The organism is Pseudomonas fontis, assembly GCF_028656955.1.
Classification (GTDB): Bacteria; Pseudomonadota; Gammaproteobacteria; order Pseudomonadales; family Pseudomonadaceae; genus Aquipseudomonas; species Aquipseudomonas fontis.
In genome coordinates this window covers 230,687-286,325 of record NZ_JAMDGY010000020.1, presented here as the reverse complement: position 1 = coordinate 286,325, position 55,639 = coordinate 230,687, and the positions used below count along the sequence as shown (strand labels likewise).

General features: G+C 57.7%; 51 protein-coding genes, 5 tRNA genes, 3 pseudogenes and 1 riboswitch (2 of these 60 cut by a window edge). Of the genes and pseudogenes, 37 read left to right on the top strand and 22 right to left on the bottom strand.

The annotated features are described in order from the left end of the window. The 8 genes from argR to astE all read left to right on the top strand — a co-directional run. Positions 1-931: the 3' portion of a transcriptional regulator ArgR gene (gene argR, locus M5G11_RS08600; protein ID WP_273908953.1), read on the top strand. Its footprint begins 50 nt before the window's first position; only the last 931 of its 981 coding nucleotides appear in the window; its start codon lies off the left edge, out of view; it ends in the stop codon at positions 929-931. 318 nt (positions 932-1,249) lie between these two features. Further along, positions 1,250-2,470 (top strand): aspartate aminotransferase family protein, encoded by a 1,221-nt coding sequence (locus M5G11_RS08595; RefSeq protein WP_273908954.1) that lies wholly within the window; start codon positions 1,250-1,252, stop codon positions 2,468-2,470. A gap of 130 nt (positions 2,471-2,600) precedes the next feature. Beyond that, the gene (gene aruF, locus M5G11_RS08590; RefSeq protein ID WP_273908955.1) at positions 2,601-3,620 is read left to right on the top strand and encodes an arginine/ornithine succinyltransferase subunit alpha; all 1,020 of its coding nucleotides are present in this window, start codon (positions 2,601-2,603) and stop codon (positions 3,618-3,620) included. A 60-nt stretch (positions 3,621-3,680) separates the two neighbouring features. Beyond that, positions 3,681-4,709: an arginine N-succinyltransferase gene (gene astA, locus M5G11_RS08585; RefSeq protein ID WP_273908956.1), complete on the top strand. Its 1,029-nt coding sequence runs from the start codon at positions 3,681-3,683 to the stop codon at positions 4,707-4,709. Further along, entirely contained in the window at positions 4,709-6,172 is a 1,464-nt protein-coding gene (gene astD, locus M5G11_RS08580; RefSeq protein WP_273908957.1) for a succinylglutamate-semialdehyde dehydrogenase, read from the top strand. The genes astA and astD overlap by 1 nt, the downstream gene beginning before the upstream one ends. Before the next feature lie 24 nt (positions 6,173-6,196). Next, on the top strand, positions 6,197-7,546 hold the full coding sequence (astB, locus tag M5G11_RS08575) for an N-succinylarginine dihydrolase (RefSeq protein WP_273908958.1): 1,350 nt from the start codon (positions 6,197-6,199) through the stop codon (positions 7,544-7,546). 14 nt (positions 7,547-7,560) lie between these two features. Then, positions 7,561-7,851, top strand: a complete 291-nt coding sequence (locus M5G11_RS08570; RefSeq protein WP_273908959.1) for a topoisomerase II — start codon at positions 7,561-7,563, stop codon at positions 7,849-7,851. A gap of 12 nt (positions 7,852-7,863) precedes the next feature. Then, a complete protein-coding gene (gene astE, locus M5G11_RS08565; protein ID WP_273908960.1) occupies positions 7,864-8,868 on the top strand; it encodes a succinylglutamate desuccinylase in 1,005 nt (334 codons plus the stop codon). Positions 8,869-8,991: 123 nt separating this feature from the next. On the opposite strand, the gene M5G11_RS08560 is transcribed toward astE, so the two are convergent. Further along, on the bottom strand, positions 8,992-9,498 hold the full coding sequence (locus tag M5G11_RS08560; protein WP_273908961.1) for a 6,7-dimethyl-8-ribityllumazine synthase: 507 nt from the start codon (positions 9,496-9,498) through the stop codon (positions 8,992-8,994). A 93-nt stretch (positions 9,499-9,591) separates the two neighbouring features. Beyond that, positions 9,592-9,743, bottom strand: a riboswitch (FMN riboswitch). Between the two features lie 269 nt (positions 9,744-10,012). Between M5G11_RS08560 and alaS the strand changes: the two genes are divergently transcribed. The 8 genes from alaS (at position 10,013) to mgtE (ending at position 16,819) form a co-directional block, all read left to right on the top strand. Next, positions 10,013-12,637, top strand: a complete 2,625-nt coding sequence (alaS, locus tag M5G11_RS08555; RefSeq protein WP_273908962.1) for an alanine--tRNA ligase — start codon at positions 10,013-10,015, stop codon at positions 12,635-12,637. 87 nt (positions 12,638-12,724) lie between these two features. Further along, on the top strand, positions 12,725-13,960 hold the full coding sequence (locus M5G11_RS08550) for an aspartate kinase (RefSeq protein ID WP_273908963.1): 1,236 nt from the start codon (positions 12,725-12,727) through the stop codon (positions 13,958-13,960). 184 nt (positions 13,961-14,144) lie between these two features. Continuing rightward, positions 14,145-14,333 carry a carbon storage regulator CsrA gene (gene csrA, locus M5G11_RS08545; protein WP_273908964.1) on the top strand — a complete coding sequence of 63 codons (189 nt, stop codon included), beginning with the start codon at positions 14,145-14,147 and terminating at the stop codon, positions 14,331-14,333. Positions 14,334-14,405: 72 nt separating this feature from the next. Further along, positions 14,406-14,496: transfer RNA gene (locus M5G11_RS08540), tRNA-Ser, on the top strand. 107 nt (positions 14,497-14,603) lie between these two features. Further along, positions 14,604-14,680: transfer RNA gene (locus M5G11_RS08535), tRNA-Arg, on the top strand. 79 nt (positions 14,681-14,759) lie between these two features. After that, positions 14,760-14,836: transfer RNA gene (locus M5G11_RS08530), tRNA-Arg, on the top strand. Between the two features lie 78 nt (positions 14,837-14,914). After that, positions 14,915-14,991 (top strand) — tRNA-Arg (locus M5G11_RS08525). A gap of 385 nt (positions 14,992-15,376) precedes the next feature. After that, positions 15,377-16,819 (top strand): magnesium transporter, encoded by a 1,443-nt coding sequence (mgtE, locus tag M5G11_RS08520; RefSeq protein ID WP_273908965.1) that lies wholly within the window; start codon positions 15,377-15,379, stop codon positions 16,817-16,819. A gap of 64 nt (positions 16,820-16,883) precedes the next feature. Here the strand turns inward: mgtE and M5G11_RS08515 are convergent, their stop codons facing one another. Further along, positions 16,884-17,210, bottom strand: a complete 327-nt coding sequence (locus M5G11_RS08515; protein ID WP_015271261.1) for an Arc family DNA-binding protein — start codon at positions 17,208-17,210, stop codon at positions 16,884-16,886. Positions 17,211-17,555: 345 nt separating this feature from the next. On the opposite strand from M5G11_RS08515, the gene phnN reads away from it, so the two are divergent. The 3 genes and pseudogenes from phnN to M5G11_RS08500 all read left to right on the top strand — a co-directional run. After that, positions 17,556-18,155, top strand: coding sequence for a phosphonate metabolism protein/1,5-bisphosphokinase (PRPP-forming) PhnN (gene phnN / locus M5G11_RS08510; protein WP_273908966.1), 600 nt, complete (start codon positions 17,556-17,558; stop codon positions 18,153-18,155). A gap of 171 nt (positions 18,156-18,326) precedes the next feature. Further along, a tRNA-Arg gene (locus M5G11_RS08505) sits at positions 18,327-18,403 on the top strand. 92 nt (positions 18,404-18,495) lie between these two features. Then, a pseudogene (locus M5G11_RS08500) lies at positions 18,496-19,376 on the top strand (ArsO family NAD(P)H-dependent flavin-containing monooxygenase); the annotation flags it as partial. Between the two features lie 23 nt (positions 19,377-19,399). On the opposite strand, the gene arsJ reads toward M5G11_RS08500, so the two are convergent. The 8 genes from arsJ to M5G11_RS08460 are packed head-to-tail and all read right to left on the bottom strand — an operon-like array spanning position 19,400 to position 25,264. Continuing rightward, entirely contained in the window at positions 19,400-20,632 is a 1,233-nt protein-coding gene (gene arsJ / locus M5G11_RS08495; RefSeq protein ID WP_273908967.1) for an organoarsenical effux MFS transporter ArsJ, read from the bottom strand. Between the two features lie 9 nt (positions 20,633-20,641). Then, the gene (locus tag M5G11_RS08490) at positions 20,642-21,646 is read right to left on the bottom strand and encodes an ArsJ-associated glyceraldehyde-3-phosphate dehydrogenase (RefSeq protein WP_273908968.1); all 1,005 of its coding nucleotides are present in this window, start codon (positions 21,644-21,646) and stop codon (positions 20,642-20,644) included. 32 nt (positions 21,647-21,678) lie between these two features. Then, a complete protein-coding gene (locus tag M5G11_RS08485) occupies positions 21,679-22,182 on the bottom strand; it encodes a cyclin-dependent kinase inhibitor 3 family protein (RefSeq protein WP_273908969.1) in 504 nt (167 codons plus the stop codon). Positions 22,183-22,194: 12 nt separating this feature from the next. Beyond that, the gene (gene arsH, locus M5G11_RS08480) at positions 22,195-22,911 is read right to left on the bottom strand and encodes an arsenical resistance protein ArsH (protein WP_273908970.1); all 717 of its coding nucleotides are present in this window, start codon (positions 22,909-22,911) and stop codon (positions 22,195-22,197) included. 3 nt (positions 22,912-22,914) lie between these two features. Further along, positions 22,915-23,976, bottom strand: coding sequence for an ACR3 family arsenite efflux transporter (gene arsB / locus M5G11_RS08475; RefSeq protein ID WP_273908971.1), 1,062 nt, complete (start codon positions 23,974-23,976; stop codon positions 22,915-22,917). Positions 23,977-23,994: 18 nt separating this feature from the next. Beyond that, a complete protein-coding gene (locus M5G11_RS08470; RefSeq protein ID WP_273908972.1) occupies positions 23,995-24,465 on the bottom strand; it encodes an arsenate reductase ArsC in 471 nt (156 codons plus the stop codon). Between the two features lie 20 nt (positions 24,466-24,485). After that, positions 24,486-24,842: a metalloregulator ArsR/SmtB family transcription factor gene (locus M5G11_RS08465; RefSeq protein WP_273908973.1), complete on the bottom strand. Its 357-nt coding sequence runs from the start codon at positions 24,840-24,842 to the stop codon at positions 24,486-24,488. Positions 24,843-24,850: 8 nt separating this feature from the next. Beyond that, on the bottom strand, positions 24,851-25,264 hold the full coding sequence (locus M5G11_RS08460; protein WP_273908974.1) for an arsenate reductase ArsC: 414 nt from the start codon (positions 25,262-25,264) through the stop codon (positions 24,851-24,853). A 116-nt stretch (positions 25,265-25,380) separates the two neighbouring features. Here M5G11_RS08460 and M5G11_RS08455 point away from each other — a divergent pair, with 116 nt between their 5' ends. Together M5G11_RS08455 and M5G11_RS08450 are read left to right on the top strand one after the other, a co-directional pair. Next, entirely contained in the window at positions 25,381-25,719 is a 339-nt protein-coding gene (locus M5G11_RS08455; protein WP_273908975.1) for an ArsR/SmtB family transcription factor, read from the top strand. A 44-nt stretch (positions 25,720-25,763) separates the two neighbouring features. Then, positions 25,764-26,807 (top strand): annotated as a pseudogene (locus tag M5G11_RS08450) (NAD(P)-binding domain-containing protein); the annotation flags it as partial. Here the strand turns inward: M5G11_RS08450 and M5G11_RS08445 are convergent. Together M5G11_RS08445 and M5G11_RS08440 are read right to left on the bottom strand one after the other, a co-directional pair. Continuing rightward, the gene (locus M5G11_RS08445; protein WP_337994596.1) at positions 26,782-27,306 is read right to left on the bottom strand and encodes an arsinothricin resistance N-acetyltransferase ArsN1 family A; all 525 of its coding nucleotides are present in this window, start codon (positions 27,304-27,306) and stop codon (positions 26,782-26,784) included. The pseudogene M5G11_RS08450 and the gene M5G11_RS08445 sit on opposite strands and share 26 nt — an antisense overlap. Positions 27,307-27,349: 43 nt before the next feature. Further along, a pseudogene (locus M5G11_RS08440) lies at positions 27,350-27,846 on the bottom strand (MarR family winged helix-turn-helix transcriptional regulator). A 430-nt stretch (positions 27,847-28,276) separates the two neighbouring features. On the opposite strand from M5G11_RS08440, the gene M5G11_RS27545 reads away from it, so the two are divergent. Both M5G11_RS27545 and trfA read left to right on the top strand, forming a co-directional pair. Continuing rightward, positions 28,277-28,504 (top strand): helix-turn-helix transcriptional regulator, encoded by a 228-nt coding sequence (locus M5G11_RS27545; RefSeq protein ID WP_420793886.1) that lies wholly within the window; start codon positions 28,277-28,279, stop codon positions 28,502-28,504. A gap of 264 nt (positions 28,505-28,768) precedes the next feature. Then, on the top strand, positions 28,769-29,680 hold the full coding sequence (trfA, locus tag M5G11_RS08435) for a plasmid replication initiator TrfA (protein ID WP_273908977.1): 912 nt from the start codon (positions 28,769-28,771) through the stop codon (positions 29,678-29,680). A 661-nt stretch (positions 29,681-30,341) separates the two neighbouring features. Here trfA and M5G11_RS08430 read toward each other — a convergent pair. Beyond that, complete coding sequence (locus tag M5G11_RS08430; RefSeq protein ID WP_273908978.1) at positions 30,342-31,073, bottom strand: TraX family protein; 732 nt, start codon at positions 31,071-31,073, stop codon at positions 30,342-30,344. Between the two features lie 313 nt (positions 31,074-31,386). On the opposite strand from M5G11_RS08430, the gene M5G11_RS08425 reads away from it, so the two are divergent. The 6 genes from M5G11_RS08425 (at position 31,387) to M5G11_RS08400 (ending at position 36,703) form a co-directional block, all read left to right on the top strand. Beyond that, positions 31,387-32,073: a YiaD family glycine zipper/OmpA-like lipoprotein gene (locus tag M5G11_RS08425; protein ID WP_273908979.1), complete on the top strand. Its 687-nt coding sequence runs from the start codon at positions 31,387-31,389 to the stop codon at positions 32,071-32,073. A gap of 95 nt (positions 32,074-32,168) precedes the next feature. Beyond that, positions 32,169-32,597, top strand: a complete 429-nt coding sequence (locus M5G11_RS08420; RefSeq protein ID WP_273908980.1) for a hypothetical protein — start codon at positions 32,169-32,171, stop codon at positions 32,595-32,597. Positions 32,598-32,969: 372 nt separating this feature from the next. Further along, a complete protein-coding gene (locus M5G11_RS08415) occupies positions 32,970-33,152 on the top strand; it encodes a hypothetical protein (RefSeq protein WP_273908981.1) in 183 nt (60 codons plus the stop codon). Beyond that, positions 33,145-33,678 carry a hypothetical protein gene (locus M5G11_RS08410; protein WP_273908982.1) on the top strand — a complete coding sequence of 178 codons (534 nt, stop codon included), beginning with the start codon at positions 33,145-33,147 and terminating at the stop codon, positions 33,676-33,678. The genes M5G11_RS08415 and M5G11_RS08410 overlap by 8 nt, the downstream gene beginning before the upstream one ends. Next, positions 33,675-35,852 (top strand): hypothetical protein, encoded by a 2,178-nt coding sequence (locus M5G11_RS08405; RefSeq protein WP_273908983.1) that lies wholly within the window; start codon positions 33,675-33,677, stop codon positions 35,850-35,852. The genes M5G11_RS08410 and M5G11_RS08405 overlap by 4 nt, the downstream gene beginning before the upstream one ends. Positions 35,853-36,133: 281 nt before the next feature. Next, positions 36,134-36,703, top strand: coding sequence for a hypothetical protein (locus M5G11_RS08400; RefSeq protein ID WP_273908984.1), 570 nt, complete (start codon positions 36,134-36,136; stop codon positions 36,701-36,703). A gap of 775 nt (positions 36,704-37,478) precedes the next feature. Here the strand turns inward: M5G11_RS08400 and M5G11_RS08395 are convergent. After that, positions 37,479-38,033: a GNAT family N-acetyltransferase gene (locus M5G11_RS08395; RefSeq protein WP_273908985.1), complete on the bottom strand. Its 555-nt coding sequence runs from the start codon at positions 38,031-38,033 to the stop codon at positions 37,479-37,481. Positions 38,034-38,129: 96 nt separating this feature from the next. On the opposite strand from M5G11_RS08395, the gene M5G11_RS08390 reads away from it, so the two are divergent. Beyond that, on the top strand, positions 38,130-38,615 hold the full coding sequence (locus M5G11_RS08390) for a hypothetical protein (RefSeq protein ID WP_273908986.1): 486 nt from the start codon (positions 38,130-38,132) through the stop codon (positions 38,613-38,615). 297 nt (positions 38,616-38,912) lie between these two features. On the opposite strand, the gene M5G11_RS08385 is transcribed toward M5G11_RS08390, so the two are convergent. From M5G11_RS08385 to M5G11_RS08355, 7 genes are all read right to left on the bottom strand, one after another. Continuing rightward, a complete protein-coding gene (locus M5G11_RS08385) occupies positions 38,913-39,713 on the bottom strand; it encodes a hypothetical protein (protein ID WP_273908987.1) in 801 nt (266 codons plus the stop codon). After that, positions 39,710-42,259 carry a type IV secretory system conjugative DNA transfer family protein gene (locus M5G11_RS08380; protein ID WP_273908988.1) on the bottom strand — a complete coding sequence of 850 codons (2,550 nt, stop codon included), beginning with the start codon at positions 42,257-42,259 and terminating at the stop codon, positions 39,710-39,712. Before M5G11_RS08380 ends, M5G11_RS08385 begins: the two co-directional genes overlap by 4 nt. A 76-nt stretch (positions 42,260-42,335) precedes the next feature. Continuing rightward, the gene (locus M5G11_RS08375; protein WP_273908989.1) at positions 42,336-42,827 is read right to left on the bottom strand and encodes a hypothetical protein; all 492 of its coding nucleotides are present in this window, start codon (positions 42,825-42,827) and stop codon (positions 42,336-42,338) included. After that, a complete protein-coding gene (locus tag M5G11_RS08370) occupies positions 42,827-43,162 on the bottom strand; it encodes a hypothetical protein (RefSeq protein ID WP_273908990.1) in 336 nt (111 codons plus the stop codon). Before M5G11_RS08370 ends, M5G11_RS08375 begins: the two co-directional genes overlap by 1 nt. Before the next feature lie 29 nt (positions 43,163-43,191). After that, complete coding sequence (locus M5G11_RS08365; RefSeq protein WP_273908991.1) at positions 43,192-43,941, bottom strand: hypothetical protein; 750 nt, start codon at positions 43,939-43,941, stop codon at positions 43,192-43,194. Between the two features lie 17 nt (positions 43,942-43,958). Next, positions 43,959-44,681: a StbB family protein gene (gene stbB, locus M5G11_RS08360; protein WP_273908992.1), complete on the bottom strand. Its 723-nt coding sequence runs from the start codon at positions 44,679-44,681 to the stop codon at positions 43,959-43,961. A gap of 28 nt (positions 44,682-44,709) precedes the next feature. Beyond that, positions 44,710-45,255, bottom strand: coding sequence for a hypothetical protein (locus tag M5G11_RS08355; RefSeq protein ID WP_273908993.1), 546 nt, complete (start codon positions 45,253-45,255; stop codon positions 44,710-44,712). Positions 45,256-45,607: 352 nt separating this feature from the next. Between M5G11_RS08355 and M5G11_RS08350 the strand changes: the two genes are divergently transcribed. Genes M5G11_RS08350 through M5G11_RS08335 form a run of 4 tightly spaced genes read left to right on the top strand, consistent with a single transcriptional unit; the run spans position 45,608 to position 51,372 of the window. Further along, positions 45,608-46,042, top strand: a complete 435-nt coding sequence (locus tag M5G11_RS08350) for a hypothetical protein (RefSeq protein WP_273908994.1) — start codon at positions 45,608-45,610, stop codon at positions 46,040-46,042. Continuing rightward, a complete protein-coding gene (gene mobF, locus M5G11_RS08345; protein ID WP_273908995.1) occupies positions 46,039-50,934 on the top strand; it encodes a MobF family relaxase in 4,896 nt (1,631 codons plus the stop codon). The genes M5G11_RS08350 and mobF overlap by 4 nt, the downstream gene beginning before the upstream one ends. Before the next feature lie 46 nt (positions 50,935-50,980). Next, positions 50,981-51,202 (top strand): hypothetical protein, encoded by a 222-nt coding sequence (locus tag M5G11_RS08340; protein ID WP_273908996.1) that lies wholly within the window; start codon positions 50,981-50,983, stop codon positions 51,200-51,202. Next, positions 51,199-51,372 (top strand): hypothetical protein, encoded by a 174-nt coding sequence (locus tag M5G11_RS08335; protein WP_273908997.1) that lies wholly within the window; start codon positions 51,199-51,201, stop codon positions 51,370-51,372. The genes M5G11_RS08340 and M5G11_RS08335 overlap by 4 nt, the downstream gene beginning before the upstream one ends. 158 nt (positions 51,373-51,530) lie before the next feature. Here the strand turns inward: M5G11_RS08335 and M5G11_RS08330 are convergent, their stop codons facing one another. After that, a complete protein-coding gene (locus tag M5G11_RS08330) occupies positions 51,531-52,355 on the bottom strand; it encodes an abortive infection family protein (RefSeq protein ID WP_273908998.1) in 825 nt (274 codons plus the stop codon). A gap of 375 nt (positions 52,356-52,730) precedes the next feature. On the opposite strand from M5G11_RS08330, the gene M5G11_RS08325 reads away from it, so the two are divergent. The 3 genes from M5G11_RS08325 to M5G11_RS08315 all read left to right on the top strand — a co-directional run. Further along, positions 52,731-54,008: a DUF5623 domain-containing protein gene (locus M5G11_RS08325; RefSeq protein WP_273908999.1), complete on the top strand. Its 1,278-nt coding sequence runs from the start codon at positions 52,731-52,733 to the stop codon at positions 54,006-54,008. Between the two features lie 297 nt (positions 54,009-54,305). After that, entirely contained in the window at positions 54,306-55,094 is a 789-nt protein-coding gene (locus M5G11_RS08320; RefSeq protein WP_273909000.1) for a hypothetical protein, read from the top strand. Positions 55,095-55,161: 67 nt separating this feature from the next. Beyond that, positions 55,162-55,639 carry the 5' end (the start) of a hypothetical protein gene (locus M5G11_RS08315; protein ID WP_273909001.1) on the top strand. Its footprint extends 755 nt past the window's final position, so only the first 478 of its 1,233 coding nucleotides appear in the window; the start codon lies at positions 55,162-55,164; its stop codon lies off the right edge, out of view.

Sequence of the window (55,639 nt, the reverse complement as noted above, 5' to 3'; positions counted from 1 at the left end):
GACCCTGGCGCTGGCTGAAGAGGTCTTGCAGGTGGCCCAGAAGGTTCATCCGGATGTGGTCTATGAACTGCGTTTCCTGCAAGCCGAGCCCGTGGCGGAAGGCGCCTGGCGTCTACCGGGTGAAGCGTGGAACGGCAAGCTGGAAGGTTGCCAGAAGTTGTTCCTGATGGCGGATGAGCCACCGCAGTCGGTAGGTGCGGCATTGGGTAGTGCGCTCAAGCAACTGGTGCGTTCCGGGTGTGTGGTGGGTGGTCTGTCGGCGGGCGTGTATCCGTTGGCGCAACTGGGCCTGCTCGACGGCTATCGTGCGGCGGTGCACTGGCGCTGGCAGGATGACTTTGCCGAGCGCTTCCCCAAGGTGATTGCCACCAGTCATCTGTTTGACTGGGATCGCGACCGTCTGACTGCGTGCGGTGGCCTGTCGGTGCTGGATCTGCTGCTGGCCGTGCTGGCGCGGGATCATGGCGCCGAACTGGCTGGCGCAGTGTCGGAAGAGCTGGTGGTAGAGCGCATTCGCGAAGGTGGCGAGCGCCAGCGTATCCCGCTGCAGAACCGTTTGGGCTCCAGCCATCCAAAGCTGACCCAGGCTGTGCTGCTGATGGAGGCCAATATCGAGGAGCCGCTGACCACTGACGAGATTGCCCAGCACGTGTGCGTGTCGCGCCGGCAGTTGGAGCGGATCTTCAAGCAGTACCTCAATCGCGTGCCGAGCCAGTATTACCTGGAGCTGCGCTTGAACAAGGCGCGGCAGATGTTGATGCAGACCAGCAAGTCGATCATCCAGATCGGCCTGTCGTGCGGGTTCTCTTCGGGGCCGCATTTTTCCAGTGCTTATCGCAATTTCTTCGGCGCAACGCCGCGGGAAGACCGCAATCAGCGCCGTAACAGCAGCCCGTTCGAGCTGTCCTCGGCGCCTGCCGAGCGCGGCTGAGTTTCGCTATTTGTAGCCTGGTCGGGCCTCATCGCCGGATGAGCCCACCCTCAGCGAACTGATACCCGTGGGCGCGGGCTCGTCCCGCGATGAATGCCGCGCAACCCGCGCCTGAAACACAATCTCCCCGGCCCATCCCCGCACCGTTTAAACTGCGCCTTTGCGACCCTATTTGTCGCATTGCCGAAAGCCTTGGTAAAACAGGGTTTGGCGCTATAAGAAGTTGTCGCTTGGCGGCAAGGTCGGGCGCCATTCTGTCCTTACAATCCCCCCATCGCTCGCCAGTTCCAGGCAGGCGTTCCTCTTCAGGAGACTCCGATGTCCGTTGAGCAAGCTCCGGTGCAACGCGCCGATTTCGACCAGGTAATGGTCCCCAATTACGCACCGGCGGCTTTCATCCCCGTGCGTGGTGCCGGTTCCCGCGTGTGGGACCAGTCGGGGCGCGAGCTGATCGATTTCGCCGGCGGCATCGCCGTTAACGTCCTGGGGCATGCCCACCCGGCATTGGTCGGTGCACTGACCGAACAAGCCAACAAGCTGTGGCATGTGTCCAACGTCTTCACCAATGAGCCGGCCCTGCGCCTGGCGAAAAAACTGGTAGACGCCACCTTTGCCGAGCGTGCGTTCTTCTGCAACTCCGGCGCCGAAGCCAACGAGGCCGCCTTCAAGCTGGCCCGTCGCGTCGCTCACGACCGTTTCGGCCCTGAAAAGCACGAGATCATCGCCACCGTAAACAGCTTCCACGGGCGCACCTTGTTCACCGTCAGCGTCGGCGGCCAGCCGAAATACTCCGACGGTTTCGGCCCGAAAATCACCGGCATCAGCCACGTGCCGTACAACGACCTGGAAGCGCTGAAAGCACAGATCTCCGACAAGACCTGCGCGGTAGTGATCGAGCCGATCCAGGGCGAAAGCGGTGTGGTCCCGGCTGACCTTGCCTACCTCAAGGGCGCCCGCGAGCTGTGCGACAAGCACAATGCACTGCTGATCTTCGACGAAGTGCAGACGGGCGTGGGCCGTACCGGTTCGCTGTTCGCCTACCAGCATTACGGCGTGACCCCGGACATCCTCTCCAGCGCCAAGAGCCTGGGCGGCGGTTTCCCGATCGGCGCCATGCTGACCACCGAAGACCTGGCCAAGCACCTGGCGGTCGGCACCCACGGCACCACCTACGGCGGCAACCCGCTGGCGTGCGCGGTAGCCAGTGCAGTGCTGGACGTGGTCAACACCCCTGAAGTGCTGGCAGGCGTCAAGGCCAAGCACGAGCGCTTCAAGGCGCGCCTGGAAAAAATCGGCCAGCAATACGGCCTGTTCAGCCAGGTTCGTGGTGTCGGCCTGCTGATCGGCTGCGTGCTGACTGAGGCCTGGAAGGGCAAGGCCAAGGAAGTGTTCAACGCTGCCGAGAAAGAGGGCTTGATGGTCCTGCAAGCCGGCCCGGACGTAGTGCGTTTCGCGCCGAGCCTGGTGGTTGAAGATGCCGATATCGATGAAGGTCTGGACCGCTTCGAACGTGCTGCTGCCACACTGACCAAGGCCTGATTGTCGCCTGCGGTCCTTCGCTGGCCTTGACCGGCCAGCGAACCTGATTTTCGTAGCGCGTGCCTGAATGCACGCGCCGCTTTTTCCGAGCCGACAGCCGTCGGCCAGATTTCCCGAAAGGAGTGACACCATGCTGGTGATGCGCCCCGCGCAAATGGCTGACCTGGGTGAAGTACAGCGTCTGGCTGCGGACAGTCCCATTGGTGTCACGTCCCTGCCGGACGATGCCGGCCGCCTGGCCGACAAGATCGCCGCTTCCGAGACGTCCTTCGCTGCCGAAGTCAGCTTCAACGGCGAAGAGAGCTACTTCTTCGTGCTTGAAGACAGCGCCACCGGCAAGCTGGTCGGCTGTTCCGCGATTGTTGCCTCCGCCGGTTACTCGGAGCCGTTCTACAGCTTCCGTAACGAGACCTTCGTGCACGCTTCGCGCGAGCTGAAGATCCACAACAAGATCCACGTGCTTTCGCAGTGCCACGACCTGACCGGCAACAGCCTGCTGACCAGCTTCTATGTGCTGCCGGAGTTGGTCGGCACCGCCTGGTCCGAGCTCAACTCCCGTGGCCGTCTGTTGTTCGTGGCCGCTCACCCGGAGCGTTTCGCCGATTCGGTGGTCACCGAGATCGTCGGCTACAGCGACGAGAACGGCGATTCGCCGTTCTGGGACGCGATTGGCCGCAACTTCTTCGACCTCAACTACGCCGCAGCCGAACGCCTGTGCGGGCTCAAGAGCCGGACCTTCCTGGCCGAGCTGATGCCGCACTATCCAATCTATGTGCCGCTGCTGCCGGATGCCGCGCAAGAGGCCATGGGCCAGGTGCACCCGCGTGCGCAGATCACCTTCGACATCCTGATGCGCGAAGGTTTCGAGACGGACCACTACATCGACATCTTCGACGGTGGCCCGACCCTGCACGCACGCGTGTCGGGTATTCGCTCGATTGCCCATAGCCGCGTGGTGCCGGTCAAGTTGCAGGAGCAGCCGGTCAAGGGCGGGCGTCCGTATCTGGTCTCCAACGGCCAGTTGCAAGACTACCGGGCGATTTTGCTGGAACTGGATTGGGTGCCGGGCAAGCCGGTGCACCTGAGCCTTGAAGCTGCCGAAGCCCTGGGCGTCGGCGAAGGTGCCAGCGTGCGCCTGGTCGCGGTTTGATACCTGAGAACCACAGGTCGAGTTTCGCAGGTGCCACAGGCGCCTGCCCGAGGAGATAGCATGATCGTTCGTCCCGTATGCAGCAGCGATTTACCTGCGCTGATCGCGCTGGCGCGCAGCACTGGCACCACCGGCCTGACCACCTTGCCGGCCAACGAAGAGCGCCTGGCCCACCGGGTAGGCTGGGCTGAGAAAACCTTCCGTGGCGAAGCCGGGCGGGGCGATGCGGACTACTTGTTCGTGCTGGAAAACGACGACGGTGAAGTGGTCGGCATCTCCGCCATTGCCGGCGCCGTGGGCCTGCGCGAGCCCTGGTACAACTACCGCGTCGGGCTGACGGTCAGCGCGTCCCAGGAACTGGATATCTACCGGGAAATCCCCACCCTGTTCCTGGCCAATGACCTGACCGGCAACTCTGAGCTGTGCTCGCTGTTCCTGCGCAGTGACCATCGCAGCGGCCTGAACGGTCGCCTGCTGGCCAAGGCGCGGATGCTGTTCATCGCCGAGTTCCCGGAGTTGTTCGGGCCGAAGATCATCGCCGAAATGCGCGGCATGTCCGATGAGCAGGGGCGCTCGCCGTTCTGGGAGAGCCTGGGTCGACACTTCTTCAAGATGGAGTTCAGCCAGGCCGACTACCTAACCGGGGTGGGCAACAAGGCTTTCATTGCCGAGCTGATGCCCAAGTTCCCGCTGTACACCTGCTTCCTGTCGCCGGCGGCGCGCGAGGTCATCGGTCGCGTGCACACCGACACCGAGCCGGCGCTGGCCATGCTCAAGAGCGAAGGCTTCAGCTATCAGGGCTATGTCGACATCTTCGACGCCGGCCCGGCCGTGGAGTGCGAAACCGCGAAGATCCGCGCCGTGCATGACAGCCAGGCGCTGGTCCTGGCCATCGGCACGCCGGGCGACGACGCCACGCCATTCATCATCCATAACCGCAAGCGCGAGGACTGCCGCATCGCCGCAGCACCTGCGCGCCTGGCGGCCGGTACCCTGGTGGTTGATCCGTTGACCGCCAAGCGCCTGCGCTTGAGCGCTGGCGACCAGGTGCGCGCCGTGCCGTTGTCCGCTGCCCGGGAGACCAAGTAATGACCACTCACTACATTGCAGGCCAATGGCAGGTGGGCGCGGGCGAAGCCTTCGAATCGCTCAATCCGGTAAGCCAGGCGGTTGTCTGGAAAGGGCAGGGCGCCAACCCGGCGCAGGTCGGCCAGGCTGTCGATGCCGCGCGTCAGGCATTCCCGGGTTGGGCTCGGCAGTCGCTGGATAGCCGTATTGCCGTGCTGGAAGCCTTTGCGGCGCAGCTCAAGGCCAACGCCGACGAACTGGCCCGCTGCATTGGTGAAGAAACCGGCAAGCCGCTCTGGGAAGCCAGCACCGAAGTGACCAGCATGGTCAACAAGGTGGCGATCTCGGTGCAGAGCTACCGTGAACGCACCGGTGAAAAGAGCGGCCCGCTGGCGGATGCCACTGCCGTACTGCGCCACAAGCCGCATGGCGTGGTCGCGGTGTTCGGGCCCTACAACTTCCCGGGCCACCTGCCAAACGGGCACATCGTGCCGGCCCTGCTGGCCGGTAACAGCGTCATCTTCAAACCCAGCGAGCTGACCCCGAAAGTCGCCGAGCTGACGGTCAAGTGCTGGATCGATGCCGGCTTGCCAGCCGGCGTATTGAACCTGGTGCAAGGCGCGCGTGAAACCGGCGTGGCGCTGGCTGCCAACCCGGGCATCGACGGCCTGTTCTTCACCGGCTCCAGCCGTACCGGCAACCTGCTGCACCAGCAGTTCGCCGGCCGCCCGGACAAGATCCTGGCCCTGGAGATGGGTGGCAACAACCCGCTGGTGGTCGATCAGGTCAAGGACCTGGACGCTGCCGTCTACACCATTATCCAGTCGGCGTTCATTTCTGCCGGGCAGCGTTGCACCTGTGCTCGCCGCCTGCTGGTGCCGCAAGGCGCCTGGGGTGATGCGTTGCTGGCGCGCCTGGTCGAGGTCTGCAGGAACATTACCGTCGGGGCCTTCGACCAGCAGCCTGCGCCCTTCATGGGCTCGGTGATCTCCCTGGCGGCGGCGCAGGCACTGCTGGATGCACAGGCGCACCTGCTGGCCAATGGCGCCACCGGGCTGTTGGAAATGACTCAGCCAAGCAAAACTGCTGCGCTGCTCACCCCTGGCATTGTCGATGTCACGGCTGTGGCCGGGCGTCCGGATGAAGAATTCTTCGGTCCGCTGTTGCAGGTTATCCGCTACGCCGATTTCGACGCAGCCATTGCCGAGGCCAACAACACCCAGTACGGCCTTGCTGCCGGTCTGCTGTCGGACTCCAATGCGCGCTACCAGCGCTTCTGGCTGGAAAGCCGCGCGGGCATCGTCAACTGGAACAAGCAGTTGACCGGCGCCGCCAGCAGCGCGCCATTCGGCGGTGTGGGGGCCAGTGGCAACCACCGTGCCAGTGCCTATTACGCGGCCGACTATTGCGCCTACCCGGTAGCTTCGCTGGAGACTGCCAGCCTTGTCCTGCCTGCCACGCTGACGCCCGGCGTCTCCCTATAACAACAGCTTCACGGAGCCTTGCCGATGAAATCGTTTGAAGTGAATTTTGATGGTCTGGTAGGACCGACGCACAACTACGGTGGCCTGTCCTACGGTAACGTTGCCTCGCAGAGCAACAGCCAGCAGGCGTCCAACCCGCGTGAAGCGGCGCGTCAGGGCCTGGCGAAGATGAAGGCGCTGATGGAAATGGGCTTCCAGCAAGGTGTGCTGGCCCCGCAGGAGCGCCCGGACGTGGCTGCACTGCGTCGCCTGGGCTTCGGCGGCACTGACGCGCAGGTGATCCAGCGTGCAGCCAAGGAAGCCATGCCGTTGCTGGTGGCTAGCTGCTCGGCGTCGAGCATGTGGGTGGCCAACGCCGCCACGGTCAGCCCGAGTGCCGACACCGCCGACGGTCGTGTGCACTTCACGGCCGCCAACCTCAACTGCAAATACCACCGCAGCATCGAGCACCCGACGACCAGTCGCGTGCTCGGGGCAATGTTCGCCAACCAGCAGCACTTCGCCCACCACGCGGCCTTGCCTGCCGTGGCGCAGTTCGGTGACGAGGGGGCGGCCAACCATACCCGCTTCTGCAAAGCCTATGGTGACGCTGGCGTCGAGTTCTTCGTGTTCGGTCGCAGCGCTTTCGATACGCGCTACCCATCGCCGCAAAAATACCCGGCGCGCCAGACCCTCGAAGCGTCCCAGGCGGTTGTCCGGTTGCACGGCCTGAGCGATGACGGCGTGGTCTATGCTCAGCAGAACCCGGCAGTGATCGATCAGGGCGTGTTCCACAACGACGTGATCGCGGTCGGCAACGGCGAAGTACTGTTCTACCACGAAGATGCCTTCCTCGAGACCGAGGCAATGCTGGCCGAACTGCAAGCTAAACTGGCTAAGCGAGGCGGCAACTTCAAGGCGGTCTGCGTACCGCGGGCCCAGGTCACGGTCGAGGACGCAGTACGTTCCTACCTGTTCAACAGCCAGCTGTTGTCCCGTGCCGACGGCTCGATGCTGTTGATCGTGCCGGAAGAATGCCGCAACAACGAGCGGGTCTGGGCCTATCTGACGGCACTCACCAGCCAGGGCGGCGCGATCAGCGAGGTCAAGGTGTTCGACCTCAAGCAGAGCATGCAGAACGGCGGCGGCCCGGCATGCCTGCGTTTGCGCGTGGCATTGAATGAAACGGAACTGGCGGCGGTCAATCCAGGGGTTATCATGACGGCCCCGCTGTACGACACCTTGATCCAGTGGGTCGACAAGCACTATCGCGATCGCCTGAGCGAAAGCGACCTGGCCGACCCGCAATTGTTGCTGGAGTGTCGTGCGGCACTGGATGAGCTGACCCAGATCCTGAAATTGGGTTCGGTTTATCCGTTCCAACTCCAACCTTGAGAGAGTAATTGATTATGTCCGACGCCCTGCAGCTGATCCTTGAAGATACCGACGGCACCCAGCTGGAAACCTCCTGCACCCGTTTTGCAGTGATCTGGCAAGGTAAGGAAGTGTGGATTCAGCAGGATGGCCGCGGTCAGTTGCTGATTGGTGTCGACGTTGAAGAAGACGATGCCGAGTATGCCAACCTGCTGCTGCGCCCACTGGCCACCAACCTGGTGAGCCTGCAGCTGGAAATGGAACCGGCCGATGCCGGTGAAGACGACGATCACGTCCATGGTCCGGATTGCGGACACAAACACTAAGGAACAAGGCCCATGCTCGCCCTCGGCAAACTGCTTGAACTGACCCTCGCCGGTCGTGAACCGGCGGAGAAGACCCAGCTGACTGTCGAAGGCGTGCGCATGCGCTGGATGGGGGAGGGGGCACTTGAAGTGCGCCCGCCCGAGGCCCGTGACAATGGCATGGATTTGCTGTTGTCTGCCGGTATCCATGGCAACGAGACCGCGCCCATCGAGCTGCTTGATGAGCTGCTGCATGGCATTGCGCGGGGCGAGATCAAGCCCCGGGCGCGGATTCTGTTCCTGTTTGGCAACCCTGAAGCCATCCGCAAGGGTGAGCGATACCTGGACCAGGACGTCAATCGCCTGTTCAATGGTCGGCATGAGCTGTCCAGTGGTTCGGAGGCATTGCGTGCCTGCGAGCTGGAACGCCTGGCCACCACCTTTTTCAGCGTGCCGGAGCGAACCCGGCTGCATTACGACCTGCATACCGCGATTCGCGGGTCGAAGATCGAACAGTTTGCGCTATATCCGTACAAGGAAGGGCGTCAGCACTCGCGCCGCGAGCTGGAACGGTTGAGTGCGGCGGGGATGGAGGCGGTGTTGTTGCAGAGCAAGCCGTCGATCACCTTTACCGCCTTCACCTATGAAACCCTGGATGCCGAAGCTTTCACCCTGGAGCTGGGCAAGGCGCGGCCGTTCGGGCAGAACGAGCAGATCAAGCTGGACAAGCTCGAGATGCGCCTGAGGCAGATCATCGAGGGCAATGAGCCTGAAGGTGATCAGCTCGACGGCATGCAGCTGTTCAGCGTAGCGCGCGAGATCATCAAGCACAGTGACAGCTTCCACCTGCACCTGCCGGCGGACATCGAGAATTTCTCGGAGCTTTCCAAGGGGTATCTGCTGGCCGAGGACCTGGCGCAGACGCGCTGGATCGTCGAGGAAGAGGGGGCGCGGATCATTTTCCCCAACCCCAAGGTCAAGAACGGCTTGCGCGCGGGGATCTTGATTGTGCCAACCACGGCTGAACAGCTGGGTTGATCAACTGCCGATTTCCGTGGGAGCCGGTCTTGCCGGCGATGGGCCGCCAAGCGGCCCCCATTGGCAAGGTTTCACCTTGCATCGCCGGCAAGGCCGGCTCCCACAGGAAAAGGATCTAGCGAGTTAGCCCGCCATCTTCTGCGGCATCTCGTTGCGACGCAGCGCGCGCAGCTTCAGCAGCGTGTCGGCGCAGGTTTTCGCGGCTTCTTCACCCTTGTGCACGAAGTGCTCGAAGAAGAACTTCTGGTGCTCTTCACCGGCATGGAAGTGGTGCGGGGTGAGTACAACCGAGAACACCGGTACTTCGGTTTCCAGCTGAACCTGCATCAGGCCGCTGATCACCGACTGGGCGACAAACTCGTGGCGGTAGATGCCGCCATCGACCACCAGGCCTGCCGCGACAATACCGGCATAACGGCCGCTGCGGGCCAGCAACTTGGCGTGCAGGGGGATCTCGAATGCGCCGCCGACTTCATAGAAGTCGATGTCGCCCAGTTGATAACCCTGGCGGGCCATCTCCTCGACAAAGCCTTGCTTGCTCTGGTCGACAATTTCTTTGTGCCAGCATGCCTGGATGAAAGCGATGCGCTCAGTGCCATGGCCTTTGCTGTCAATCGGGGTAGGTTGCATTGAAACGGACTCCTGTTTGTATGAGAAACAGGGCAGTTGGATCGAAGGGGATTGCTGTCACGCAGATGTGCAGCCGCAGACGCTCGCGCGCCGTCCCGCTCTCTCTTTATCCGGACTATGACCGTCGGCCCCGGAATCACACCGGGTCTGCTGACCTTGCAGGGTGGCCTGCAAGCGCTCGCGGGCTATGCGCATTGCGCGCAATTACCGCCGGTGGGGAATTGCACCCCGCCCTGAGAACGTTGCCGCCAGACGTTGGCGGCGCAGACGTTTTAGCACAGACGTCGCTCAGGTGTATAGGCTGCTAACTAATTGGTCGTAGATGAATGCCTTTTCATCCGATCAGGCTTGCCAATTGCTTGTGCCGCCCGCCCTAATGCGTCCAAATGACGTTTTCTATCGCATAAACACACTGCACCGAGATTGCAGGACCGATATAATGCGGCCCTTTGCCGTCGTTTCGTCTATTTGACGCACGCATTTGCCTCAGGCCGCCGTTTCCGTGGAAGAACCTATGAAAAGCGCAGAAATCCGTGAAGCCTTCCTTCGCTTCTTCGAAGAGCAAGGACACACCCGAGTTGCCTCCAGCTCCTTGATTCCGGGCAACGACCCGACCCTGCTGTTCACCAACGCGGGGATGAACCAGTTCAAGGACTGCTTCCTTGGCCAGGAAAAACGTGCCTACACCCGTGCGGTCAGCAGCCAGAAGTGCGTGCGTGCCGGCGGCAAGCATAACGACCTGGAAAACGTCGGTTACACCGCGCGTCACCACACCTTCTTCGAGATGCTGGGCAACTTCAGCTTCGGTGACTACTTCAAGCGTGATGCGATCACCTACGCCTGGAACTTCCTGACCTCCGAGCAGTGGTTGAACCTGCCGAAGGAAAAGCTCTGGGTTACCGTCTACGCCAGCGACGATGAAGCCTACGATATCTGGACCAAAGAAATCGGCGTGCCGGCCGAGCGCATGGTTCGTATCGGCGACAACAAGGGCGCGCCATACGCCTCCGACAACTTCTGGGCCATGGGCGATACCGGCCCGTGCGGTCCTTGCACCGAGATTTTCTACGATCACGGCGCCGACATCTGGGGTGGCCCGCCAGGCTCGCCAGAAGAAGACGGTGATCGCTACATCGAGATCTGGAACAACGTCTTCATGCAGTTCAACCGCACCGCCGATGGCGTGCTGCACCCACTGCCAGCGCCGTCGGTCGACACCGGCATGGGCCTGGAGCGGATCAGCGCAGTGCTGCAGCACGTGCATTCGAACTACGAGATCGACCTGTTCCAGAGCCTGTTGGTCGCAGCGGCCAAGGCCATCGGTTGCAGCAACGACGCGCAGCCTTCGCTGAAAGTCGTGGCTGACCACATTCGTTCCTGCGGCTTCCTGATTGCCGATGGCGTGCTGCCATCCAACGAAGGCCGTGGCTATGTGCTGCGCCGCATCATTCGTCGCGCTTGCCGGCATGGCAACAAACTCGGCGCCAAGGGCAGCTTCTTCTACCAGATCGTCGGCGCACTGGTTGCCGAGATGGGTGAAGCCTTCCCTGAGTTGACCTCGCAGCAAGCGCACATCGAGCGCGTACTGAAGGCCGAGGAAGAGCAGTTCGCCAAGACCCTGGAGCAGGGCCTGAAGATCCTCGAACAGGACCTGGCTGAGCTGAAGGGCAACATCGTGCCGGGCGACGTGGTGTTCAAACTCTACGATACCTACGGCTTCCCGATGGACCTGACGGGCGACATCGCCCGCGAGCGCAACCTGACCCTGGATGAAGCCGGCTTCGAACGCGAGATGGACGCGCAGCGTGAGCGCGCACGTTCCGCCAGCGCCTTCGGCCTGGACTACAACAGCCTGGTCAAGGTTGACGTGGCCACCGAGTTCACCGGCTACAGCGCCACCGAAGGCGCTGCCTCGATTGTTGCTCTTTATAAGGACGGCCAGTCCGTCGACGCGCTGAGCGAAGGCGAGCAGGGCGTGGTCATCCTCGACCGTACCCCGTTCTACGCCGAGTCCGGCGGCCAGGTCGGCGACACCGGTTACCTGCAGGCTGGCGCAGCACGTTTCGATGTGCGCGACACCACCAAGACTGGCGGTGCCTTCCTGCACCACGGCGTGGTTGCCAGCGGTAGCCTGATCATTGGTGCCAAGGTCGATGCGCAAGTTGATGCCGACGTCCAGCACGCGACCTCGCTGAACCACTCCGCGACGCACCTGCTGCACGCTGCATTGCGTCAGGTGCTGGGCGATCACGTTCAGCAGAAGGGCTCGTTGGTCGACAGTCAGCGCCTGCGCTTTGACTTCAGCCACTTCGAGGCGGTCAAGCCAGAGCAGATCAAGGCGCTGGAAGACATCGTCAACCGCGAAGTGCGCAACAACACTGCGGTGCAAACCGAAGAAACCGATATCGAAACCGCCAAGCAGAAGGGCGCCATGGCGCTGTTCGGCGAGAAGTACGGCGACAGCGTTCGCGTGCTGAGCATGGGCGGTGACTTCTCCGTCGAGCTATGTGGTGGTATTCACGCCAAGCGCACCGGTGATATCGGCCTGTTCAAGATCATCAGCGAAGGCGGTGTAGCCTCCGGCGTGCGTCGTATCGAGGCGGTCACCGGTGCTGCGGCACTGGCCTACCTGAACGCCGCCGAAGAGCAGTTGAAAGAAGCTGCGCAACTGGTCAAGGGCAGCCGCGAGAACCTTATCGACAAGCTTTCGGCTGTGCTTGAGCGCAACCGCTTGCTGGAAAAACAACTGGAGCAACTGCAAGCCAAGGCCGCCAGTGCGGCGGGCGATGACCTGTCCAGCAGCGCGGTCGACGTCAAGGGCGTCAAGGTGCTTGCGGCGCGTCTGGATGGCCAGGATGGCAAGGCGCTGCTGGCGCTGGTCGATCAGTTGAAGAACAAGCTCGGCCGCGCAGTGATCCTGCTCGGCAGTGTCCACGAAGAGAAGGTCGTACTGGTTGCAGGTGTAACCAAGGACCTGACTGGCCAACTCAAAGCCGGTGATTTGATGAAGCAAGCCGCTGCGGCGGTGGGTGGCAAGGGTGGCGGTCGTCCGGACATGGCGCAAGGCGGTGGCGTGGATGCCGCGGCGCTGGACAGCGCGCTGGCCTTGACCGTGCCATTCGTAGAGCAGGGTGTCTGAGACGCTTGCGGCCCGTCGTCTAGTGGCGGGCCACAGCGTTGATTGATTGTTTATTGGGTGCCCTTCACGGGCTGAGGCGGCTTTGAAATGGCGTTGATCGTACAGAAATTTGGCGGTACTTCGGTCGGCACAGTCGAGCGAATCAAGCAGGTTGCCGAGAAGGTCAAGAAATTCCGCGAAGCTGGCGATGACCTGGTGGTTGTCCTGTCGGCCATGAGCGGTGAAACCAATCGCCTGATCGACCTGGCCAAGCAGATCAGTGAGCAGCCGGTTCCACGTGAGCTGGACGTGATCGTGTCCACGGGCGAGCAGGTCACCATCGCCTTGCTGGCCATGGCGTTGAATGACCTGGGTGTGCCGGCGGTGTCCTATACCGGCAACCAGGTGCGGATCCTCACCGACAGTGCGCACAACAAGGCGCGCATCCTGCAGATTGATGACCAGAAGATCCGCGAAGACCTCAAGGCAGGTCGCGTGGTGGTGGTTGCCGGTTTCCAGGGCGTTGACGAGAACGGCAGCATCACCACCCTCGGGCGTGGTGGTTCCGATACCACCGGTGTGGCCCTGGCGGCTGCGCTGAAGGCTGACGAGTGCCAGATCTACACCGACGTCGATGGTGTCTACACCACCGACCCGCGCGTAGTGTCCCAGGCGCAGCGGCTGGACAAGATTACCTTCGAAGAGATGCTGGAAATGGCCAGCCTCGGTTCCAAGGTGTTGCAGATCCGTGCCGTCGAGTTCGCCGGCAAGTACAACGTTCCGCTGCGCGTGCTGCACAGTTTCCAGGAGGGTCCGGGTACCCTCATTACTATTGATGAAGAGGAATCCATGGAACAGCCGATCATTTCCGGCATCGCCTTCAACCGCGATGAAGCCAAGCTGACCATTCGCGGCGTACCGGATACCCCGGGCGTTGCTTTCAAGATCCTCGGCCCGATCAGCGCGGCGAACATTGAAGTCGACATGATCGTGCAGAACGTTTCGCACGATAACACCACCGACTTCACCTTCACTGTGCACCGCAACGATTATGAAAAGGCGCAGAAGGTTCTGCAGAACACGGCCAGCGAAATCGGTGCACGTGAAGTGATTGGCGACACCAAGATTGCCAAGGTGTCGATCGTGGGTGTTGGCATGCGTTCACACGCAGGTGTTGCCAGCCGCATGTTCGAAGCCCTGGCGCTGGAGAGCATCAACATCCAGATGATCTCCACGTCCGAGATCAAAGTCTCTGTGGTAATTGAAGAGAAGTACCTGGAGCTGGCTGTGCGCGCGTTGCACACCGCCTTCGAGCTCGACGCACCGTCCCGTCAGGGCGAGTAAGCGTTTTTGCCCCAAGGGCGCGGCCTGGCCGCGCCCTTCGTGTTTCTGGCTATTGTGGGTGGTCTGTTCTTTTACCCGCGCTGGTCAATACTTAGGCTTAGGTCGACAGCCGTCATGGTTGTAGGTTGAAGCCCTTTTTTTTGCAGACTGTTGTCCCTGAACTGAATTGCGTGAGGAGAAAGGTATGTTGATTCTGACTCGTCGGTGCGCAGAGAGCCTGATAATAGGCGATGGCGAAATCACCGTGACCGTGCTCGGCGTCAAAGGAAACCAGGTGCGGATTGGTGTAAATGCGCCCAAGGAAGTGGCCGTACACCGTGAGGAAATCTACCTGCGGATCAAGCAGGAGAAGGACGAAGAAGCAAGCCGTTAATTTTTATCGAGTTTTTTTCAAAAAAGAGTTTGCAAACGGGGAAGCCTCTGGTTATTATACGCCCCGTGTTGCGGAGAGGTGGCCGAGTGGCCGAAGGCGCTCCCCTGCTAAGGGAGTATACCTCACAAGGGTATCGGGGGTTCGAATCCCCCCTTCTCCGCCATTATTCAAATAGCACGCTGCAATCTGGCTTCTTCGCTAAGTTATTGAAACTAAACGAAAAAGTGCTTGATATAGAGATTGAGCGGGCTATAATGCGCGACATCAAATGCACTCGTAGCTCAGCTGGATAGAGTACTCGGCTACGAACCGAGCGGTCACAGGTTCGAATCCTGTCGAGTGCGCCATTTAAGAAGATGTTTTCAGTTAACTGAAAGTAACTTCTGCTTCAACCAGAGGTGATCTGGTCTATCAAGCGCCAACCCTGCACTCGTAGCTCAGCTGGATAGAGTACTCGGCTACGAACCGAGCGGTCACAGGTTCGAATCCTGTCGAGTGCACCATTTAAGAGGTTGTTTTCAGTTTCTGGAAGTAACCTCTGTTTCAACCAGAGGTGAGCTGGTCTACCAAGCGCCAACCCTGCACTCGTAGCTCAGCTGGATAGAGTACTCGGCTACGAACCGAGCGGTCACAGGTTCGAATCCTGTCGAGTGCACCATACAACGAAAAGCCCGCCTTTTAGGCGGGCTTTTTGCTTTCCGCGTTTTTATTCTCCCGGCGTTGTCGATGAGTCAAATGTCATCGGGGTGCAACGGGCAGCATGTTAATTTCCCGCCGATCAATGTGTTCTTTCAATTGCGTCTGCCGTCGCACAGAAGTACATGAGCGTTGTCACAGCTATGTCTCGCAAACGATTGTTCTAGCCAAGATTTTCAGCACCCTGACAGGTCAGGCAGTGTATGATTGCGCCCGTCAGCCCCGCCGGGGCTTGTGGAATCCCACCATGGACTTACCCAGTAGTTACTCAATAGCTCGTTTCACCAATCAAGATTTGACTGATTGAATCTCCCGGCGTGCTCCGCTGCTGGGGGTGGAGTTCGCCTATGACTGAAAATGAAGTAAAAAAGACGCAGGAAAGCTTGCAGGATCGCCTGGCTCAGGTGGTCGAACTGCTGCAGCGCCAGCGCGTGGTCGAAGACCTGACGCACCGTCAGGAAGGCCATCATCACGACCTGGTTGAAAACCTTGTTCACCGGCAGAACCTCGTCGAGCTGCAACGCAAGCTCGATGACCTGCACTCCGCCGACGTTGCCTACATCCTTGAAGCTTTGCCGCTGGACGATCGTCTGACCGTCTGGCAACTGGTCAAGGCTGAACGCGATGGCGACATCCTGCTTGAAGTGTCCGACTCGGTTCGGGAAACCCTGATCGCCGACATGGACGATCACGAGTTGCTTGCGGCTGCCAAGGAGATGGACGCCGACGAACTCGCCGACCTGGCGCCTGAGTTGCCGCGTGACGTTGTCCATGAACTGATGGAAACCCTCGATGGCCAGCAGCGTGAGCGTGTTCGTTCCGCACTGAGCTACGACGAGGAGCAAGTCGGTGCGTTGATGGACTTCGAGATGGTCACCATCCGCGAAGACGTCAGCCTTGAAGTCGTATTGCGCTACCTGCGTCGACTCAAGGAGCTGCCGGGCCATACCGACAAGCTGTTTGTGGTCGACTATGACGGCATCCTCAAGGGCGTGCTGCCAATCAAGCGCTTGCTGGTCAATGACCCCGACAAGCAGGTTGCCGATGTCATGGCGGACGACCCGGTGGTGTTCCACCCGGAGGAGGACGCCTATGATGCGGCTCAGGCGTTCGAGCGTTACGATCTGGTATCAGCCCCGGTGGTTGACAAGAACGGCCGTCTGATCGGCCGTCTGACCATCGACGAGATGGTCGACCTGATTCGTGAAGAAAGCGAAACCGAAGTGCTGAACATGGCCGGTCTGCGCGAAGAAGAAGATATCTTCGCCTCGGTCTGGCGTTCGCTGCGCAACCGTTGGGCGTGGCTGGCGATCAACTTGATCACCGCCTTCGTGGCATCCCGGGTGATCGGCCTGTTCGAGGGTTCGATCGAGAAACTGGTGGCGCTGGCAGCGCTGATGCCAATTGTGGCCGGTATTGGTGGCAACTCCGGCAACCAGACCATCACCATGATCGTGCGGGCCATGGCGCTCGACCAGGTCAGCCCCGGCAATACCTCGCGTCTGATGCGCAAGGAGCTTGCGGTGGCCTTGATCAACGGCGTGGTATGGGGCGGGGTGATCGGCGTGGTGGCCTACCTGCTGTACGGCAGCTGGTCGCTGGGTGTGGTGATGACCGCGGCAATGACCCTCAACCTGTTGTTGGCGGCGCTGATGGGGGTATTGATCCCGATGACCCTGGCACGCCTGGGGCGTGATCCGGCAATGGGCGCCAGCGTGATGATCACGGCCATGACCGACAGCGGTGGCTTCTTCATCTTCCTCGGGCTGGCAACCATCTTCCTGCTCTAGGCCTGATGCTCCGGACACAAAAAAGCCAGCTTTCGCTGGCTTTTTTTATGCGGCTGGGCGGGGATCAGGAAGCGTCCGCGGCCATCTCGACGTCGTGGGCGATCAAGGCGACCAGCGCGTTTTGCTGGCGGTGGGACAGCTGGCGGAAGCGTTGCAGCAATTCACGCTCATGCAGGGACAGTTCCGGGCTGTCCAGACGCATGCTCAGGTCGTCACCCAGTGCGCCTTCCTGGATAAGGCTCTGTTCCAGGCGTGCGATGATTTCCGAGTTCATGCTGCGGTGGTGGTTACGCGCAACCTCGGCAATGCGCTCACGCATTCCGTCGGGTAGGCGGACGACGAATTTGTCAGCGGTGCGGCTTGAGTAGATAGCCTGTTTCATTGGGCGCATATAATTGACCGGATTAGTTCAGGGGGAAGCGGTTCTCGAAATCGGCCGCACGATGAGTGTTACGACCATCGCAACGACAAAATGTTCAACCTGAATTGTGAATGAGGTCACCATGATGCCTCATTGTCGCCGGTTCCTTGGCGTCAATTCTGTGACAAATATTGAACCGGGTGAAGGCTTATTGCCAGTACCAATTATCAGAAATGAGTACTGGTTTGAAAAGTTTTCATTTCTTTTGCTGACCCGATTCAGCCTGCCTTCAACGCCTACACATAGGAACAGGCGGAAAAGGCCTTGGAAAGCGCCTAGAATGCGCGTGCTTTCCTATCTATGAGCATAGTGGCTATGCAGTATGACGCAAGCGCCAGTACCCAGACAGCCTCACCTGGCAGGCTGATTTACCTCATGGGTCCCTCGGGGGCTGGCAAAGACAGCCTGATCGAGGCTGCACGTCCTGTGCTGGAGTCACGCGGCGTGTGGATCGTGCGCCGGGTGATTACCCGTTCCGCCGAAGCGGTGGGTGAGGAGGCGAACAGTGTATCGCCGCAGCAGTTCGAGACGCTATTGCTAAACGCCGCGTTTGCCCTCTATTGGCGAGCAAATGGTTTGTCCTACGGCATTCCGAGCGAAATCGACAGCTGGCTGGCGCAAGGCCGCAATGTGCTGGTCAATGGTTCGCGGGCGCATCTTGAACAGGCGCAGGAAAGATACCCGAACCTGTTGCCGATTCTTCTGACGGTCGACTCACAAGTGTTGCGTCAGCGCCTGGTGGCGCGAGGTCGGGAAAGTGCTGCTGAGATCGAGCAGCGCCTGAAGCGCAACGCACAGATTGCCGAGGTTGTCGGGGGTGGTGTGGTCACCCTGGACAACTCCGCACGGCTGCAGGATGCGCTGCTGCGCTTTGTGCAAGTGCTGGAGCGTGAAGGCGTGTTGCTGGGTAGCTGAATGGTGCGTTCGCTGTGGTTTTGTGCAGGCCATTTGCAGGGTTGCAGGAATCCACCGATGCTTGACGAATTCACGGCAGGCAAAAAGCCCGATTGACGACATGACAAACCCGGGTGTGCTCGGTAACATGCACGCCACTTCATACCGTGTGGCGCCTGCTGCCGGTCTTGTGTCTCAGTAGCTCAATTGGATAGAGCATCCCCCTCCTAAGGGGAAGGTTGGCAGTTCGAGCCTGCCCTGGGACACCAATATAATCAGGCGGTTAGCGCAATTCTGCGCTAGCTTTCTCGACAGGGCTATCTACTTAGTCCCCACTTTAGTCCCCACTTCTCTCTGCGTTCTGAAGATCTTCTCGCCGGCCACCTGGAGCTCCATTCCCGGCTGGATGATGCCGCCAGTTCAGGATGGCTATCCCTCTCGCGAGCATGTCATCGACTACTTCACCCAGTATGAGGCTCGCTATCAGTTCCCTGTTGAGCGGCCAGTGCGTGTCCATTCCGAGCGCGGATACTGGGATGCCAAAGCAGTGGTCAGTGCCACGGGCACCTGGAGCATCCGAACATCCCAGCTGACCGCGGTACCGAGCTGTTCCGTGGACTGCAGCTGCATTCAGCTCACTATGTTGAGCCGCTGGCCTTCTCGGGCCAGCGGGTACTGGTCGTCGGTGGCGGCAATTCCGGGGCACCGATTCTCGCGGAGGTTAGCCAAGTCGCGGATGCGACTTGGGTAATGCCCACCGCCCCACTTTTCCTACCTGATGATGTGGATGGTCGAGAGCTGTTCGAACGGGCGACAGAGCGCTGGAAAGCGCAGATGGAGGGGCGTGTTATTGAGCAGCCAGTCGGTGGGCTAGGCGATATCGTGATGGTCCCGCCTGTTGTCGAGGCACGTGAGCGAGATGTTCTGCATGCTGTGCGGCCCTTCGTCCGTTTCATCCCCGACGGTGTGGTCTGGGCGGATGGCTCGGAGACCGCAGTCGATGCGGTGATTTGGTGCACCGGATTCAAGCCGTCGCTGGGGCACTTGGCGAGCCTCGGGGTACTCACTGGGGACGGTCGCGTCGAAGTTACAGGTACACGTGCAGTGAATGAGCCTGGCCTTTGGCTGGTCGGTTATGGTGAGTGGACAGGCTCTGCATCCGCCACCTTGATCGGGGTGACGCGCACCGCCAGGAGCACTGTTGCAGAGATCGAGCAGTTTCTGGTGAAAGCGGAGGCGTGAGTGCCTCCGCTCTCCCTCCGTGATCAGTGGGTCTGCTGCGCCATTTCGCTGTGTCTGGGCAACCCGATCGAGATGAGCGCGGCGGCCAATACGAAAATGCTGGAAACCCACAGGCAGGCCTGCAAACCATAGGCTTGGAACACCCAGCCCGACAGCAGCGTGCCGACCAGCCGACCCAGGGCGTTGGACATGTAGTAGAACCCCACATCCAGGGAGACGCCGTCTTCCTTGGCGTAGCTGACGATCAGGTAGCTGTGCAGCGATGAGTTCACCGCGAATAGCACGCCGAACAGCATCAGCCCACCGAGCAGCACCACCTGCGCCGACCAGCCCGCCGATAAGCCCACGGCAATGAGCGCGGGCAGCCCGGCGAGGGCGATCGCCCAAATGAAGGCCGCTCGGCCGTCCGGCACGTGACCGCGCTTCTTGCCGGTGATGTGAGGAGCAAACGACTGGACGATGCCGTAGCCAATGATCCACGCGGCCAGAAAGCCACCGACCAGCCAGAAGTCCCAGCCAAACGCAGTGCTCAGGTACACCGGCAGCGCCACGACGAACCAGACGTCCCGGGCACCGAAGAGAAACAGCCTTGCGGCCGAGAGGATGTTGATGGCCCGGCTCTTGGACAGCATGTCGCGGAACTTGGGTTTGGCCTTGGCTTTGCCCAAGTCCTTTTTCAGCAGTACCAGACTGCCGATCCAGATCAGGGCCAGTACTGCCGCCATGGCCAGCACCGCCAGGGTAAAGCCGAGCAACGCGAGCAGTGCTCCGCCGAGGAAAAAGCCCACGCCTTTGAGCGCGTTTTTCGAGCCCGTCAGGATGGCCACCCATTTGTAGAGGGTGCCTTGCTGGCTGTCCGGTACCAGGAGCTTGATGGAGCTCTTGGCGCTCATCTTGTTCAGGTCCTTGGCGATGCCGGACAGCGCCTGGGCGGCCATCACCCACGGCACCGTCAGCCAGGCTGCCGGTACCGTGAGCATCAGCAAGGCCACGACCTGCATGCCCAGGCCGATGTTCATGGTGCGGTTGAGTCCCAGGCGGGCGCCGAGGTAGCCGCCCACCAGGTTGGTGATGACGCCAAACACTTCGTAGAATAGGAACAGCGCCGCGATCTGCAGCGGCGTGTAGCCCAGCGAATGGAAGTGCAGTACCACCAACATGCGCAATGCGCCGTCGGTGAGGGTGAAGGCCCAGTAGTTGCCGGTAACCAGCAGGTACTGACGCACTTCCGCAGACAGGGCTGACAACGCCTTCATGATCGCCGTTTACTCCGCCGCGCCGACCAGCCGGGCCAGTTCTGCCGCACGGTTGGCATAGCCCCACTCGTTGTCGTACCAGGCGTAGAGCTTCACCTGGGTACCATTGACCACCAAGGTCGACAGCGCGTCGATGATCGAGGAGCGCGGATCGGTGCGGTAGTCGATGGACACCAGTGGACGCTCTTCGTAGCCCAGGATGTCTTTCAACGGGCCTTCGGCCGCAGCCTTCAGCAGCGTGTTGACCTCTTCAGCTGTGGTCTCGCGTTCCACTTCGAATACGCAGTCGGTCAGCGAGGCGTTGGCCAGAGGTACACGCACGGCGTGACCATTCAGCTTGCCGCGCAGCTCGGGGAAGATCTCGGCGATTGCGGTGGCCGAGCCCGTGGTGGTCGGGATCAGGCTCATGCCCGAGGCACGGGCGCGGCGCAGGTCCTTGTGCGGCGTATCGAGGATGCTCTGTGTGTTGGTGAGGTCGTGGATGGTGGTGATTGATCCGTGGCGGATGCCCAGGTTCTCGTGAATCACCTTGACCACCGGGGCCAGGCAGTTGGTAGTGCAGGAGGCGGCGGTAACGATCCGGTGCTGCGCCGGGTCGAACAGGTGCTGGTTGACGCCCATCACCACGTTCAGTGCGCCTTTCTCCTTCACTGGAGCGCAGACCACCACACGTTTCACGCCCTGATCCAGGTAGGCCTGGAGCACGGCTACCGACTTCATCTTGCCGCTGGCCTCGATGACCAGGTCGCAGCCCGACCAGTCGGTGTCTGCGATGGTCTTGTTCGCGGTGACCTGAATGCGCTTGCCGTCGATCACCATCATACTGCCCTCAGCACGGGCTTCACGGTGCCAGCGGCCGTGGACCGAGTCGAAGTTGATCAGGTGGGCATGGGTCTCGGCGTCGCCGGCCGGGTCATTGATCTGCACAAACTCGAACTCTGGCCAGTCCCAAGACGCGCGCAGCGCCAAGCGACCGATGCGGCCAAACCCATTGATGCCTACTTTGATTGCCATGTTGTCGTTCTCGCGTAGCCGTCAGGGGACGGTCAGAGGGTATTGGCGAACTGGTTGATGTAGTCGACGTGCGCAGGGTTCTGAATCGCACGTGGGCGCAGGGCCTGGACCTGGGCAACAGCGTCCTGCACGGGAATGCCGCACTCGATCATCAGGCGGGCTGCAAACAGGCCGGTACGGCCGGAGCCGCCCTTGCAGTGAATGGCGATCGTCTTGCCGGTCATCACCAGCTCTTTCAGGCGGTCCCGGTGAGTGTCCCAGGCGGCAGCAAAGGGCTCACCGGGAGCTTGGTCGTCTTCCACCGGCAGGTGGAACCATTCGAGGCCCAGCAGTTGGCACTCCTCGGGCAACAGATCGATCTCGTTCTGCAGCAGTTCGTCACTCGGCATCAGGGTGACCAGTGCACTAGCACCGGCTTCGCGCAGTGTTGCCAATGCTTGGGATACCGAGGTGTCCTTGGTACCAGGGCACGGGGTGAAGATCAGCTGGCCGATCAGCTCGGGAGTAACCAGCACGGAATACGGGTGCAGTTGCATGCTCAGAAAGCCTCAGACGGATCGTTGATTAACGCGTTTGGAAAGCTCTTCAGCCGACTCTTTTCGCTCGGAGTAGCGATCGACCAAGTAGTCGGCGCGGTCACGAAGCAGCAGGGTGAACTTCACCAGCTCCTCCATCACGTCGACGACACGGTCGTAGTACGCCGAGGGTTTCATGCGGCCCGCCTCGTCGAACTCCAGGTAGGCCTTGGGCACGGACGACTGGTTGGGGATGGTGAACATGCGCATCCAGCGGCCGAGGACGCGCAGCTGGTTGACCACGTTGAACGACTGCGAGCCGCCACAGACCTGCATCACCGCGAGGGTCTTACCCTGCGTCGGGCGCACGGCGCCCATGCTCAATGGAATCCAGTCGATCTGCGACTTGAACACGCCGGTCATCGCGCCGTGGCGTTCTGGTGAGCACCAGACCATGCCTTCCGACCACAGCACCAGATAGCGCAGCTCCTTGACCATGGGGTGGTCATCGGGCACGTCATCCGCCAGTGGCAGGCCAGCGGGATTGAAGATCCGCGTCTCCGCACCGAAGTGCTCCAGCAGGCGTGCCGCTTCTTCCGTCAGCAGGCGGCTGAACGAGCGTTCGCGGGTCGATCCATACAGCAGCAGAATGCGAGGCTTGTGGGTGGACTTTTGCTCGACTGCCAGCTTGTCTGCTGTCGGCAGGTCGACCAGATCGTTGTCGATATTGGGGATGTGGTGTTCGGTCATGATTTACTCCTGAGACAAGGCACCAGATGGCTGATCGAACCAGCGGCGTTTGAGCCACAAGGCCACGCCCACCAGAGAGATCAGTACCGGCACTTCCACCAAGGGCCCGATGACGGTGGCAAAGGCGACCGGCGAGGCGAGGCCGAAAGTAGCGATGGCCACGGCAATGGCCAGTTCAAAGTTGTTGCTCGCTGCGGTGAACGCCAGCGCGGTGGTGCGTGGGTAGTCGGCCTCCAGCAGCTTGCCCATCCAGAAGCTGATGAAGAACATCACCACGAAGTAGATGGTCAGCGGGATGGCGATGCGCAGCACATCCAGCGGCAGCTGCAGCACCATGTCGCCCTTCAGGCTGAACATGGCCACGATGGTCAGCAGCAACGCCACGAGCGTCAGCGGGCTGATCTTCGGAATGAAGCGTTCCTGGTACCAGCTCTCGCCCTTGCTGCTGATCAGGATCTTGCGGGTCAGGAAACCGGCCAGGAACGGTATGCCCAGGTAGATCAGCACCGATTGGGCGATTTCGAGGAAGCTGGTCTCGATGACGCTGCCTTCAAGTCCAAACAGCGGCGGCAGCAGGCCCAGGAAGATCCAGGCGTACACGCTGAAGAACATGATCTGGAAAATGCTGTTGAAGGCGACCAGGCCCGCCACGTACTGGTTGTTGCCACCGGCGATCTGGTTCCAGACCAGCACCATGGCGATGCAGCGCGCCAAGCCGATGAGGATCAGGCCGGTCACGTACTCAGGCTTGTCGGAAAGGAACACTACTGCCAGCCCGAACATCAGCACCGGGCCGATTACCCAGTTCTGGACCAGCGACAGCACGAGGATGCGCTTGTCCTTGAAAACCTGAGGCAGTTCCTCGTATTTCACCTTCGCCAGCGGCGGGTACATCATGACGATGAGGCCAATCGCGATGGGGATGTTTGTCGAGCCTACCGACAGGCTGTTCAGCCACGCGGGCAAGCCCTGGAACAGACTGCCCAGAGCAATACCTAGGCCCATGGCCAGGAAGATCCAGACCGTCAGGTAACGGTCGAGGAAGGAAAGTCGGCTCTTGCTCATGGTGGGTCTCCCTAAACGTCAGAGCGTTCCGATGCGGGCCAGCTCGACCTTGAGCTGGGCGGCATCCAGTTGTTCAAAAGGCAGTGCGAGGAATGCCGTGATTCGTCGTTTGATCTGCTCAAGCGTGATGTCGAACGCCACATCCAATTCGGCGACGCTTGCCTGCAGATCCGATGGGTCGGAAAGCCCCCAGTGGGCTTTTACTGCCGGCCCAAAAAACACGGGGCAGGCTTCGCCGGCAGCCTTGTCGCAGACGGTGATGACAAAATCCGGGGCGAGCTCGGCGTGCGCATCACTGGACTTGCTGCTGAGGCCTTCGGTGGAGATACCGGCGCCCTGAAGCGCGGAGATGGACAACGGATGCACCTCGCCCTTGGGCTGGCTGCCGGCGCTGTAGGCCTTCATGCCGGCCGGGGCCAGGTGGTTGAACACGGCTTCTGACAGGATGCTGCGGCAGCTATTGGCGGTGCAGAGGAACAGAACTTTCATCGGTTTTTGCTCGGCAGTGATCAGCAGCAGGTGGCGATGCGCTGTGGGCGGTCACCCATGGCGTCCAGTCGAGTGGAACTGCTGTTCAGCCACTCGCTATTGGCTTCCAGCGTCGTTTTCAGGATCTCGCGTACCCAGGCGGGCAGCTCTGGATGCAGCCGGTAGTAAACCCATTGGCCCTGGCGGCGGTCTGCCAGCAGGTCACACGTACGCAGCTGCGCCAGGTGGCGGGAAATCTTGGGCTGGCTTTCCTCCAGCGCACAGGTCAGCTCACAGACGCAGAGCTCTTCCTCGCGGGCGATCAGCAGCATCATCCGAATGCGGTTCTCGTCGGCGAGGCATTTGAAAACCTTGGTAGGGGTCAGTGGATCAGTCATAGCGGTTCTCAGTGTTTGGTTTTCACGAGGACGAACATCTTGATGCGCTCATGGATCTCGTGAAGCGTATGGCGGAAGGCATCGTGTTTTTCGCTGGTGACCGGATCTTCGAAGTGCCACGCCAGGCGCTCGCCCAATGCTGGCAGTACCTGGCATTCCAGCGCCGCCTTGTCGCAAAGGGTGATGACGTAGTCGAAGTATTCGTCGGCGAACTCATCGATGGACTTGCTGCGCAGGCCGCTGGCATCGATACCAAGGTGCTCAAGCGCCGCGAAGGTACGCGGATCGACTTCGCCAGGCTGAGTGCCGGCGCTGAATGCTTTAAAGCGCAGAGGGTCTGTGTGTCGGAGCAATGCTTCGGCGAGCTGGGAGCGAGCAGCGTTTGCGGTGCAAACAAACAGGACGCGGATCTTGCCAGTCATCACGAGGTACTCTGCCTGTATATGGTTTTTCGAATATACGCTTTTCCGAATGTATCGCAACCCCTTCTGTGATAGGTGGCTTTACATGTGCATGTTCGCGCACATATATTGGCGACATGACGACCAACCAGAACCTCCGCACCCAAGCAATCGACGCTGCCATCGAGTCGCTGGACGAAGCCTTCTTCAAAGCGCTCTGCGAGCCCTCCAGGGTCGCGGTGTTCAAGCGCGTGCTCCTGCTGGGCCGGGCGGATGTCGGTGAAATCGCCAAAGAGCTGCCGCAGGAGCGCTCGGTGATCTCCAGGCACCTACAGGTGCTGCACGATGCCCAGATCGTGAAGGCCACCAAGGTGGGCAGGCAAATGTTCTACGAAGTGAATGGTGGGGCGATCGTCGAGCGCCTTGAGGGCTTGCTCCAGCGAACCAAGGGTCTGGTTTCGCTGTGCTGCCCGTAGCTCTAGCCCTTTATTTGCTCAAATATATGCATGAGTGCGCACATATGAATAAATCGACTCGTACGGTGGATGTGGTCGTCATCGGTGGTGGGCAGGCGGGTTTGGCGCTTGGCTGGCATTTGCAGCAACACGGCTTGGACTTTCTGATCCTGGATGAGCAGACACACCCTGGTGGGAACTGGCGCAACTACTACGACAGCCTGCAACTGTTCTCCCCGGCAGAGTATTCAGCGCTACCGGGGATGGTGTTTCCCGGCAATCCCCAGGGCTACCCACTGCGAGACGAAGTGGTGCAGTACCTGGAGGCATACGCCGCCGAGTTTCAGCTGCCTTTTGAGGGCGGCGCCCGAGTGGTGGAAGTCGTGCAGAAGGAAAAGACATTCGAGGTTCGCGCGGCCAACGGATTGACCTTCACGGCGCGTGCGGTGGTCGTGGCATCGGGGGGCTTCAGCTTTCCGTACACGCCTGACATTCCTGGCCTGGAAAGCTTTTCAGGTACCTGTCTGCACAGCTCCGCGTATCGGACGCCTGAGGTCTTTGCCGGCCAGCGCGTCGTCGTGGTCGGCGCGGCGAACTCGGCTGTTCAAATTGCCTATGAGCTTGCCAGCGTTGCGCAGGTGGTGCTGGCGACCCGCGAGAAGATCCGCTTCTTCCCCCAGCGGATCCTGGGGCTCGATTTTCACACCTGGTTGAGACTCACCCGGTTGGAGTACACACGGTGGCTGAGTGACCAGAGCACGCCTGTGCTGGATACCGGCAAATACCGGAAGGCTCTGGGTACCGGACGACTCCAGCGTAGAGCGATGTTCCAGCAGGTGTTGCCCGAGGGCGTTGTCTGGCCGGATGGAACCACCCACCAGGCCGACGCGTTGATCTTCGCCACTGGTTTCCGGCCGAGCCTGGAGTTTCTCGCACAGCTCCCAGTCGCCGACCGGCAAGGGCGTGTCCGGCAGCGAAACGGAGAGGCAGATCAGGTGCCAGGCCTGTACTTCGTCGGGCTGCCCAAACAAAGGAACTTCGCCTCAGCAACCCTCAGGGGTGTAGGGGCTGACGCGGGTTATCTCATGCCGCAGCTGCTTCGTCATCTGGAACGGGTTGGTTCGACGGAAACACCCGCTCAACGATCGCGCAATCCAGCCATCGGCCTTCAAGGCAAGCGTGCTTCTCATAGACGCCAACCGTCCTGAAGCCGCAGGACTGGCAGAGTGCGAGGCTTGCCTCGTTGAACGTGAAAATGCGGGAGAGGACTTTCCAGAAACCACGTGCCTCAGCCTCGCTGAGCAATGCCTTGAGCAGCGCCTTGCCAATGCCACGTCCGCGGACGTCACGGTGCAGATAGATCGAGAAGTCGGCGATGCCGGCGTAGCACGAACGCGCGCGGTAGCTGCTCAGGTTTGCCCACGCCACTACCGCGCCGTCGACCTCGACGACCAGTACCGGATAGCGGGACATATCGGCAACCCAGGGCTGTACATCCGTGGCGGTGCGCGGCTGGGTCTCGAACGTAGAGCTGCGGTCTTCGATCCCCTGGTTGAAGATCTCGGCAATGCCCTGGACATCACCGAGTTGAGCGAGGCGAATGTGCATCTGGCTTCCTTTGGGGAGGTGGAACAATGTGGTTAAAGGGTTTTCACTTTTCTTGCGGCTGGGCTGGGCAGCACTCGGTCGCCAAGCCACAACGTACTTGGGCAGCACGAGTCAATTGGCGTAGCAACGTCAGGGCCCCTTGGCGTACTTCCGGCGGCAGGCAGCTGATCATCGCCTTCTCTTCGGCGATCAGGCAGGCACGAATGCGCTCGTACAGGTCGACGCCGGCTTCGGTAGCCTGCACCTGGACGGCCCGGCGAGCTTCTGGATCCTCTACCCGGGAGACATACCCCTTTCGCTCCAGAGTAGCGACGACACGACTGGCTGTGCTCTTGTCCAGGAACATCTGCTCGGCCAGGGCCTGGAGACGCAGTGGTCCCTCCTTCACCAAGCTTCAACCGCGTAGCACTGAGTGACCGATACGTCGTAGCTGCAAATGCGGTCGCGATCCCTGAATTGGTAGACGCGCACCAGCTGGGTCAGTGCCTCGTGGAGGTCTTCAGCATCCCAGCTGAGATCGTCGCTGTGCTTATCCGACATGTCATTTCCTACTGGTTGTCACTCGTAACGCTATGGTTGAAGAGCGTGGTCGTCAACACACCGACCAGCAGATTGAACCGTGCGCATGGGGTTGACTGTCTTTGTTGTCACTAACAACTATTAGAAAAGGTCCGCCGTGACTCGACACGAAATGCCCCGGCCTTTCAGCGTCAACCGCGCCCGATTGGTGCTTGCGCTGCCCAAAGCATTTTTCAAACCTAATTCCTCGTTCACTCCAAAATGAAGATGTTTTTTTAGATGAAATAGTTATTTCAATATAGGTTTTAAATTCTTTATTCGGATTTTTAAGTAAGTGATCTCTGTAGATCTGCATAAAGATATGCGAATGCAATTCACATAGTAAAATAATCCTAAAATCAGCAGTTTAGAGCTAGTTGTAGGCGGATTGACGTGTCAGCTCGTGTCGCGAATGATCAGCGTCACAGGCTTCGACAACGAGATATATGTGATGCAAATTCAGACTACTGAGCAGGTTTGCGAGATCTTTAAGATTTCACGTTCAACGCTTTATCGGCTATCGAAGAATGATCCCACCTTTCCACAGCCGTTGCATTTCGGCCGCGCAATTCGCTGGAACCTCGCAGAAATTTGTGAGTTTTACGCGCAGCAGCGACATACCTCAAAGAAACGGGCATAAAAAAGCCCGTATGTGACGGGCTTTTAAGTAATTACGTTCGGCAGCTAATTCTTGGCGGAAACCTGCAGAGCGCAATAGGTGGATAAGATATGTGTTTGTTTTGCAGATTTGCAAGCATTAATTTCGCGTGCCTCACCCGCCGAGCAACGTTGGTTGAAATTTTGGGGATTGTGCTGAGGCTCCCTACTTCGGATCACCGTACGGCTATTTTTCATTTATTCGGGCGCATTTCTCGCTTAAGGCTAGCGGAGCAGGTGGGTCAGCATGCATGAGCTTTGGCCGGAGCGAGAGGCTGCGTGCGGCATTCCTTCAAGAGCTCATGCAATTTTGCAAAGACGTTCGCAAGAGGCAGCGGAACGCGAAAATCATAGAAATGCCATTCAAGCTGAAGTTGGACGTCCAAGCAACGAGGTCACGCCTTCTCAGTATCAATTTCCTTTTCTGCCTGTCATGGCTTCAGCGATGCCTACGCAGTGGACCAGAACTGGCTTGTTTTCAAATCTTAAAAAAGGAGAGCGGAGAACGTTAAAGAATCAAATTCTTGAGGGGCGCTCTGATTGTTTGGTAAGAATGTCAGGCGAGGAGTTAGATATGTATGACAATGATGTTTTCTTGCATACGATTCAGTTGTCCCAAGGTGCGTTTCCAGGTGAAAGGATTTTTTTCGAGCGTTCATCATTTTTACGTGCAATTGGCCGTGGAAGCGATCTTTCATCAGAAAGTTATCGACGGCTCCATGATTCTATGGAACGACTTACAAGTGCTACAATATTTGTGCAAGGCCAGCTGGGGGGTGAAAGCTTTAGGTTAATAGATAAGTTGAGGTGGGGGGTAAGTGGGAAATATTCCATAGAAATGGACGCTGAGATTGTCTCAATATTTGCTAATGAGTTTCTTGCATTCATTGATATGGATGTTAGGGTGAGATTAAAAAGTCCTTTGGCAAAATATCTTCAAAACTATATAGCTGGTCATCAGGTTGGGGGGCATGGAATAGGTTGTGACAAGCTCAGAGTATGGAGCGGGTCGCGAGGGCGTCCACGGGACTTCAACTGCCGAGCATTACCGAACGCACTGGGCGAACTGGAAGATGAGGGAGTTATCAGAGATTGGTCAATTGGAGAGGACACCGTTCGATGGACACGGATTCCTCACACCAAAAGCAGGAGGCCATGAGTTATCCACAGGCGTCGGGGTATCTGCGCAGCGTGCTTCGGGGTATCTGCGCGCCACTTCGGGGTATCTGCGTCAATTATCGGGGTATCTGCGCGGGTCAATTGCTGGAGAGCTCGTGAAGCGCGGCCTCCAGGCACTCTCGGGCTGCTTAACATGCTTTTAATATGATTTTAACATCTGGCCCTAGGGGCGTTCTGAGTAAGGTAGAGGGATTCGAAATGCAAGATGGTCGTGGGTGATGCCCTTTTGACTGGACGGCATGCGCTACCGAACCTCAGGAGTGGCTATCGTCGGGGTATCTGCGCGGGCCAGATGGCATACCCGCTCTATGCTCAAGCGCCTTAGGCGCTTGAGCAGCCCCGGAAGGGAAGGAAGTGAGTTAAAGCATCGGTTTTCGTTTGAAGGCTGCGCGACGGCGTGGGCAGGGCCAACAAGAGTCGACGTAGCGAGCCTTAATGGGTTGTTCCCAAGAAGCTCGAAAGTGTGACGGCCTCTCTCCTAAACCGGGGGAGGGCCTCAGCCATCGCAATTGCGTGCGATGGGGCAGGTCGCTGTCAACTCGTCATCGACGAACTAGTAACTCGTTAAGAAGCTATGCAGCTCATTAATTCCTTGCTAGTCAGCCGGGTGTGGTCAAAAAAGACCCCTGTAACTGGGCGCATCAGAATGCTACTGACAGAGAGCTGAGCAGTAGCAAGTGGATCGGATAAACCGGGTAGAGCCAGCCTTTGACGGAGCGTAACGGCCGTACCTGGATCTGCAATAGAGTCAGTCCGAGCACTGGAGCCAATGCGGCTGCGGTGATGACCGCATGATCCATTGGTGGCAGATCATGCAGCAGCAAAATCGAACTGCCAACATTTGCGAGAGCGGCGAGGAGAGCAGATAAGGACCAAATTACGATTTTAAACTCTAGCGTCCGTGCCTGAATCGCGATTAGCAGTACAGTAGGTAACAATACTCCAGCTACGCCATAGCTCAGTACCGTACGGAGCGCGATTGTGATCAACAGGGCTAGGATCCCGCATAAGATCAGTCCGGGAGTCCGATGATGCATCGCCTGAGCGATAACTAGCCCAAGTGCTATAACGAACAGAATGTTTAAATTCCCGTTATCGAAATATCTCGAATACGGCCATTGGCTAAGGATGGCGAATAGTAATATCCCACTCAGGTATTTAAATTCGACTGGACAACTGATTGGCTGCCGGACAACATTTGCCGCAATTGCGAGGCAGAATAAGGGGTATGCAAGTCGACCGATAATCCGCATCGAGGACAGATTTTCCTGGATTTCATTTGGTAGCACGAACCAGGTGTGATCGATGATCATCGTAAATAGTGCGATCCACTTAATTAGATCGAGCGAGCTGTCTCTTTCGAAAGTTTTCATCGTTGGTCTGCAGCGGCTATTTGTTGTCGTTAATTATATATGGCTTTTGGTCTTGTGATATGTATTTATCATGAGGAGGTTGGCGGTTTGTTACTTGTGTGTGCGGTAGTGTTGGTGGATAATTATGCCTAGGAAGTAAGTAGCAGTTAATGGCTGCGTACCAAACTGCCCCCGAGCAGCGATAGGGGTAGGGAGGCAATAACTAAAATAGCCCGGTCGGGTGCTCGCTGTTATTCGTATATATCCGGCTGACTCTATCAACTGGTTCGGACGCACTTTCTCCATTCTACGACTAACAATTAGAGGCCTCGACATGCAAAAAGCTATTACCTCCGTGCTGGTTACCAGCATTCTCTTCTCTCTCACTGGCTGCGCTGGTACTGGGTTGCAGGATCAGGATGGTTCCCGCAACCAGACCCTAACCTGGGGCTCCATCGGCACTATCGCAGGAGCCGCAGCAGGGGCGCTGATCAACAAGGACAACCGTGGTAAAGGCGCACTTATTGGCGCTGGTATCGGTGGCTTGGCCGGCGCAGGTTACGGCGTGTACGCCGACCGTCAAGAGGCTGAACTCCGCAAAGCGACTGCTGGCACTGGCATCGACGTACAGCGCCAAGGCGATGACATCAAGCTGGTGATGCCTGGTGCGATCACGTTCGCTAATGGCTCGACCGAACTGTCTCCTGCTGCCCAATTTAACCTGGACAAGCTGTCTGGTTCCTTCAAGCAGTACGGAGAAAACAACATTGAGGTCACTGGCCACACCGATAGTGTCGGTAGCAACTCTAGCAACATCGAGCTGAGCCAGAGGCGCGCTATTAGCGTCGGGAAGCACCTGATGAGCCAGGGCATTGATAAGAATCGCATTCAGGTGTTCGGTGCCGGTCCGTCGCAGCCGATCGCAAGCAACAGCTCGGAGCAGGGGAGGGCGCAGAACCGTCGTGTGGAGATCAAGCTGAAGGCGCCGCTGCAGCCAGTGGCTATGGAGCGGACGCAGTAACGAATCTACGTCTGGCTCCTTTGCCAGGTCTCGATACCGCCCCCGCTGTTACAGCAGGACGAGATCCTGGGACATTAAATTGAGGGAATCTGATTATGAAAAAGCTGAGCATCATCGTTGTCACCATGGTTTTGGCTGCACTTGTCGGCTGTGGCGAACCCAAAATGAATAAGGTCATGCCGGCAACTGCGACGGCTGATGCTGTGTACAGCGAAAAGACCTCTCGATACTTGGATAAAGCTGTAGGGCGACCGAAGGCAGAAAGTATTCAACTCACTTTCTGGAATGAGCCAGGCAATCGCGACACCGGATATATGTCACTCCTGATAAATGGCGTTCAGAAGGTGCGTCCGATAGACAATATCGGCGGTTACAGCCGCCAAACTGCTGGTACAGACGCTTTTAAATTTGTATATGAAAATGGCAAGTGGTCAGCGTATGTTTCGGAAAATGATATAGAGACGCATTCCAACCATCCTGATGAGTTTTTTGCGGGTATTGCGCAAATACTTCGACGTTATTGATTTAGTTGCTTGTTCAGAAGCCCCTTCGTTGGGGCTTTTTGCTGGCATATAGGTTGGCTCTATGATGGGTTTTCTTTATGCTCTGAAAATCAAGCTAATAGCCATCCAATTTATTCTTATGTAATTGCAAAAGCATTTTCATGTTTGTGAATAATCAATTAGATGGCTGAGCTTTAGGGTCATAGAATTATGTGTGTGAACATGAAGAGGCTTTGGTTGTGTCGTATGAGCAGCTAAAAAAGGTTCTCGCAATACTGCGAGAGATACAGGTTAAAGCATGTGAGTTGCCAGAATCATGCATGCATGACGGCTATATAATTTCAGCCCTGGCTGGAACTGTAGAGGAAATTCTTTCGAAGGAGGACGGAAACTATGTTCAAAGAGGCAAGCGTAAAGATTCCAAGGGCTATCGGCGTTTTTCTAATTATTTATTTCGGCTTGGTCTTGCCGGCTCGTGAACTGCCGCAGTTTGATAGAAGCGAAAGCACGATGCAAATCAAGGCTCCAGAAACTCCAATTCCTCCTGTTTATATGGGGAGTAGTAATCATGAGTAAGTTTAAAGCGGCGTTTGGTTACCTGAGTGGTTACCGTCAGACTGTCAATGCTGGTCGTGAGCTTAAAAATGCCGCTACTCTTCCGATTTATTTTATTAAAAATATTTACCATTGGGTCAGTGAAATACGGATACAGGCGAAAGCTGGTCGCCATCTCGCAGAGCTTGATGATGAGCTTTTGTGGGATGACATTTGTTTGAAGAGTCAAGTTACGAATGAGTCACTGCGGCGGGCTTATAAGTCGCTTATTTTTGTCAATTTTGTATTAGTTCTTAGTGTGGCGGCTGTGCTTGCTTATTTTGTTGCAAGCTGGGGGCAGGGCAAAATGCTTCTTTTCGCTAATGGTGTTTTTCTGAATATGGTGCTGATGTTGCTTTTTCAGAATGCCTACCGCATTCATATGGCTTATACGCAAAGCGCACCACACCCGTTGCGATTTTTGCGAGAGATTTTTAAACGACCGTCGTTGTTGATAGGGCGAGTGCTGCCTAATGATTACTGTGTGCGGGTGAGGGCTATCGAATGAATAGTTTCTCCGCACTTGTACTGACATGGCTTTTTGGTCGTTGGATATTTGATGCGGCAGAACTCCCTGGAATAGGTGCTCAGGACGTAACACCACTGACGATATTTGCATCCGCTTTTTCAACTCTCGGCCTAGCCATGTTCGGTGCCCTCGCGGCCTGGGCTATATTTCTCGGAATTTTCCGACTCAAAAACAACGGGAATTTTTTCGGTGCAAAAGATGGGAACGAGGCTTTTTTCTACCCGCTGCGGGTGATCTTCGCCCTGACTCTAATTGCACCGGTTATTCCTGTCTCTAGTGCCGGCGGGATTCAGATCACTTTGACGCCAGGACACGCTCTTGTCGCCGGTGTCTCCAAATCTGCGGCCGAATTCGGCGACACGATGCAACACAATGCATTTGAACTGATGCATCGCCATAACCTGTTTAGTGATCCGAAATTCCGAGTTGAGGTCGACGCGAAAGTCGCTTTGGACATGCTAAACAGTTGGAAAATCTCAGCGGTCCAACTCGCTGGTCTGAAAATATTCCGAGATCCGAACGATCAATTAAGTTCGCTATCGAGTCGTGACCTTGCGAATGAGGCTTTAAAAATAAAATGGAATCAGGTTTACGGCGGTAAGTATCCAGCTGCGGGCTCGACTAAAGCCGCTGCTGCAGGCGTGTATATCGCAAACGCGGGCCGATCTTTACAGATACCGTTAATTCCTCCGAACGACGAATTGGCCCGTGCTGTCAGCATGGGTGTCCAACGATTGATCGATCCCGACGCGGTTACTGGCACGGTCGAGGGGGAGATGGAAACCGAGGGGTGGTTTTGCCAATCCGGTTGGTTGTCGTCAATGACATGCAGTGATGAGTATGAACAGGTCAAGAAAAACAATGCCGCCTCTATCGAGGTTGGTATAGCCTCGGCTCAGCGTCAGATCTGGATCGGTCTGGTCGAGCATGCCGTCCAGCAGGCGATTTTGGCTCGGGACGGGACCGTGGGGGCAGGGGACGCGAAGACGTTTTTTGAGGAAAGTATCACATGGGCTAGTCAGTCCGCAGACTGGTACAAAACCATGGTTGAGCAAACCATCAGCACCACGATTGCAACTGACCAGGCTGCTCGTAGTGAAGCGTATTTTGACGAAGTGAAGAACTGGGGTTGGATGCTCGGCGGCACTTTCGTGTTGCGCGCAGCGAGCGACTTCTCACGTGCTGCTAGCTACGCAGAGGGCGCGACGGCACAGATGATGCCAAAATCCACGCTTTCGGCGATGACTCCGGGCGACGCGCTCTCAAAACTGGTCGAAAGCGAAGCCCTGGCACAGATTCAACCTGGAAATGTTGGTGCTGAAAAGTCGCTGCTGGCTAGAGTTTTTTCGCTCGACATCCTCAAGTCCACGACCGGGCCCTCGAACCAGAATATTCACAACATTGCGTCCTGGGGACGCTCGCTCGTTGGCACTGGCATTGGATTTTTTGCGGGCGGGACGATCGCGAAATACATCCCCGGTCTTAACTCAATCACTGATGGGACGCTGCCAAAAGCAATCGGAGGAGTAATGATTGTCTCCGGCGGGTTACTTGGCTACGTTATGCCTCTATTGTTTGCTATCTATGGACTGATGGGGGCAATCAGCTGGCTCGTAGCCGTTGCTACGACCTTTTTCGGAGTGACGCTCTGGTCGGCTGGTATGGCCGCACCGAAAGGCGAAGAGCACACCTCTCAATTGTCGGCGAAAGGGTGGAACGCCTTCATCTTCCTCTATCCTGCTTTGGCCGTGGGTGGCCTGGCAGCTGCGATTGTGATTAGCGCTATCGGCCTGGCAATGGTCCAGGCGATGGCTATGGGACTTTGGGGGATGTTTGATCCTGGTGTCGCTGATGTCGGCCGTCCGCTGGAAAGCCTCGGAGGGATTCTGATCGGCGGATTGCTGATGGTTGTAGTGATTATCCTGTTGTCCTGGAACGTAGTTGTCACCAGTGCTCAACTGATCACCTCATTTCCCCGTAGTGTGCTCAATATGATTTCGCTTAGCGAACCGGGCCTCAATCCTTACGAGAACTCGATGCAGGGGATTATGGGTGGGCTGTCTATGAGCACCCGGCAGATTCTGACGGGATCTATAAGCCGGGCGATCACCCCGTTCCGACCGCCACAGCCCCCGCAGGGCGGCGGTGCCTAATACCGCACTTAATGTGTCGGCGAGTCTCCTGGTCTGGAGACTCGCTGATCATATATGGGGAGCCCGCAGAATTCGGGAAAAATCGTACGCTAAGCCTGCGGCGCCTATGTGCACTTCCTGTTCCATTGTTCCCCAAAGCCCGGAATGCGGCTCGATAACATCCGCCTCGGCCCACATTCGTTGAGAATGACACGACGATTTCGCTTGCGCGTCAGCTCGCCAGACGAACGGTTTTTTTCGTGTAAAATCGGGCTCTTACCTTACGTGCTCGGGGACTGAGCTTGGCTAAATTTCACGTCGATTCTATCCAAGAGTGGCAGTCGTTCGAGCACGACGGCGTTGAGTACGATCTCGGCCACCTGTCGTCGCACCTGGTGGTCTTCAAGGCCGATAGACAAGACTACGAATTCGTTGTGACTTACGGCCTCCACTGCTTCACGAAAGACGATAGCGGCACCAACATTCCGTACCGGTACGAAGACGGTCGGCATGGGCAAATGGTCTGCCTAGAACGCTTCGAAGCCTCCAAGCAGCTCAAGGGCATCATAGAGAAGCTGGACGCCGCTACGATCTACCACACGGAAGGGGAGCGGTTTTTCACCATGAGCGTGTTTAACAGCGCTACCGGCCTGCTGGAACCGTACAAAGTGTGCCTAGCGTTCTATCGCGAACACCGCTTGCTGCGGATTCACGTCACCAGCGCGTATTTCGCACGCACTGGCGAAGGCTCACCGGATACCCCGATCAACAAAAAGGGGTTTAGTGTCTTCAAGGTCGCGATGGATACGCAAAGAAAGCCCAAGGGCCAATGCCCCAAGGAAGTACGGAATCGGCCGAAGCCGCAAAAGTGAAGGGCAAGAAACGGCGAATCCCGCTCTAGGCGGGATTCTCAGCCGTCGATTGCATGCGTTCGACGGGGCAGGACGCTGTTACCTGGCACTGGGCCATCTGACTTTCATCAGAAGCGGGGTGCGATCCGAAGATCCCTGTAACCACCCTGTGGTTCACGCCTAGGCGCAGATGAATAATAGTGAATCCATAATCACTATGTCAATCATGCTGTCACCTCCTGGATCACCTAGATTCCCCCCCGATCATCCCTCAGCCCCCGTTCAGAGCTGGCCCTGACAGCGTCCAATTCATCGGCCAAGCTGGCAGGCCTCTCAGGCTGCTCATACAGGGCCAAAAACTGCTTTTGGGCGTCAAGGACATGCTCTACCCGGCGCTGCTGTTCGGCGGTTTGCCGCTTTCTCCGAAAATCCCGTATCGTCAGTACCTCGTTGTCAGTAAGCCCCCAGTGTATGGCCTGCTGACGGGGGCATTTTGCAGGGGGTTCCGGCTGCGCCGGGGTCCCACATTGGCTTAGCGTACGATTTTGTCCGCATTCTGCGGGCTACCATCTATGCGCGTGGTGCTGATATTGGCATGCCCCAGCCACTGCTGGACCCTGGCGATATCGGCCTCATGCTCCAAAGCATTGGTCGCGGCGGTTGCGTGGGTTGTCGATATTGGCGAACCATTCGACTGCGGCCGGCACCTTAGCCAGGACCTGAAACTGCGCTGCCGTCAGACGACGGTCTGCTGGGGCTCCAATTAGCTCACCAGAGCCGGATGAGTTGACGTCCTTCATTTTATGCCGGGCCCTGCAGGCTGACCTGCAGCGTGCTCACTCGCAACCCATTCCCAATATTTACGGATTGAACGGTCTACCTCAGACTCCGGTATCAGGTGTTGCCAGCGCTCGGATTCTTCGTCCATCTGAGTCTGAGATCCCAACTGAGGGCCAATTTCAGCACCTGCAGCTTTGAACCTGGCCCGAGCTTTGTCCCAGAACCCGTGCGATAGCTCGTACTCGTAGAGGGGAATGATTGGCACCTGGTGCGTTTGCCAGAGGTGCCATAGCAGTGCCAGTCCGTTGCCCTGACGATGATGCTCGGGCGCTATCTCGATCTTGTTGATATACACCCGGTCCTTGAGCACGTTGAGGCTGTAGTCAACATGGCCGATGCGTACACCGTCCCGCTCAGCGACGATAAACGATCCCGCCCCTGGAAACGGGAACTGGAGCCGCTGGGTGTCGTTAGAATGGTCGATATGGATCGCCAGTGATGACAGACTGGTTGTCAGGCGGTTTGAAGCGCGCCGCTGGAAAAAATCGCGCATGGGGTCAAAAAGCGACATACGGCCTCCCCGTCTAAAAAGTTCGCGTATTTTATCGGTAATTTTCAAACCTGCTTGGAATTGAGGCGAGGAGGGTAGGTCGGTAGCATCCAAGCCATGAAACCTCACCTGAATGATCTGCTCCTCGATCACATCATTAACTCCGTTCCCGTCCTGCAGATCGGGCGTGATCGTATGGCCTACTATCCAGGCTCTGCGTTCGCCGGCCTGGCCAGCAACGCCTATCCGCAATCCTGGAGAGCATGGGCATCGAAAGAACCCAGTGGTTCACTTTGGTTCGCGATCCACCTTGATGCGATCGGAATTTACTGGGAAGTTGACTATATTGCATGGGCGAAAGGCTGCGCTTTCGTCTCTACCCCCGAGCATCGACTCTATTGGGCGCACGGCAAACCTGGGCTGGCTGAGAGGGTGCTGCGCCCCTTGTATCTGGACTGGATGCTTAAAGGCGCTCTTGTGGCTGAGTACGGGCCTGATTATTTACCAGGGTTAGCCGGCGACCCAGTGCTCCTGGACGAGTACAGCGAGTACCAGGAGCAAATGGCCCAGCTACTGAGCAGATTCGCAATCGAGGCGCGATAGGTTGAGCAAGCATTGACGACAACCGCGAATATCCTTAGATTGAATTCACTTGCCGAGAGAAACGAGGGCGAAAGCCTCCACCCGCGGACATATGAAAGTGCTTAACGAAGAAACCACCTCACGGTGGTTTTTTCGTTCTGGCGCCGAATTTACCAGTAATCCTTCAAAGCCTCCCCCTGGTGCGCAGGGACATGTCCCGCCCCGGCGCTCAACATTTTCCCTTCTGGGCTCGGCCCGCGCAGCGGGCATAAAGATCCCGGCCGAGGCTGGGATCCTTTAAGGCGCGAGCCGACAAGACTACCAGTCCAGGACCTGGACCTTGCCTGGCACGCCCGTGGACGCCGCGTGAGGCTTTGCCGCCGGTGCGGGTGCTGAAGTTTCCAGCGGCATGAGCGGCTCGGGTGCTGCCTGCGCGGCCGGCATAGAGCGAGAGGCTGCCGGCTTCGCTGGGGACGCGGGATCTTTCAGCTCCCGCGTCTCAGTTTTTGGGCCTGTGGCCGTTTTGCCTTGCGCAATCTGCAGTAGCTCGCGGTTGATTTTGTCCAGGTAGTTCATGCCTTCCTGGATCTTTGCGTTTTCAGTTTGATAATGCTCATCCAGTTTCGGACTGGTTCCATTCGCAACCCAGCTGTCGCGGTCGAGTTCGATGAAGACCTCGAATGCAACTGGATCAATGCCCTGAAGGGGCTTGATTGGTACTGGATAGCGCTGAAGCAGATAATCCACGTCAGGATCTGTTTCTCGATTGGCTAGTAGCGGCCCGAAGCGTTCCAGTAAGGCATCACGCTTAGAACTGATCCGAGATTGCAATGCCGTCAGACGTTGTTTTAGGCCCACCACCTGGATGGCCGCAATGCGCTTTTCCTCGGCCACCCGTGCAGCCTTTGCCTTCTCGGCAGCAGCGATACGAGCAGACTCTTCCCGAACACCTTGGGTGAAGTGCCCCGCGCCGGCGGCAACTGCGATGGAGAGCGCCGCGACACCGATCGCTTTCATTAACCGGCCAGACTTGAGTTGTAGCGGCTCGCCGACGATAACCGAACCGACCTGGAGCAGGTCGCCATGCTGGGCTAGGAGATGTGCGGAAGAGTTTTTCATGCTGCTACCTCCTCAGCGGCTTGTTCAATTTGCTGCTCGGTCGGGAATGTGAACATCGGATTGAGACGGATCTGGGCGCGGCGGACGGTGCCGCAACGATTTACCGCAGCCAGGGCCGTGAATTTTTTCATCGTCAGGGACCGAATCTCCTCCGGCGACACGAGCGGGATCTCGCCAATTTTTACGCTGCCAGCCGGCCGCTCCCGACGAATTGCGGCAGGCAGCTGCTGCCATGCCTGTTCAGCGCCCAGTTTCTTCGCTAATTCAGAGACAGTGCTGATAGCCTGGCCGACATGGCTATACGAGCGGCCAACTTTGATCATCTCGTCGGATGTCTGCGCTTTGGCAGCTAAGGTTCCAGTGGAGTAACCGCCAGCATTGGCGCCGTAAAGGTTCGCGGTGGCCACCGGATCAGTTGTGTTCGCAGCGACCTCAGAAAACACCACGCGAGGTGCAGCCCCCAAGCGCTGGGAAACGTAGTCGAGGGTCATCTCAGAGCCGACTTGCATGCTCACCACAGAACGATATTGATCTAGGAGCATGATCGTGGCCTGCTCGTCCTGCAGTGCAACCTGCAGACCATCGAGGCCCTGAGTCGAGTACAACGCGCACAAACCGAGCGAGCGCGCTTTAGGCAGGATCGCCAGCTCTTCATGCGAAACCAGATCCTGTGCCTCGTCGACTACCAGGAGCACAGGCTCCTGGCCTTCGGTTTTCCAGTTGTCGCCACGGCGCTTGATCGCGCTATAGAAGCGACGCTTAGCCAGCGCCGAAATGGCAACGCCACTCTGGGTATCAGGTAGAGCCAGCCCAATCATTGCGCCGTAGAGGCAGTCCTCGATCTCGACACCCTCAACGCAGTCAGCCCACGCACCAAGCTCTTGATCATTGATGAGAGTACCGAGCCAGGTTTCCAAATTGAGTTCGATGGACGAACGGGTTTCGGTGGCTTTCTGCAGGTGGCGCACCATGAACGAGTTATAAGCACGATGCAGGTGTCCAGGGAGAAGATGCATGCAATCGCCTTCGATCAGTTCTTTTGCGCGATCACGGCTACTTGGCTCAAATGCGAGTTTGTAGATTGAGCTGAGATTCCATGGCCACTCGACCGGCTCCAAGGCATTCATGAGGGCAAGGACTTTCGCCGTGCTGCGCAGCAGCTCACGGGCGAATTGCTCCCACTCGCTGCCCGAAACGTCGCCCGCATTACCTTTATCGGAGCTGAATAGCTGGAAAAGAGTATCGGCGACTTCATCCGGCTGGAGATTCTGGATGGCGTTGAAGTTCGACGATTCGGGGCTGATAACCTGGTAACCAGGCAGGCCTGCGAGCTCTTTCGGAAGTTGACCCTTGCCGTCCAGTACCAGCAGGCCGCCTGCTTTTGCCTCTTGCCATTGCCAGACCACTGGCCGAATCACCGCTGCCGTTTTACCGGTCCCGGTTTGGCCTAGCACAAGCATGTGCGTCGAAAGGTCCCCCACGGACAGGCCGAAAGGCATGCCCGCTTGGGCGGGGCTATACGGATCACGTCGTTCAGCAAATAGGTCAGTTGCAGTGCCCAGGTTGATGAACGAAGACTTTTCGTTCATTGCTCGTTCGATCTGTTCATTCAATGCGCGATCGAAGTCCGCGAATTTGCTCTTACCTTCCTGCTCAATGAGTTTGGGATAGGCAGAGACCGCCAGGGCCTCGCGGGCCGCCGCAGCTCGGGTCTTAGCGATCGAGGATAGGTCGAAGATCGCTAGGAACGACCAAACTGCAGCGCCGCCAGCGGCGACCGGCGCGATGAACCAGCTCAGGGAATCGGAAGCGACGAATAGACCGGCCAGCAGAATGGCGATTCCGGCGACAGCCATTGGCATCGACTCATCGACCAGTGCTTTGCGCAAATAGGACACCGATAGGTCATCGGGCACGATCTGACCATCAACAGGGTTGCCATCGCGATCGTACGTCCATGATCGATACGAGCCAACCAGATCGGCAGGAGTCCGAGGCGGAGTTACGCGCAGCAACACGCGAGCGCCGAACTTTTTCACATCCTGAATTTCATCCTCAGTTAGCAGCGGGCCAGCAGGGACCATCAGTCGCCAAGCCCTAGGAGTAAGACCAAGCGAGCAAAGGAGAACGTACCCCCCTACCACAGCGATGCAGAGACCGGCAGCGATCGAACCCCATTGCCAGGCGAGGCTGGAACCGTTGCGACCCATGAGGTAGGCCGTAGCTGATACTAGGAGGAGCGAACCGACGCTCAGCGCGAAATTCCGGGCGCGTAGGCGCTTCTGGAGTCGAGCGCCCGCATGGAATGCAGCGCGGCCATAGAAGGCGCGGCGCGTGAGCGATGCACGATCCGATGGGAGGGCCTCGACCACATCATCGTGGAGGATCTGATTGGCCGGCCAACCGCGAGTATCCGCGCTCAGTTGTGGGCCAAGCGCTATGCGAATGGCCTGTGTTCGGCGCTCGCGCCATGCGCGTTTTGCTGCTTCAGGATCTGTGGCCCAAAGAAGCAGATTTTCCATGTAATTACGGAATTGCGTTACCATACAATTTCTTCCTTTCGTGGGTTTTTCCTGCCGCGAAACCGGCTCACCTGAGTTGCCGCTCAGGTGAGCCACCCTTTCAATTTGCTTGCTTATTTGCGTTCGCCGCCGCAGCAATTTGAGCGCTCTCGATTACCAGCGCCCGCGATGCATCAGCTATTTTTGCTCGAGTGTCCGCATTGCGGACCCGTTGCTCAAAATGACGCAATTGAGGCATCCGGCCAGTTGTTTCTGTCTGAATCAGGTCCGATTTCATTGCGTCCAGGAAGCTGTTCAGGCTTGGATAAAACCTGAGGCTGCTGTCGTCCGGTGGAGTACCAGTTGCCAGAGCGATACGAAGAGCACGGTTCTCCGTTTCGAGGCGCGCGATTCTTAGGTCGGCGGCGATTAACCCAACGTGCATTGCCGCTTGCCCAGGCTGCTTCAGGTCATACAAACCGAGCATGTCTTCACGAGACTGAAACTGAGGTTCGCTCAATCCCGGCAGGCAATCCACAAGAGGACAAGCACCCACTTGACCCGTGAAGACTGCGACCAGTGCCGATGCTGCAATTAGGGTTCTGTTATCCATCACATTGATCTCCCGGCTTGTTCGCCCTGTTTGTCGTGGCTGACCCGATGATCAGTCAGCTTTTTTTGCTCCTCCTGGACCGCCTCCTGGGCATCTTTGCGCTGCTCAGCGTAGGATGCTGGAGCGTCGTCCCGCTGCTGATGTTGCTTATGCAGCTCTTCCATGCGCGGATCCTTGGCCAGTGTGTCCAGGCCATCGAGGTCCCGCCCTTCAAGGCGTTTGAACTCTTCGCGCTCCTCATGTCGGGCGCGGATAAAAGCCTCTGCGTCACTGCCAAGTAGGCTCACCTTCTTTTTTCGCGCACGAAAATCCCCATCATCGCCTTGGTTGACCATGCGATTTCTCCTTCAGTAGTGGTTGCGCGTTAGCGCTGTTGTTTGGCGTGGATTTGTTGGTTTAGGTATTGGCTGGCCATCGGCACCAGGACGCTGAGCGACACGACGATGCCGATTGCCAGACCCGCGCAAAGGTCGATCAAGCGAGCTGTACCTGTGCGCTGAGCCGTGGCCGCAAAGTTGGTGGTCATCTGGCGCAAGGCGTTGTCTTTGTCCTGTTCGAAGTACGTCAGTCGCTCCATCACCGCAGCCGACTTAACTTTCTCTGCGTCGAGTTGGCCTCGCAGTTGGTTGCGCTCTGCGAAGTAGTTAGCTGAACTCTCGCCTAGCTGTGCCATCGCCGCTTTAACGCGCCCAGCTAGGTCATTGATGGCGACCTCAACCGCTTCTCGCTCAACTTGAAGCTTGGCATCGATGATCGAATCAGCCAGCACCTGAGCAATCCCCTCCCGCAGTGAGGCTCGGAAGTCGATCTCATCGGCCGGCCTGAGCAAACGACCTGGTAGACCGGCGATCTGCCGGCTGAGGGAATCGAGCGTTCGCGAGAAGCCATCCAAGTTCATGGTGTCGATTGATGATGCTGCGCCACGGATATTTTCTGCAGCATCGAGCAGTAACTCTGCAATTCCCTGCTGCTCGCCAGAGCCATGTAGAGATCGATCGACGGCGACCATCTGATTTGCTGTCGCCTCGAAACGATCAGCCAGCTCGAAGTGATCGCGGAAGAGCTCGCGCAGCATCAGTTGCTCCCGTGTGAGAGCAGCTTCGCTGACATTCATCGGGAGCGCGCTCATCGTCAGGCCCCAACCGTCGAAGTCAGCAGTTCGAAAACCTGCTGCAACTGTCGATCCATCGATTTGGACTGCTTGGTGATAGCCAGCATGTCCATGGCACGACGCCAAGCCTTCTTGTCGTCGGAGCGAGTTGCTTCTTTCAACTCGGCCTTGTAATCGGTGATATCACTCAGTGCTTGGACGATGTTCATTTTCTTATCCGAGAGCAGGGCGAAAAGCTCCGACTCAGGGACAACGCATGCCGGATTGGCAAACGCCACACCGCTTTTTTTCGCGAAGTTCAGCACGTCCGCAAACTCAGCCTCGACGCCATCAACGACTCGGTTGAACACGAACTGAATTTTTTTTGGAGGAACACCGAGAGTGCTGAGCATGTGGGCCGTTTTCATGGCCTCAGTGCGTTCCTTGGTGTCAGAAGTACAGGGGATGACGAACAGATCGATTTCATCGTGGCCATCCTCGAAACGGGAAAGGCCGACCAGGAAGTCTTCGATATTCGATGCGCCAACATCCAGGATCAAATCGTCGGTGGAGGCAAGTTCCGCATAGATCCGGGCGAACTGCTCGCCCTTCAGTTGCTCAACGGCAGCGCCAAGGTCACCACCCGCGGCGTTGATCGTTTCTACTGCCAAGATCTTCGCTTCCGGCATACGTGGCGCGAACAGGTTTACTGAGAGGGTGGTCTTGCCTTGGTTGCCGCCAAGGTTGACGAGTGCTACGCGCATTTTTCTCTTCCTTTCGTAGAGGTTCCGACTAGTCGTCGGTTCGGTACTTCTCTGGATCAAGCTGACCAGTCATCGCTCGGAGATCACCAGCGGTAAGTGGCGGTTTTTTTGCTGATATCTCAGCGGTTTTCACTCGTTGCACCGGAGAGGTCTTAACCTTTAGGTGACGGTCAATCTGCTCCTGCTCTGCCGGGGTCGGTGAGGCTGTCAACTCTTCGTGAGCTGGCTTTGAACCGTCCTGATAGACCCGGTTTTCCTTCTTGCCTCGCTTGTTTGCACCCAGATACGAGGCGTATTCCTCTGGCATGTTCTCGACCATGAATTTGCGTACGGTCTTGAGATCGACCTTGATGCCAAGTGCTTCATCAAGTGCCCGATGGATGTCCTTTACGGTTTTCCCGCGCTGCATCAGTAGGGCGATCTGTACTCGCACCGGATTCAGTAGGCGATAACCAGCCCCACGCCGGTTTTTCTGCTCGGTGGCTTCCTCTTTTGCGAGCCATGCCTCCAGTTCTGCAGCCATCTCTTCGGCTTCCTGTTGTTCCGCGATCAGGTCCTCAGGGCGTTTGAACATCCCGACCTCCTCCAGTGTGATGTTAATGGTTGAAACTGGATTTTAGTGGGTCTTTCTGGTTTTACACACCCCTTGGAATAGATTTAAAGCTGGTTTTATCTGGTCGTCAATGGTTATTACTGGTTTTTCTTGATGGTTTTTATGGTTTTACTGGTCTTGCTATGATGGTTTTTCTGGATTATTGTGGTTTTGCGATGAGGTTTTCTTAACACATCTGCACCCTTCGGGTGCTTCGCGTCGGCCCGGAGCCCACGCCATGCGCGGCCTCCAAGTCGGAATAGCAACAAAGCAAAGCAAGGTACGCCGGCTAAAGCCGTCTACCTGAGAAACGCTCTCAGAAGGGAAAAGGAAAATGGCGCGGAAGAAGGCCGGGGCGAAGACCTCGACCCAGTACCTGGATGCGGTTGCGGCAGTGCGTCTGGAACGCCTTTCGGCTCGTCTGGGCGTCGCTCAAGGCCGCGTGCTCGATGCCCTCATGTCTATGCGCACAGACGAAGAAATCGCCGGTTTCATGGCTGCGCAGCGTTTCAGCGCCGATCCTTCCCGACCTGTTCCCGTTCTCCTCGATGGTCCGGTTGTGGCTTCGATGGCAGGCGCAATCACCCAGTCCGTTTCTTCCCTTCTGGGCTCTGCTCTTCCTGATCTGCTGTTGCAGGTTCTCGCCAGCCAAGCTGAACGCCGGCCTGAACTGCTCGCCGGCACCATCGAGCCGATGCTCAATCGGCTCGTGCCGATGGTTATGGATCGCCTCATTGCCGAGCAGACAGGCATGGAGATTGAGCGATGAGTCACTACGGGATGAGCAACCAGAAGACCACGGCCAGTAATTTTGCTGCCAAGGCTTCCTACTTTGAAAAGAAGCTGAAGGAGCTCCAGGCCTTACGTGAGAAGCGCATTGATCTCGGCGCAGAGCGTGGCGTGACAGATGAGGTCATGGCTGCCGAACTGGCGAAAGTCGACACCGAGATCGCCGCTATCGTCAGTCAGGTGGAGGGCGACCAAGGCACAGGGCGAGAGGACTACTACCACAAGTCCGGCAACGACACTTTGGCATCGGGTATTGCAGGCCCGTTGTCCAACAAGCTGGGCCTCGGTGAGCATCCGCAGGACGGTGATTACCTAGCTCTTTTCCGTGGAATCAACCCACGCACCGGAGAGGCGTTCCTTGATGAGAAGCGTCAAAATGCCATCGACAAGGCTATTCAGGAAGCTGAGTCGAAGAAGGCAAACCCGTCCTCGAAAAAGCAGCTCGACGTCGGCGACCTAGAGCGACTGGAGAAGGACGGGAAAGAAAAATCGGCAAAGGATCCTGTTCTCGGCTTCAGCTCGTGTGTGAGCCTGCAGAAGTCCATCAGCATCTACTGGGCACAGGCCGACGACCAAACCCGTCGCGTGATCCAGGAATGCATGATGGGGGCTGTGAACGATGCGATCGAGCGCGAGCACCGTACTGGCCGGATTCGCGGACGTGAAGGCGCTCAGGGCGCAGAGTCTGTAACCGGCGAGTGCGTCACTCTGACATATGCCCATTGCACAGCACGTCGCGCCCCCGGCCAGGACTTCCCTGATCCTCAGCTTCACGTACACCTGGAACGGCCGAATTTCGTTCGCACCGTCGACGGCAAGTTCCTGACCCTCGATGCGGGATGGCTGTACAAGAGCCAGAAGGAGTTTGGTGCAGTCGTCGACGTGGCCTTTTATCAGCGTCTCCAGGCACGCCTCCCCGAGTTGGCTTCTGCGATGGTCGTTGATTGGAGCGGGCATGGCCTGCGTCTCAACGATGCTTCAGTTTCGAAGGAACTCGTCGCCGAGTTTTCCAAGCGCAGCGAGCAGATCCAGGCAGAGAAGAAGACTATGGCCACCTCTGGCCAAGCTGCAGCTCAGGCTATCGCCGTCCGAAGCCGCGATGCGAAGGACATCGAGCTAGGCGACAGCCTGGATGGTCATTGGCGCGAAGCGATTCCCACTGTCGAGCTGAAGGCATCAACCGCCAAAGATCTCCAGGCACCGAGTCTCACTGAGCTGCAGCGCATGGTGTTCCGCGGATCCACCGTGATCGATGAATTCGCGATCGATTCTGCGGCCGCGCACCTGACCATTGGCAAAGGTGGCCTTGAAGAAATCGAAGCAACCAAGTCGGAGATTTACAAACAACTCGGCCTCATCGAAATTCCCCAGCAGCCGGACGAAAACGGCCGCATGCCGCCGAAGCGTTACACGACGAAGGAGCTCTTCACCCTTGAAGCTGACTGCGTAAAGGCGGTGCATGCTGGTCTCGATGATCCGAGTTGGAATGTTGGCCGTGCTTTTGTTGACCAGGTGATTGACGACTATGAGAAGGAAAAACAGGCGACCCAGAAGCCAGGCGAAAAGCCTTTTCGGCTCACTCAGGAGCAGCGCCAGGCTGCCTACAATCTGACTGGGCCAGGTCAGTACACATTCTTTAAGGGGGCGGCTGGCGTTGGTAAGTCTTCCACTCTGGCGCCGACCTTCCGCGTATACGCCGAAGTTTTCAAGGCGCAGGGGCGCCGTGTAATTGGCGTTGCGCCTGCAAACAAGCAGGCAACGGAGCTGGGTAAGTCGACCGGTATTCAGGCCCAGACTGTCCATTCACTACTGATCAAGCACCAGAACACGCTTGCCGCGCAGCAGGCTGGGCAGCGTTTCAAACAGCAGGATCTCATCGGACGCGGCGATATCGTCGTGTGCGACGAAGCCGGCATGCTGGACACCTACCAAATGCATAACCTGGTGGTGGCTTGTCACCAGGCAGGCGCCCGCCTGATCTGCGTTGGTGATAGAAACCAGCATGACGCAGTGGAGACAGCCGCATTGTTCGGCCTTCTGCACGACGCTGTTGGGGATCGCTGCGCCAAGATCGAAACGATCGCTCGCCAAGTCGACCAGTTCAGGCCTACTGCTCAGGCCCTTTATGAAGGCAAGGTGAGCGATGCGATCCGCCACATGCAGCGCGATGATCAGCTCAAGGTTTTCGCTGACGGCGTGAACGAAGCTGACGAGTTGGTTGGCGATGTTTTCTCTGATATGAAAGCTGGTCTGCCAGGGAGGGATAGCGTTGTCCGTGAGTTGGACTGGTCCCAGATTCTTGTCCTCACTGATACGAACGAACAGGTACGGGCGCTCAACCACAAAATTCGTGATGCCCGATTCGCTCGTGGTGAATTGAGTGCTGTAGGTAGCGTAAGCATCGAAACCGAGGTACTGCCCGGCGAGCGATTCACGATCCAGGTTGCGATTGGTGACCGCCTGCTTTTGCGCAAAACGGCCAAGGACTCTCAGAACGAACCGATCTACAACGGGGACCTTGGCACCGTGCTGGGTATCGAGCGAATCACCCGCGAAGTCGACGGTGAGCGGATCGAGGACATTCTGTTCACGATCACCCGGGACGATGGGAGGACGGTCAAGATCAATGCCAGTGAATACGAGTCGCTGCAGCACGGCTATGCGATGACCGGCCACAAAGCGCAGGGCATGACTGTTATGCAGTCTTACTACCTGCCGTCATCCTACGCTTCCCTGCAGGCTTGGTATGTCGCCTATACCCGCGGAATCCACGGGTGCAAAACGTACCTGAGTCAAGCCAACTGGCTCCCATTCAAGAGGTCGACGGCGGAATTCGTCTACAAAGAGAACGCTCTCGACCTGATGCCTCAGGCTCGCGAAGCTATTCGCGCATCCGTCCATACAGGTCAGCCGTTCAGGCTGACCCCTCAGAAACTTTCCGTCCTCGATCGTCTCCAGGGGGGCTCTCCACTTTTCCAGTTCCCCGGCCAGGCGAAGGAGCAGCCCCAAGAACAACCCCTCCGGTCCGTCGCTGTCCTGCCGCCCGTAGAGGTTGAGATCGAGCACGCCAAGGCCTTCGGCGCCGAAATCGTCGACCTTCGCATCGACGAACAGACCTGGCCGGCTGATGCCCGACGCGTTGCCGTTGTAGCTGCAGAAAACCCCGCTCCAGGTGCAGAAGTTGCGCGATGGACAAACCCCGGCTCATGCGTTCCCCCAGAGCAGCGCCGCGACCTTTGCGAAACCCTCCAGGTAATGAAGACCGCCTTATTCACCACGAAGCTGAAACTGATGAAGCCTGAGCCTCAGGAGGCCCGCTATGTCCGAATTGATCCTGTCCGACCTGCCACCCTTACCGGCCTCGGCCGATACCCCTGCGTTGATGGACGACCTGTCGCCGCCGATGGAGTTTCCCGACCCGAATCCCGAGCCGGCGCCGCAGGCCATCGAGTCGTCGGCAGCCTCGGCCAATTTGAGCGCGCCACCAGCGCCGGTGACGCCGCAAACGAAGAAGCCTTCTCCCGTCCGCTCGGCAACATTAAACGCCCTGCAGGGCGAGCTTCCTCAGACGGCCTGCGTGCGTTGTCCACATGCGATCTGGCAGCAGGTCCCGGAAGGGGACGTGAGGGTCTATTGCCCGATAACACACTCGCTGATCGACAGCCTCTTGGTCGAGTGCGACGGCAGGTTCCTGGTACTGCTGTAGCACGCTCAATGAAATATGACAAAGCATCAGACGCCCGCGAAGTCGCCGCGATGAAGCGCGACGTTGACCTGACCGACTACGCTGTTCACCTGGGCATGGAGTACGACAAGAAGGCCTCGTACAAAGGACATGCTGTTTTCCGCCACGGCTCAGGGAAATACGACATTTACCAGGCCGCTGATGACAATTGGGTCTGGCATGACCGCCATTCGGGGAAGAGCGGTGACATCTTCAAGTTCTATCAGGAAGCCAGGGGCGGCACCTTCATCCAGGCCAAGGACGATGTTCGTGCGTTTCAGGGGGGCGTTCTACCTTCGCTGGGTAACTCAGCGGAAGAGCAGGCCCGTATTGATCGCGCACGTGAAGAGTCGCGACAGAGGAAGGAACGCGAGCGCCTAGAGACAATCGCAACCAGCACGGAAAACCACTACCGCACGTTTGGCTTCATGTCTCGTCGTGATAGCTACCTGAGCCAAGAGCGAGGGATCTCGTCCGAAGTGTTGGCCGAAACGCGTTGGCGTACGAGCCGGCATGGATCCGCTGTTTTTCCTCACATTGATGCTGATTCTAAGTTCTGCGGCTATGAGTACCGCGGTGCTCAGGTGATCAATGGCGAACGACGTGAGTTCAAGGGCTTTACGACAGAAACTGAAAAAGGTATCTACCTCGCCAACCCGAAATGCGCAAACCCCACCGAAATTCGTTTCAGTGAGGGCGGTGTTGACACCCTGAGCACCTACCAGCTCGCCTCACCCGAGGAGCGACAGCGAGTTCTGTTCGTGGGCACGACTGGCGAACCGGGTGAAAATACTCAGAAAGCCATTATCGCCCTGGCCAAGCGCTACAACATCCGCTTTTTCTCCATGGTGTACGACCGTGATAACGGCGGCGATCATCACACCGCAAAGCGTACAGCACACCTGGCCGAGCACTTCCCTGATGCCTTGATTGAAGACGTGCGCGATCGCATAGGCCTGCAGCTTGGCGAGGACCCGAACCAGGCTGTGCGGCGTCTTCTGGGCAAAATGGGCGAGTCCATCGAGATAACAGCCACTCCAACTGGGGCTGAACAGCTTCCTGCAACGGCTACTCTGGTTCAATTCACTGAACCTGATCAAACCACGGAGCATGACGCCGAGATTCGGTCACAGACTCGACACATGTAACTCCCGCAGTGAGTGCCAAATCTCTTAACCATGAAAGGAAGAAACCATGTCTGAAACTTCCATGCATGAAATCTGGCAATTAACTGGGCGGCTGAGCGATTACCAGAATGCCAACCTGTTTGCGCCGGTCAGTGCCGCCTCCCTGTTCGACGACGCGTCAAGCAGTGTGGGGAGTCGAGTCGAACTGTTGTGTTACGACAGTTCGACCCTGGTGGCCAAGTGTCGGGCAGCCGACATCCAGGTTACATTGCACGGGCAATGGAAATGACTATTCGAATTACTTTTGCCCTCGACTTAAATGAGAACGATCGAGATGCGCTGCGAACGCTCCTCGAACGTGCTGAGACGGCCGCCAAAGCTGCAGCCCCACACGATCCGCGTGAGCAGGCTCGCATCATAGATGTGCTTGCCGAAATCAGAGCGCAGTTACCTGATTGAAGACTACGGCAGGGAGAGGGCTGCTTGTGTTATCAAAAATCAGGGGCGTAGCGTCCTACGTCTTGTAATCATTATGAATTACTCAAGACCTATGCACGGTGCATAGGTCTTGAGTAGACAACCTCGGAAGCCCCGTCGTTCCTACCGAAGCGGACATCTCATGTCAGTGCGTCCAGCAGCATTGACGCAATGTTGCCCATGGACTCAATGGAAAAACGAGCCTGCATGGGAGTGATACCGCTAATCCAAGGCCGGCCGTGACCAGTACCCTCTTTGTTACGCAAAGCGTTCAAGGCGCAGCCCAGGTCATATGTGGCGCGCTCCATTCGCCTATGGGCAGGCTCACCAGCAACTACAGGATCGCTAGGCGTGGCGAGACCAAGGGCCGTAAATGCTTGCCCTAATAATGTTGGAAAATTGGAGGTGCTTGGGTACGAGCCCCATTTTTCAACCAGCACATGAGCAGCTGTTGCTTCCAATAGGTCTTTGGCCGTGCCAGCTAACAGCGGGCTGTCCAACGCGCCGCGCCGTGCGCGGTCAGCATAAGCCTGCAGCGCCGACGTAAGCGCCTTGCTCGTCAGTGAGTCCAAAACTCGCGGCTGAAGCGAGCCATCCAATGAAAGATCCCAGCCTTGTGCAGCAAAGACCGCGATGAGATTTGTGATTGCCTCTGCACCGCAGTAGTTGCGGGAGGTTGGGCGAAATCCACCGTAACCTTGGACAGTAGATATGAGTCCGGAAACCAGGGCCTCGCCGGCGGACAGATCATTAGATAGCGCCCAGCTCAGTGTGCCGCGTACTCGTTTTGATTTTCCGATGGGCTTGCTATTTGACCTTCCTGGATCAGCGGGAGTGAGCTTGGCCTGGTCGATCTGGAATTCGATGTCAGAGTGGGTGGGCTCACGCTTTTCAGTTTGTGAGTCATCAACGAGACGAGAAATCGCTACGGCGATAGCGTCCGTAAGTGGAGGTCGGTTTGCCATGATGCCTGGTTCTCTCCCTAACCATTAAGACTAAAGCGCAGCCTCTGGAATAATGAAGGTCGCAAGACCAATGACTGAACACCACAACCCAAGTACGGAGCAATTGCAAGCGCTGCGAGATGCTGGTCAACCAAGCGTAGCGGTCCCCACCCTCCCTCGGTAGAAAAGGCAGCATAACAAGCACCCGTAGAGGTGGGCGTTGCTACTTGAACTGAATGTAAAACCGTTGCTACCATGCGATCGCGCCCCGGCAGGCGTATGACACCCGTCTTTAAAGCTGGTAACGGCACTGCCTTGCTAAGCGACCGACTGTGAAATCAATCGGTCTGTTGTAGCGGAGACGGGTGACGCTGCGTGATAGGCCGGGAGACATTCATGGTTACCCTCGCTACTCCTCCGTCTACCGTCGACGGCATCAAGCGCCTGGCAAAGGCAATCAAGCGCGAATTTGGTATCACTCATTACGAAGCCCTCGAAGAGGCTGCTCGCAAGGCAGGATTCCAGAACTTCCTGCATGCCAAGCGTGCGATTGCCAAGGCCGCGGCTCAAATCTATACCGCCTATGTGACTGTGTACTGGAATGATCTCAGGTCTGAGGTTCCATCCTCTGGTCGCTACACTGTAGGGGTCCATCTCAAGCGCCCCCTGTCTGAGTTGCTTGCTGATGGTCTAAAGTTTGGTGGCGCGTATCTGAGCAAGTTCAAGCTTGAAGCCTCAGATCACCTTGAAATGCGCACGGATGCTGCCAGCCAGATCAGTGCGATGCAATATCTGGATCAAGCCAGTTTTACTCTTCTCTTTATGAACTCGACCGGGTTGGTGAGAGTTTTCCGGAAGGGGATTATTGAGATCATGAATGGCTTGGGTAGGGTGCCCAAAGCCGACCACATGACCGGCTGGGAGGATCCACAAACCGGCAATTGGTTACTGCTAGATGAGCCCTACATTTCGCCTACTCCGGGGTTCCGGAAGGAATGGTTGCAGTCGAATGGGCTATATCAGGTGGCACCAGAGTGGCCGGGGCTCTACTACCCGGGTCAAGCCGTCCCATACTTAATTTCACCTAGTCAGGAACTACTCGCGAAGGTACAGGCCCAGGTGGAGGGAATTCCGGAAAGTTCTTATCCGAAAGGTATGCCTGAACAAATGGCATACGACTCCAAGTTTGTTAGCCCAGCCCGTACCGCCTCCGGAAAGCCGTACAGATCGCGGACAATGCCATTCGTTGGTGTCAGAAATGGAGCGATAGCGTACGGCGGGGCGCCAGGGGTTCGTTCTAAGTGGCGCCCGGCACGTGGCATGTCATTGGAGATGCACACAACGATTGGGCCCATCCTGCATAAGCTCTGCAATAGTTCTGCGAGTGCTGCCGGTGTAACTGCCAGAGTTTACGAGAGATTGAACCAGGTGCGATCGCGCCTTGAAGACTGGGCTTTCATGGAGCATCCCGGCGGTATTACGAGAGAGGTCGACGCCAAGCTCTATTACGGTCCTGCAGTTGAGGGATATCCCAACCAGCAGGACACTCTAAAGGCCATCGAGACTGTCCGAGACTTGCTCCTTAAAGGCTATGAGGAGTGCAAGCCAAGGGCTCAGATGCTGGTTAAGATTGAATCCGCTGCCGCAGACCTTCTGAAAAAAGTAAGCCGTTAGGCGTTGGATTTACGGCATGGTCGCCTTACCTTAGGGGCGGCCATGGTTTACCGACGCAGATCATGACCGGCTCTGCTCCAGTGCCTGGCCGGAGGGGATACCGAATAAAGTATGATCGAGCCCCGGACAACTGAGCATCGACCTCAATGCTGTCCCCGCCGGTGCAGCACTACCCACCACGCATCTCCATGATGCCCGACTGCTCGTCACGCTCGCCGAGAAAACCAACCCCGTATGACGATACTTCGTGTACGTTTATTCACATCTCTCCGATTAAACGTACATGGACTGAGCACGGTGAAAATCAACGCTGGAACCCTGCAGGACTACCTGATAGCGACCTTCGAGAACGCTCAGGATCACGCAACCGAGCCGCCTCAACTGATGTTCTTGGTCGAGCAGATGGACGAGATCTTTCAGCAGGAGATCTTTGCTCACGACTTTGAGGCCAACCCTACGGCGGGCCTGCTGGTGATGAATGCCTATACGATGTTGCTAAGCGCGGTCCGGCAGGCGATGTCGGGGCATGTTGTGTCGACCTTTCCGATTGCCCGCACAGCTTTAGAGTCAGCCTGCTATGCATTCCTCATAGCCTGTGATGGGGGCAAGGCCGATATTTGGTTTCATCGACATGATTCTGAAAAAGCTCATAAGGCTTGCCGGGACACTTTCACGGTCGCGAAGTCAGTTAAAGGGCTCAAAGCGCTTGATCCTGTGATGGCGGAGTACGTTCAGGCGCATTATGACGCTTCGATAGACTTCGGCGCACACCCCAATCGGAAATCCGTAGTAGATCACCTGGAGGACACCGGACCGATCGGGGAAGAGATGCATGGCTTTTCGTTGACGGGGGTTTATGGGCGGAACAGCTGGCACGTCAACCTAGGGTTGTTGGTCTGTGTTGAAGTGGGTCAGGCGATTGCATTTCTCGCTGCCGCATCTGCCGAAAATCATCCTCTAATCAATGAGCGCGTCTATGTATTCCAAGACTGGATGGATGCCAAAAACCGAATGGTTGATGAAATCAACGGCGAGCCAATTAACTACACCGGGCCGATGTTCTCCTCAGTCACTCCACCGGTTTAGAGTTGAGTCTTTCCGTGTGTATACGCAAAGCGTCCCTCCCATACGCTGCATTGCAGGAATCACTCCCTTGACCAGCCAGTCGACAACCCCGACATCGTTGTGCATCTACTGTGATGGCCCAGGCCCTTTCTCTGACGAGCATGTCATTAGTGCGGGGCTGGGAGCGGATGACGATCGCTTCCTGCTGGGTGATATGGTGTGCCGGCGCTGCAATACAGACGTCTTTGGTTGTTTGGAGCGAGAGGTGCTGCGGAGCTCACCGATTGCCGTCGGTCGCGCTTTTTTGCAGCCGCATGGCCGTAAGCGGGGAAAGCACACCTCGGTGCCAGGTATCCAGGCCCAGCACAAACAGATGGCTAATGCATCGGGGTACCCGGATGAAGTCGACTTTGGGCCGCACGCTAAACCGATTGTCCTGCCGCAAATAAAAATGATTGGCGAGAAGGAATTTGAGTCCAGCGCTGCAAGCTTGGACGAGCTGCGCAGTTTCGTTAAGTCTCTGTCGAGCTTGCTCCAGGGCACACAAGTTATTTGCATTCGGAAGT

What these genes read in the sequence shown, in the direction of transcription:
- M5G11_RS08455 (WP_273908975.1), top strand. Translation starts at nt 25,381, where the DNA reads ATGACGACCAACCAGAACCTCCGCACCCAAGCAATCGACGCTGCCATC.
- M5G11_RS08330 (WP_273908998.1), bottom strand. Translation starts at nt 52,355, where the DNA reads ATGGCAAACCGACCTCCACTTACGGACGCTATCGCCGTAGCGATTTCT.
- M5G11_RS08335 (WP_273908997.1), top strand. Translation starts at nt 51,199, where the DNA reads ATGACTATTCGAATTACTTTTGCCCTCGACTTAAATGAGAACGATCGA.
- astD (WP_273908957.1), top strand. Translation starts at nt 4,709, where the DNA reads ATGACCACTCACTACATTGCAGGCCAATGGCAGGTGGGCGCGGGCGAA.
- aruF (WP_273908955.1), top strand. Translation starts at nt 2,601, where the DNA reads ATGCTGGTGATGCGCCCCGCGCAAATGGCTGACCTGGGTGAAGTACAG.
- M5G11_RS08425 (WP_273908979.1), top strand. Translation starts at nt 31,387, where the DNA reads ATGCAAAAAGCTATTACCTCCGTGCTGGTTACCAGCATTCTCTTCTCT.
- alaS (WP_273908962.1), top strand. Translation starts at nt 10,013, where the DNA reads ATGAAAAGCGCAGAAATCCGTGAAGCCTTCCTTCGCTTCTTCGAAGAG.
- M5G11_RS08460 (WP_273908974.1), bottom strand. Translation starts at nt 25,264, where the DNA reads ATGACTGGCAAGATCCGCGTCCTGTTTGTTTGCACCGCAAACGCTGCT.
- M5G11_RS08325 (WP_273908999.1), top strand. Translation starts at nt 52,731, where the DNA reads ATGGTTACCCTCGCTACTCCTCCGTCTACCGTCGACGGCATCAAGCGC.
- M5G11_RS08485 (WP_273908969.1), bottom strand. Translation starts at nt 22,182, where the DNA reads ATGCAACTGCACCCGTATTCCGTGCTGGTTACTCCCGAGCTGATCGGC.
- M5G11_RS08390 (WP_273908986.1), top strand. Translation starts at nt 38,130, where the DNA reads ATGAAACCTCACCTGAATGATCTGCTCCTCGATCACATCATTAACTCC.
- arsJ (WP_273908967.1), bottom strand. Translation starts at nt 20,632, where the DNA reads ATGAAGGCGTTGTCAGCCCTGTCTGCGGAAGTGCGTCAGTACCTGCTG.
- M5G11_RS08380 (WP_273908988.1), bottom strand. Translation starts at nt 42,259, where the DNA reads ATGGTAACGCAATTCCGTAATTACATGGAAAATCTGCTTCTTTGGGCC.
- M5G11_RS08490 (WP_273908968.1), bottom strand. Translation starts at nt 21,646, where the DNA reads ATGGCAATCAAAGTAGGCATCAATGGGTTTGGCCGCATCGGTCGCTTG.
- astB (WP_273908958.1), top strand. Translation starts at nt 6,197, where the DNA reads ATGAAATCGTTTGAAGTGAATTTTGATGGTCTGGTAGGACCGACGCAC.
- M5G11_RS08445 (WP_337994596.1), bottom strand. Translation starts at nt 27,306, where the DNA reads ATGCACATTCGCCTCGCTCAACTCGGTGATGTCCAGGGCATTGCCGAG.
- csrA (WP_273908964.1), top strand. Translation starts at nt 14,145, where the DNA reads ATGTTGATTCTGACTCGTCGGTGCGCAGAGAGCCTGATAATAGGCGAT.
- phnN (WP_273908966.1), top strand. Translation starts at nt 17,556, where the DNA reads ATGCAGTATGACGCAAGCGCCAGTACCCAGACAGCCTCACCTGGCAGG.
- M5G11_RS08465 (WP_273908973.1), bottom strand. Translation starts at nt 24,842, where the DNA reads ATGACTGATCCACTGACCCCTACCAAGGTTTTCAAATGCCTCGCCGAC.
- M5G11_RS27545 (WP_420793886.1), top strand. Translation starts at nt 28,277, where the DNA reads ATGATCAGCGTCACAGGCTTCGACAACGAGATATATGTGATGCAAATT.
- mgtE (WP_273908965.1), top strand. Translation starts at nt 15,377, where the DNA reads ATGACTGAAAATGAAGTAAAAAAGACGCAGGAAAGCTTGCAGGATCGC.
- M5G11_RS08410 (WP_273908982.1), top strand. Translation starts at nt 33,145, where the DNA reads ATGAGTAAGTTTAAAGCGGCGTTTGGTTACCTGAGTGGTTACCGTCAG.
- M5G11_RS08395 (WP_273908985.1), bottom strand. Translation starts at nt 38,033, where the DNA reads ATGTCGCTTTTTGACCCCATGCGCGATTTTTTCCAGCGGCGCGCTTCA.
- mobF (WP_273908995.1), top strand. Translation starts at nt 46,039, where the DNA reads ATGAGTCACTACGGGATGAGCAACCAGAAGACCACGGCCAGTAATTTT.
- M5G11_RS08405 (WP_273908983.1), top strand. Translation starts at nt 33,675, where the DNA reads ATGAATAGTTTCTCCGCACTTGTACTGACATGGCTTTTTGGTCGTTGG.
- M5G11_RS08420 (WP_273908980.1), top strand. Translation starts at nt 32,169, where the DNA reads ATGAAAAAGCTGAGCATCATCGTTGTCACCATGGTTTTGGCTGCACTT.
- M5G11_RS08365 (WP_273908991.1), bottom strand. Translation starts at nt 43,941, where the DNA reads ATGAATGTCAGCGAAGCTGCTCTCACACGGGAGCAACTGATGCTGCGC.
- M5G11_RS08560 (WP_273908961.1), bottom strand. Translation starts at nt 9,498, where the DNA reads ATGCAACCTACCCCGATTGACAGCAAAGGCCATGGCACTGAGCGCATC.
- M5G11_RS08430 (WP_273908978.1), bottom strand. Translation starts at nt 31,073, where the DNA reads ATGAAAACTTTCGAAAGAGACAGCTCGCTCGATCTAATTAAGTGGATC.
- M5G11_RS08595 (WP_273908954.1), top strand. Translation starts at nt 1,250, where the DNA reads ATGTCCGTTGAGCAAGCTCCGGTGCAACGCGCCGATTTCGACCAGGTA.
- M5G11_RS08515 (WP_015271261.1), bottom strand. Translation starts at nt 17,210, where the DNA reads ATGCGCCCAATGAAACAGGCTATCTACTCAAGCCGCACCGCTGACAAA.
- M5G11_RS08375 (WP_273908989.1), bottom strand. Translation starts at nt 42,827, where the DNA reads ATGGATAACAGAACCCTAATTGCAGCATCGGCACTGGTCGCAGTCTTC.
- M5G11_RS08415 (WP_273908981.1), top strand. Translation starts at nt 32,970, where the DNA reads ATGTTCAAAGAGGCAAGCGTAAAGATTCCAAGGGCTATCGGCGTTTTT.
- arsH (WP_273908970.1), bottom strand. Translation starts at nt 22,911, where the DNA reads ATGACCGAACACCACATCCCCAATATCGACAACGATCTGGTCGACCTG.
- M5G11_RS08370 (WP_273908990.1), bottom strand. Translation starts at nt 43,162, where the DNA reads ATGGTCAACCAAGGCGATGATGGGGATTTTCGTGCGCGAAAAAAGAAG.
- M5G11_RS08385 (WP_273908987.1), bottom strand. Translation starts at nt 39,713, where the DNA reads ATGAAAAACTCTTCCGCACATCTCCTAGCCCAGCATGGCGACCTGCTC.
- M5G11_RS08350 (WP_273908994.1), top strand. Translation starts at nt 45,608, where the DNA reads ATGGCGCGGAAGAAGGCCGGGGCGAAGACCTCGACCCAGTACCTGGAT.
- trfA (WP_273908977.1), top strand. Translation starts at nt 28,769, where the DNA reads ATGCATGAGCTTTGGCCGGAGCGAGAGGCTGCGTGCGGCATTCCTTCA.
- arsB (WP_273908971.1), bottom strand. Translation starts at nt 23,976, where the DNA reads ATGAGCAAGAGCCGACTTTCCTTCCTCGACCGTTACCTGACGGTCTGG.
- M5G11_RS08340 (WP_273908996.1), top strand. Translation starts at nt 50,981, where the DNA reads ATGTCTGAAACTTCCATGCATGAAATCTGGCAATTAACTGGGCGGCTG.
- M5G11_RS08550 (WP_273908963.1), top strand. Translation starts at nt 12,725, where the DNA reads ATGGCGTTGATCGTACAGAAATTTGGCGGTACTTCGGTCGGCACAGTC.
- M5G11_RS08355 (WP_273908993.1), bottom strand. Translation starts at nt 45,255, where the DNA reads ATGTTCAAACGCCCTGAGGACCTGATCGCGGAACAACAGGAAGCCGAA.
- astE (WP_273908960.1), top strand. Translation starts at nt 7,864, where the DNA reads ATGCTCGCCCTCGGCAAACTGCTTGAACTGACCCTCGCCGGTCGTGAA.
- M5G11_RS08470 (WP_273908972.1), bottom strand. Translation starts at nt 24,465, where the DNA reads ATGAAAGTTCTGTTCCTCTGCACCGCCAATAGCTGCCGCAGCATCCTG.
- M5G11_RS08570 (WP_273908959.1), top strand. Translation starts at nt 7,561, where the DNA reads ATGTCCGACGCCCTGCAGCTGATCCTTGAAGATACCGACGGCACCCAG.
- astA (WP_273908956.1), top strand. Translation starts at nt 3,681, where the DNA reads ATGATCGTTCGTCCCGTATGCAGCAGCGATTTACCTGCGCTGATCGCG.
- stbB (WP_273908992.1), bottom strand. Translation starts at nt 44,681, where the DNA reads ATGCGCGTAGCACTCGTCAACCTTGGCGGCAACCAAGGCAAGACCACC.